This window comes from Sphingomonas sp. NCPPB 2930, from assembly GCF_042867205.1.
GTDB lineage: Bacteria > Pseudomonadota > Alphaproteobacteria > Sphingomonadales > Sphingomonadaceae > Sphingomonas.
Map to the genome: position 1 here is coordinate 56,005 of NZ_JBHZQU010000007.1, position 56,101 is coordinate 112,105.

Annotated in this window: 50 protein-coding genes and 1 pseudogene (2 of these 51 running past the window's edge); 17 read left to right on the top strand and 34 right to left on the bottom strand. The window is 67.9% G+C overall.

Annotation, left to right across the window (positions count from 1 at the left end; genetic code table 11):
• The 8 genes from glgX to ubiA all read right to left on the bottom strand — a co-directional run.
• A protein-coding gene (gene glgX / locus ACFX59_RS10055) for a glycogen debranching protein GlgX (RefSeq protein ID WP_387432076.1) crosses the window boundary here: on the bottom strand, positions 1–1,692 show its 5' portion. It extends 108 nt beyond the left edge of the window; the window shows 1,692 of its 1,800 coding nt (coding positions 1–1,692); its start codon is at positions 1,690–1,692; the stop codon falls past the left edge of the window.
• A gap of 144 nt (positions 1,693–1,836) precedes the next feature.
• Positions 1,837–3,462 carry an alpha-D-glucose phosphate-specific phosphoglucomutase gene (locus tag ACFX59_RS10060; protein WP_387432078.1) on the bottom strand — a complete coding sequence of 542 codons (1,626 nt, stop codon included), beginning with the start codon at positions 3,460–3,462 and terminating at the stop codon, positions 1,837–1,839.
• Positions 3,459–4,910, bottom strand: coding sequence for a glycogen synthase GlgA (gene glgA / locus ACFX59_RS10065; RefSeq protein WP_307102803.1), 1,452 nt, complete (start codon positions 4,908–4,910; stop codon positions 3,459–3,461). Before glgA ends, ACFX59_RS10060 begins: the two co-directional genes overlap by 4 nt.
• An 8-nt stretch (positions 4,911–4,918) precedes the next feature.
• Positions 4,919–6,181 carry a glucose-1-phosphate adenylyltransferase gene (glgC, locus tag ACFX59_RS10070; RefSeq protein ID WP_387432081.1) on the bottom strand — a complete coding sequence of 421 codons (1,263 nt, stop codon included), beginning with the start codon at positions 6,179–6,181 and terminating at the stop codon, positions 4,919–4,921.
• 78 nt (positions 6,182–6,259) lie between these two features.
• Entirely contained in the window at positions 6,260–8,413 is a 2,154-nt protein-coding gene (gene glgB / locus ACFX59_RS10075; protein WP_387432084.1) for a 1,4-alpha-glucan branching protein GlgB, read from the bottom strand.
• Positions 8,410–10,842: a glycogen/starch/alpha-glucan phosphorylase gene (locus ACFX59_RS10080; RefSeq protein ID WP_387432086.1), complete on the bottom strand. Its 2,433-nt coding sequence runs from the start codon at positions 10,840–10,842 to the stop codon at positions 8,410–8,412. The genes glgB and ACFX59_RS10080 overlap by 4 nt, the downstream gene beginning before the upstream one ends.
• Before the next feature lie 90 nt (positions 10,843–10,932).
• The gene (locus tag ACFX59_RS10085) at positions 10,933–12,243 is read right to left on the bottom strand and encodes an Nramp family divalent metal transporter (protein WP_309692582.1); all 1,311 of its coding nucleotides are present in this window, start codon (positions 12,241–12,243) and stop codon (positions 10,933–10,935) included.
• A 200-nt stretch (positions 12,244–12,443) separates the two neighbouring features.
• A complete protein-coding gene (gene ubiA, locus ACFX59_RS10090; RefSeq protein ID WP_387432088.1) occupies positions 12,444–13,352 on the bottom strand; it encodes a 4-hydroxybenzoate octaprenyltransferase in 909 nt (302 codons plus the stop codon).
• Between the two features lie 29 nt (positions 13,353–13,381).
• Between ubiA and ACFX59_RS10095 the strand changes: the two genes are divergently transcribed.
• Complete coding sequence (locus ACFX59_RS10095) at positions 13,382–13,585, top strand: hypothetical protein (protein ID WP_387432091.1); 204 nt, start codon at positions 13,382–13,384, stop codon at positions 13,583–13,585.
• A 73-nt stretch (positions 13,586–13,658) separates the two neighbouring features.
• Here the strand turns inward: ACFX59_RS10095 and ACFX59_RS10100 are convergent, their stop codons facing one another.
• The gene (locus tag ACFX59_RS10100; RefSeq protein ID WP_387432093.1) at positions 13,659–14,666 is read right to left on the bottom strand and encodes a glycosyltransferase; all 1,008 of its coding nucleotides are present in this window, start codon (positions 14,664–14,666) and stop codon (positions 13,659–13,661) included.
• 125 nt (positions 14,667–14,791) lie between these two features.
• A complete protein-coding gene (ppk2, locus tag ACFX59_RS10105; RefSeq protein WP_387432095.1) occupies positions 14,792–15,559 on the bottom strand; it encodes a polyphosphate kinase 2 in 768 nt (255 codons plus the stop codon).
• Positions 15,560–15,636: 77 nt separating this feature from the next.
• On the opposite strand from ppk2, the gene ACFX59_RS10110 reads away from it, so the two are divergent.
• Positions 15,637–16,380 carry a 16S rRNA (uracil(1498)-N(3))-methyltransferase gene (locus tag ACFX59_RS10110; protein WP_387432098.1) on the top strand — a complete coding sequence of 248 codons (744 nt, stop codon included), beginning with the start codon at positions 15,637–15,639 and terminating at the stop codon, positions 16,378–16,380.
• Positions 16,381–16,425: 45 nt separating this feature from the next.
• Positions 16,426–17,799: a glutamate--cysteine ligase gene (locus tag ACFX59_RS10115; RefSeq protein WP_387432100.1), complete on the top strand. Its 1,374-nt coding sequence runs from the start codon at positions 16,426–16,428 to the stop codon at positions 17,797–17,799.
• A gap of 90 nt (positions 17,800–17,889) precedes the next feature.
• Here ACFX59_RS10115 and ACFX59_RS10120 read toward each other — a convergent pair whose 3' ends face one another.
• Together ACFX59_RS10120 and ACFX59_RS10125 are read right to left on the bottom strand one after the other, a co-directional pair.
• On the bottom strand, positions 17,890–19,158 hold the full coding sequence (locus tag ACFX59_RS10120) for a methyltransferase family protein (protein ID WP_387432103.1): 1,269 nt from the start codon (positions 19,156–19,158) through the stop codon (positions 17,890–17,892).
• A gap of 38 nt (positions 19,159–19,196) precedes the next feature.
• Complete coding sequence (locus tag ACFX59_RS10125; RefSeq protein ID WP_387432105.1) at positions 19,197–19,613, bottom strand: hypothetical protein; 417 nt, start codon at positions 19,611–19,613, stop codon at positions 19,197–19,199.
• A gap of 208 nt (positions 19,614–19,821) precedes the next feature.
• Between ACFX59_RS10125 and ACFX59_RS10130 the strand changes: the two genes are divergently transcribed.
• Positions 19,822–20,025: a hypothetical protein gene (locus ACFX59_RS10130; RefSeq protein WP_387432108.1), complete on the top strand. Its 204-nt coding sequence runs from the start codon at positions 19,822–19,824 to the stop codon at positions 20,023–20,025.
• A 30-nt stretch (positions 20,026–20,055) separates the two neighbouring features.
• Here the strand turns inward: ACFX59_RS10130 and trmB are convergent, their stop codons facing one another.
• Complete coding sequence (gene trmB, locus ACFX59_RS10135) at positions 20,056–20,736, bottom strand: tRNA (guanosine(46)-N7)-methyltransferase TrmB (RefSeq protein ID WP_354294860.1); 681 nt, start codon at positions 20,734–20,736, stop codon at positions 20,056–20,058.
• A 64-nt stretch (positions 20,737–20,800) separates the two neighbouring features.
• Between trmB and ACFX59_RS10140 the strand changes: the two genes are divergently transcribed.
• The gene (locus ACFX59_RS10140) at positions 20,801–21,610 is read left to right on the top strand and encodes a formate/nitrite transporter family protein (RefSeq protein WP_387432110.1); all 810 of its coding nucleotides are present in this window, start codon (positions 20,801–20,803) and stop codon (positions 21,608–21,610) included.
• Between the two features lie 49 nt (positions 21,611–21,659).
• Here ACFX59_RS10140 and metK read toward each other — a convergent pair whose 3' ends face one another.
• Together metK and lnt are read right to left on the bottom strand one after the other, a co-directional pair.
• On the bottom strand, positions 21,660–22,859 hold the full coding sequence (metK, locus tag ACFX59_RS10145) for a methionine adenosyltransferase (RefSeq protein ID WP_387432112.1): 1,200 nt from the start codon (positions 22,857–22,859) through the stop codon (positions 21,660–21,662).
• A gap of 41 nt (positions 22,860–22,900) precedes the next feature.
• Entirely contained in the window at positions 22,901–24,439 is a 1,539-nt protein-coding gene (gene lnt, locus ACFX59_RS10150; RefSeq protein ID WP_387432114.1) for an apolipoprotein N-acyltransferase, read from the bottom strand.
• 433 nt (positions 24,440–24,872) lie between these two features.
• Between lnt and ACFX59_RS10155 the strand changes: the two genes are divergently transcribed.
• Genes ACFX59_RS10155 through ACFX59_RS10165 form a run of 3 tightly spaced genes read left to right on the top strand, consistent with a single transcriptional unit; the run spans position 24,873 to position 26,274 of the window.
• The gene (locus ACFX59_RS10155) at positions 24,873–25,304 is read left to right on the top strand and encodes a VOC family protein (protein ID WP_387432116.1); all 432 of its coding nucleotides are present in this window, start codon (positions 24,873–24,875) and stop codon (positions 25,302–25,304) included.
• The gene (locus tag ACFX59_RS10160; protein WP_354294184.1) at positions 25,301–25,603 is read left to right on the top strand and encodes a polyhydroxyalkanoic acid system family protein; all 303 of its coding nucleotides are present in this window, start codon (positions 25,301–25,303) and stop codon (positions 25,601–25,603) included. Before ACFX59_RS10155 ends, ACFX59_RS10160 begins: the two co-directional genes overlap by 4 nt.
• A 41-nt stretch (positions 25,604–25,644) precedes the next feature.
• A complete protein-coding gene (locus ACFX59_RS10165) occupies positions 25,645–26,274 on the top strand; it encodes a LysE family translocator (RefSeq protein ID WP_387432215.1) in 630 nt (209 codons plus the stop codon).
• Between the two features lie 52 nt (positions 26,275–26,326).
• Here the strand turns inward: ACFX59_RS10165 and ACFX59_RS10170 are convergent, their stop codons facing one another.
• A complete protein-coding gene (locus ACFX59_RS10170) occupies positions 26,327–27,658 on the bottom strand; it encodes a PQQ-dependent sugar dehydrogenase (RefSeq protein ID WP_387432118.1) in 1,332 nt (443 codons plus the stop codon).
• Between the two features lie 238 nt (positions 27,659–27,896).
• Here ACFX59_RS10170 and ACFX59_RS10175 point away from each other — a divergent pair, with 238 nt between their 5' ends.
• Positions 27,897–28,730, top strand: coding sequence for a hypothetical protein (locus ACFX59_RS10175; protein WP_387432121.1), 834 nt, complete (start codon positions 27,897–27,899; stop codon positions 28,728–28,730).
• Between the two features lie 324 nt (positions 28,731–29,054).
• Complete coding sequence (locus tag ACFX59_RS10180) at positions 29,055–29,333, top strand: hypothetical protein (RefSeq protein WP_387432123.1); 279 nt, start codon at positions 29,055–29,057, stop codon at positions 29,331–29,333.
• A 111-nt stretch (positions 29,334–29,444) separates the two neighbouring features.
• Here the strand turns inward: ACFX59_RS10180 and ACFX59_RS10185 are convergent, their stop codons facing one another.
• The 12 genes from ACFX59_RS10185 to ACFX59_RS10240 form a co-directional block, all read right to left on the bottom strand.
• Positions 29,445–30,350: a hemolysin family protein gene (locus ACFX59_RS10185; protein WP_387432125.1), complete on the bottom strand. Its 906-nt coding sequence runs from the start codon at positions 30,348–30,350 to the stop codon at positions 29,445–29,447.
• Positions 30,351–30,359: 9 nt separating this feature from the next.
• Entirely contained in the window at positions 30,360–30,875 is a 516-nt protein-coding gene (gene ybeY, locus ACFX59_RS10190; protein ID WP_387432127.1) for an rRNA maturation RNase YbeY, read from the bottom strand.
• A gap of 93 nt (positions 30,876–30,968) precedes the next feature.
• Positions 30,969–31,967 (bottom strand): PhoH family protein, encoded by a 999-nt coding sequence (locus ACFX59_RS10195; RefSeq protein ID WP_307102852.1) that lies wholly within the window; start codon positions 31,965–31,967, stop codon positions 30,969–30,971.
• Positions 31,968–32,368: 401 nt separating this feature from the next.
• On the bottom strand, positions 32,369–33,691 hold the full coding sequence (miaB, locus tag ACFX59_RS10200; protein ID WP_387432129.1) for a tRNA (N6-isopentenyl adenosine(37)-C2)-methylthiotransferase MiaB: 1,323 nt from the start codon (positions 33,689–33,691) through the stop codon (positions 32,369–32,371).
• A 98-nt stretch (positions 33,692–33,789) separates the two neighbouring features.
• Positions 33,790–34,539 carry a lysophospholipid acyltransferase family protein gene (locus ACFX59_RS10205; protein ID WP_387432131.1) on the bottom strand — a complete coding sequence of 250 codons (750 nt, stop codon included), beginning with the start codon at positions 34,537–34,539 and terminating at the stop codon, positions 33,790–33,792.
• On the bottom strand, positions 34,536–34,958 hold the full coding sequence (locus ACFX59_RS10210; RefSeq protein ID WP_007406973.1) for a Fur family transcriptional regulator: 423 nt from the start codon (positions 34,956–34,958) through the stop codon (positions 34,536–34,538). Before ACFX59_RS10210 ends, ACFX59_RS10205 begins: the two co-directional genes overlap by 4 nt.
• Before the next feature lie 99 nt (positions 34,959–35,057).
• Complete coding sequence (locus ACFX59_RS10215; RefSeq protein ID WP_387432133.1) at positions 35,058–35,528, bottom strand: GNAT family N-acetyltransferase; 471 nt, start codon at positions 35,526–35,528, stop codon at positions 35,058–35,060.
• A complete protein-coding gene (gene tsaB, locus ACFX59_RS10220) occupies positions 35,528–36,166 on the bottom strand; it encodes a tRNA (adenosine(37)-N6)-threonylcarbamoyltransferase complex dimerization subunit type 1 TsaB (protein WP_387432136.1) in 639 nt (212 codons plus the stop codon). Before tsaB ends, ACFX59_RS10215 begins: the two co-directional genes overlap by 1 nt.
• A gap of 8 nt (positions 36,167–36,174) precedes the next feature.
• Positions 36,175–36,765 (bottom strand): malonic semialdehyde reductase, encoded by a 591-nt coding sequence (locus ACFX59_RS10225; protein WP_307102863.1) that lies wholly within the window; start codon positions 36,763–36,765, stop codon positions 36,175–36,177.
• Positions 36,765–37,337, bottom strand: a complete 573-nt coding sequence (locus ACFX59_RS10230) for a NifU family protein (protein WP_387432139.1) — start codon at positions 37,335–37,337, stop codon at positions 36,765–36,767. Before ACFX59_RS10230 ends, ACFX59_RS10225 begins: the two co-directional genes overlap by 1 nt.
• A gap of 192 nt (positions 37,338–37,529) precedes the next feature.
• Positions 37,530–39,272, bottom strand: coding sequence for a methyl-accepting chemotaxis protein (locus ACFX59_RS10235; RefSeq protein ID WP_387432141.1), 1,743 nt, complete (start codon positions 39,270–39,272; stop codon positions 37,530–37,532).
• Between the two features lie 103 nt (positions 39,273–39,375).
• The gene (locus tag ACFX59_RS10240; RefSeq protein ID WP_387432144.1) at positions 39,376–40,092 is read right to left on the bottom strand and encodes an aspartyl/asparaginyl beta-hydroxylase domain-containing protein; all 717 of its coding nucleotides are present in this window, start codon (positions 40,090–40,092) and stop codon (positions 39,376–39,378) included.
• A gap of 200 nt (positions 40,093–40,292) precedes the next feature.
• Here ACFX59_RS10240 and ACFX59_RS10245 point away from each other — a divergent pair, with 200 nt between their 5' ends.
• Together ACFX59_RS10245 and typA are read left to right on the top strand one after the other, a co-directional pair.
• Positions 40,293–43,253 carry a M16 family metallopeptidase gene (locus ACFX59_RS10245; protein ID WP_387432147.1) on the top strand — a complete coding sequence of 987 codons (2,961 nt, stop codon included), beginning with the start codon at positions 40,293–40,295 and terminating at the stop codon, positions 43,251–43,253.
• A 153-nt stretch (positions 43,254–43,406) separates the two neighbouring features.
• Entirely contained in the window at positions 43,407–45,248 is a 1,842-nt protein-coding gene (typA, locus tag ACFX59_RS10250) for a translational GTPase TypA (RefSeq protein WP_387432149.1), read from the top strand.
• 363 nt (positions 45,249–45,611) lie between these two features.
• Here the strand turns inward: typA and ACFX59_RS10255 are convergent, their stop codons facing one another.
• The 3 genes from ACFX59_RS10255 to ACFX59_RS10265 form a co-directional block, all read right to left on the bottom strand.
• The gene (locus tag ACFX59_RS10255; protein WP_387432152.1) at positions 45,612–46,100 is read right to left on the bottom strand and encodes a hypothetical protein; all 489 of its coding nucleotides are present in this window, start codon (positions 46,098–46,100) and stop codon (positions 45,612–45,614) included.
• A gap of 135 nt (positions 46,101–46,235) precedes the next feature.
• Positions 46,236–47,123, bottom strand: coding sequence for a TIGR00730 family Rossman fold protein (locus tag ACFX59_RS10260; RefSeq protein ID WP_307102875.1), 888 nt, complete (start codon positions 47,121–47,123; stop codon positions 46,236–46,238).
• Positions 47,124–47,156: 33 nt separating this feature from the next.
• Positions 47,157–47,819, bottom strand: coding sequence for an extensin family protein (locus ACFX59_RS10265; protein ID WP_387432155.1), 663 nt, complete (start codon positions 47,817–47,819; stop codon positions 47,157–47,159).
• A gap of 295 nt (positions 47,820–48,114) precedes the next feature.
• Between ACFX59_RS10265 and ACFX59_RS10270 the strand changes: the two genes are divergently transcribed.
• From ACFX59_RS10270 to ACFX59_RS10290, 5 genes and pseudogenes are all read left to right on the top strand, one after another.
• Positions 48,115–49,269 (top strand): phosphoserine transaminase, encoded by a 1,155-nt coding sequence (locus ACFX59_RS10270; RefSeq protein WP_387432157.1) that lies wholly within the window; start codon positions 48,115–48,117, stop codon positions 49,267–49,269.
• 151 nt (positions 49,270–49,420) lie between these two features.
• Complete coding sequence (serA, locus tag ACFX59_RS10275) at positions 49,421–50,998, top strand: phosphoglycerate dehydrogenase (protein WP_387432160.1); 1,578 nt, start codon at positions 49,421–49,423, stop codon at positions 50,996–50,998.
• A gap of 185 nt (positions 50,999–51,183) precedes the next feature.
• Positions 51,184–51,492 (top strand): annotated as a pseudogene (locus tag ACFX59_RS10280) (endonuclease domain-containing protein); the annotation flags it as partial.
• The gene (locus ACFX59_RS10285) at positions 51,489–52,595 is read left to right on the top strand and encodes an ATP phosphoribosyltransferase regulatory subunit (protein ID WP_387432163.1); all 1,107 of its coding nucleotides are present in this window, start codon (positions 51,489–51,491) and stop codon (positions 52,593–52,595) included. The pseudogene ACFX59_RS10280 and the gene ACFX59_RS10285, both read left to right, overlap by 4 nt.
• Before the next feature lie 113 nt (positions 52,596–52,708).
• A complete protein-coding gene (locus ACFX59_RS10290) occupies positions 52,709–53,998 on the top strand; it encodes an adenylosuccinate synthase (RefSeq protein WP_307102887.1) in 1,290 nt (429 codons plus the stop codon).
• 207 nt (positions 53,999–54,205) lie between these two features.
• Here the strand turns inward: ACFX59_RS10290 and ACFX59_RS10295 are convergent, their stop codons facing one another.
• From ACFX59_RS10295 to ACFX59_RS10305, 3 genes are all read right to left on the bottom strand, one after another.
• Positions 54,206–54,592, bottom strand: coding sequence for a hypothetical protein (locus ACFX59_RS10295; RefSeq protein ID WP_307102889.1), 387 nt, complete (start codon positions 54,590–54,592; stop codon positions 54,206–54,208).
• Between the two features lie 62 nt (positions 54,593–54,654).
• A complete protein-coding gene (gene aroC, locus ACFX59_RS10300) occupies positions 54,655–55,722 on the bottom strand; it encodes a chorismate synthase (protein WP_387432167.1) in 1,068 nt (355 codons plus the stop codon).
• Positions 55,719–56,101: the 3' portion of a GNAT family N-acetyltransferase gene (locus ACFX59_RS10305; RefSeq protein WP_307102894.1), read on the bottom strand. Its footprint extends 163 nt past the window's final position; 383 of the gene's 546 nt are visible here — the last part of the coding sequence; its start codon lies off the right edge, out of view — the gene reads right to left on this strand; its stop codon occupies positions 55,719–55,721. Before ACFX59_RS10305 ends, aroC begins: the two co-directional genes overlap by 4 nt.

Here is a 56,101-nt window from a genome sequence, read left to right on the forward strand (position 1 = left end):
CCGGTCCCAATCCTCGGGCGTCATCGGGGCACCGGCCAGATGGCGCCACTCGGCCCCCGCCAGCCAGCCGGTCGCATCGAGCGGCAGCGCGCGGCGAAAGGCGCTCAGCCGTGCGACGAAATCCTCCAGCGCCTCGTCCCGGTTCGCCCAGTCGAGCCAGGTCGTGTCATTGTCCTGCGCATAGCCATTGTTGTTGCCGCCCTGGCTGCGCCCGAACTCGTCCCCGGCGGTCAGCATCGGGGTGCCGCGCGACAGGAACAGCGTGGCGAGCAGCGCACGGACCGAGCGGATGCGGGCGGTGCGGATGGCGGGATCGTCGCTCGGCCCCTCGACGCCATGGTTCCACGACACCTCGTCGCCATGCCCGTCGCGATTGTCCTCGCCATTGGCCTGATTGTGCCGCCCGGCATAGGCGACCATGTCGGCCAGGGTGAAGCCGTCATGCGCCGCGACGAAATTGACCGAGCGGCTGGCCGTGCCGGTGAATATGTCGGCCGATCCCGCCACCCGCGTCGCCAGGTCGCCGCTGCGCCCGTCGCCGCGCCAGAAGCGGCGCACCTGGTCGCGGTAGCGGTCGTTCCACTCCAGCCAATGCTCGGGGAAAGCGCCCAGCTGGTATCCGCCGGGGCCGATGTCCCACGGTTCGGCGATCATCACGCGGGTCGACAATAGGGGGTCGGCGGCGATCTCGGCGAAGATGGGGGCGTTCGGATCGAATCCCGGCCCGCGCGCCAGCACGGGGGCGAGGTCGAAGCGGAAGCCGTCGACCCCGGCCCGCGCGAAATGGCGTAGGCTGTCGAGGATCGCCGCGCGGACGCTGGGGCGGCTGGCGTCGAGCGTGTTGCCGGTCCCCGCATCGTTGATGAGCGTGCCGTCCGCCGTCCGGGCATAAACGTCCGGATCGAGGCCCCGGAAGGACAGGGTGCCGCCCTGTACGTCGCTCTCGCCCATATGGTTGAAGACGAGGTCGAGGATGACGCCGATCCCCGCCTGTCGCAGCGCGGCGATGGTGGCGACCAGCTCGTCGACGCCACCCGGCACCCGCTCCGGACAAAGCGCCATCGGCACGACCGGATTATAGCCCCAGCCATTGCGCAGGCCGAGTGGCGGCAGATGGCGCTCGTCGATCGCGGCGGTGATCGGCATCAGCTCGACCGCCGCCACGCCCAGCTTGCGGAGGTGATCGAGCACCGCCGGATGCGCGAGCGCCGCCAGCGTGCCGCGCTGTTCCGGCGGAATGGCGGGATGGCGTATCGAGAAGCCGCGAACGTTCAGCTCATAGATCAGCCCGCCCGGCCGAAAGAGCGGCGGGGCGGGGGGCTCGGTCAGCGGGGCGACGACGCGGGCGCGGGGGACGATGTCGGCGGTGTCCTCGCCATATCGGCCAAGGCGCGGGGACTGGACGAAGGGGCGGTCGAGTTCGAGCGCGTAAGGATCGACCAATAGCTTGGCGGGATCGAACCACAGGTTGCGTGCCGGGTCGTACGCGCCGTGTGCGCGATAGCCGTAGAGATGGTCGCGGCCGGGAACGGTGGCGCTCCAGACATCGCCCTCGCGGGTCATGGCGACACAGCGTTCCTGCGCACCGTCGAACAGGCATAGTTCCACACGATCGGCGGTCGAGCGGACGGCGAAGCGGGTGCCGCCGGGGACCGGCGTTGCGCCGAGGGGGAGGGCGGGCTGATTCGTCATGGCGGCAGCATGGCAATTCCTCTCCTGTAAGGGGAGGGGGACCGCCGCGAAGCGGTGGTGGAGGGGTGTCCCCGCTGATGGTGGCACCCCTCCGTCAGTCCTGCGGACTGCCACCTCCCCTTGCAGGGGAGGAAGAAGGTGGGATCACGTCACCACATCGGGTTCGGTGCGGCCGGTATGCTGGGTGATGCCGGCGATCTCGTCCGCCGCCGCGATGATGTCGGCGAGCATCTCGGGCGTCTCGCGGTCGAGTTCGTCGGCCGAGTAACGCTCCAGATAGACGCGCAAGGTCGCACCGCTGGTGCCGGTGCCCGACAGGCGGAACACCACGCGGCTGCCGCCTTCGAACAGCACGCGAATGCCCTGGTTGCGGCTGACCGACTGGTCGGTCGGGTCGGTATAGGCAAAGTCGTCCGCCGTCTCGACCGTCAGCCCGGCGAAACTCTCGCCCGGCAGAGTCGCCAGCTTGGCGCGCAGATCGGCCATCAGCGCATCGGCGCGCTCGCTCTCGACACCCTCATAGTCGTGGCGCGCATAGTAATTGCGGCCATAGGTCGCCCAGTGATCGCGAGCGATCTGGTCAACCGACTTGCCCGAAGCGGCAAGGATGTTGAGCCAGAGCAGCACCGCCCACAGCCCGTCCTTCTCGCGCACATGGTCCGAGCCGGTCCCTGCGCTCTCCTCGCCGCAGATCGTCGCCATCCCCGCATCGAGCAGGTTGCCGAAGAATTTCCACCCCGTGGGCGTCTCATAGGCCGGGATGCCCAGCTTCTCGGCCACCCGGTCGGCGGCGGCGCTGGTCGGCATCGAACGGGCGATACCCTTCAGCCCACCGGCATAGGCAGGCGCCAGATGCGCGTTCGCCGCCAGCATCGCCAGGCTGTCCGAGGGCGTGATGAAGCGCCCGCGCCCGATGATGAGATTGCGGTCGCCGTCCCCATCCGAGGCCGCGCCGAAATCGGGCGCGTCGGCCGCCATCATCCGGTCGTAGAGTTCCTTGGCATGGACCAGATTGGGGTCGGGATGATGCCCGCCGAAATCGGGGAGCGGCGTGCCGTTGCGCACGGTGCCGGGCGCGAAGCCCAGCCGCTTTTCCAGGATCTCGGTCGCATAGGGGCCGGTCACCGCGCTCATCGCGTCGAACGACATGGTGAAGCCGCCCTCGACCGCCTTTTGGATCGCGGCGAAGTCGAACAGGCTCTCCATCAGCGCGGCATAATCGGCGACCGAGTCGATCACCTCGACCGTCATGTCGCCGACCGTCACCTCGCCCAGCGTGTCGAGGTCGATGTCCGCCGCCTCGACGGTCAGCCAGCGGCTGATCGCCTTGGTGTTGGCGTGGATCGCGTCGGTCACCTTCTCCGGGGCGGGGCCGCCATTGGAGATATTGTACTTGATGCCGAAATCCTCGTCCGGCCCGCCCGGATTGTGGCTGGCCGACAGCACCAGGCCGCCCAGCGCCTTGCGCTGGCGGATCACGTTGCTGGCCGCCGGGGTCGACAGGATGCCGCCCTGGCCGACCACGACGCGGGCAAAGCCGTTCGCCGCGGCCATGCGGATCGCCACCTGGATCACCTCGCGGTTCAGGAAGCGGCCGTCACCGCCGATGACCAGCGTCTGGCCGGTCTTCTCATCGCCCAGCGCGTCGAAGACCGACTGGACGAAATTCTCGGCGTAATGGGGTTGCTGGAACACCCGCACCTTCTTGCGCAGGCCCGAGGTGCCCGGCTTCTGGTCGAGATAGGGCTGAGTCGCGACGGTCTTGATCATTGGTCCCCCAAGACGGATCGGTAGAGTTCGGCATAGTGGCGGCCGCTATGGTGCCAGCTATAATCGGCATTCATGCCATTCACCTGAATGGTACGCCATTGGTCTTGATCGGCATAGAGTCTCATTGTGCGACGCAGCGCCGCGACGATATTGTCGGGGGTCATGTCGTCGAACTGAAGGCCGGTCGCCACGCCCGCGGCCAAGGCGGCCTCGTTGGCGTCGATGATCGTGTCGGCCAGCCCGCCGGTCCGCGCGACCACGGGCACGCAGCCATAGGCCAGGCCGTAAAGCTGGGTCAGCCCGCACGGCTCGAAGCGAGAGGGGATGATGATCGCGTCGCAGCCCCCTTGCAGCAGGTGCGAGACCGGCTCGTCATAACCGATGCGCACCGAGACGCGGCCGGAATGGCGCAGCGCGGCGGTGGCGAAGGCGATCTCCAGCGCCGGGTCGCCGGTGCCCAGCACGACCAGCCGTCCGCCCATCGCGACCAGATCGTCGATGACCTCGACCAGCAGGTCCATGCCCTTTTGCCAGGTCAGGCGGCTGATGACGGTGAAGATCGGGCCGTCATCCCGCTCCAGCCCGAACTGCTCCTCGACCGCGCGCTTGTTGGCGACGCGATCGTCCAGCGTGTCGACGGTGAAGGGGGCGGGCAGCGCGGCGTCGGCCCTGGGGCTCCAGATGGCGGGGTCGATGCCGTTGACGATCCCGCTGACGCATTCGGCGCGGGCGGCGATCAGCCCTTCCAGCCCCATGCCATATTGCGGCCGGTGGATTTCCTCGGCGTAGGTCGGGCTGACCGTGGTGATCGCATCGGCGGTGCGCAGTCCCGCCTTCAGATAGCCGATCTGGCCGTAATATTCGACGCCGTCGACGCTCCACGCATAAGGCGGCAGCCCCAGATCGGGGAAGTGGTGCGCCGCGAACGAGCCCTGAAAGGCGATATTGTGGATGGTGACGATGCTCTTGGCGACCTTGCCGGGGCCGGGGGCATAATGGAGAAAGGCCGGGGCCAGCGCCGCCTGCCAGTCATGCGCGTGGAGCAGGTCGAAGTCATAGCCCGGCACCGCGCCCGAGGCGAGGTCGGCGCCCGCGCGCGCCAGCACCGCGAAACGCCGCCAATTGTCGTGCCAGTCATGGCCGTCGGTATCGACATAGGGAAGCCCCTCGCGCTCATAGAGATGGGGGGCGTCGATGACGAGCAGCCGGTGCTCGCCGATCCTGGCCTCGCGCAGCCAGGCCTCGGTGCCGATGATGTGCGGGAAGTGATGCACGCGCGGTGCGTCGCCGATCGCGCGCATGACCTTGGGAAAGCCGGGGATCAGCGTGGTGACGGCGATGTCGTGGGGGCTGAGCGCCTCGGGCAGCGCCCCCACGACATCGGCGAGGCCGCCGGTCTTGATGAGCGGGAACGCTTCCGAGGCGACCGACAGGACAGAGAGGGTCATGGGGACTTTCAGTTGGCCAGACGGTCGATCATCGGCTGGGTGATGAGGCAGATGCCCTTGTCGGTGCGCCGGAAACGCTGTCCGTCGAGTACCGGATCGTCGCCGACCACCAGCCCGTCGGGTATCCTGACGCCGCGATCCAGGATCACCCGCCGCAGCCGCGCGCCGCGCCCGATATGGCAGAAGGGCAGGACCACCGCCTCGTCCAGCATCGCGAAGCTGTGGGTGCGCACGCCCGTCGACAGCAGCGAGCGGTGGATGGACGATCCCGAGACGATGCAGTCGCCCGCGACCAGGCTGGCCACCGCCGATCCGCGCCGTCCGTCGATATCATGGACGAACTTGGCGGGGGGCGTGATCTCGGCATAGGTCCAGAGCGGCCAGCTGCGGTCGTACAGGTCGAGCTGCGGCACCACGTCGGTCAGGTCGAGGCTCGCTTCCCAATAGGCGTCGACCGTGCCGACATCGCGCCAATAGGCGCCGGGCTCGTCGCTGGAGCGGACGCAGGAGGCGGAGAAGCGGTGCGCCTGGGCTTTGCCGTGCGCGACCAGATAGGGGATGATGTCCTTGCCGAAGTCGCGGCTCGACCCCGGCGTCTCGGCATCGCGGCGCAGCTGTTCGAACAGGAAGGCGGTGCGGAAGACATAGATGCCCAGCGACGCCAACGACACGTCCGGATTGCCGGGGATGGAGGGCGGATCGGCGGGTTTTTCGACGAAATCGACGATGCGGTCGCTCTCATCCACATGCATCACGCCGAACGCGCTCGCCTCGGTCCGCGTCACCTCCAGACAGGCGACGGTGACGTCGGCGCCACTGTCGCAATGCTGCTGGAGCATCAGCTCATAGTCCATCTTGTAGACATGGTCGCCCGCCAGGATGACCATGAATTCGGGCGCATAGCTCTCGATGATGTCGATATTCTGGAACACCGCGTCGGCGGTGCCCTCATACCATTGAAATTCGCTGATCCGCTGGCTGGCGGGCAGGATGTCGAAGCTCTCGTTGCGTTCGTCGCGCAGGAAGTTCCAGCCGCGCTGAAGGTGGCGGATCAGCGAATGCGCCTTGTACTGGGTCGCAACGCCGATGCGGCGAATGCCCGAGTTGATCGCGTTGGACAAGGCGAAGTCGATGATCCGCGCCTTGCCGCCGAAATAGACGGCGGGCTTGGCGCGGGTATCGGTCATCTCCATCAGGCGACTGCCGCGGCCGCCCGCCAGCACATAGGCCATGGCATCGCGCGCCAGCGGTTGTCCGCGCCTCAGGTCCATCGTCCGTCTCCCATTCTTCTGTCCGTATCGCAACGCGCCGGCCACGCGTTGATATTCGTGAAAAGGTCTAAATCTGGATCATCCGTCGAACCGCAGGATGACGGTGGCGAGCGGCGGCAGGGTGATCCAGGCCGCGCCGTCGCTGGCATCCACGCCCCCCATATTGCCCAGCCCCGATCCCCAATATTGCGCCGCGTCGGAGTTCAGCACCTCGGTCCAGCGGCCGTCATGCGGCAGCGGCAGGCGATAGGGCGCGCGGGCGACCGGGGTCATGTTGGCGACGACCGCGACCGGCTTCTCGCCCGGCGCCTTGCGCAGCCAGGCGAAGACCGAATGCGCGCTGTCGTCGGCGACCAGCCATTCGAACCCCTCGGGCTCGCAATCGCGGGCGTGGAGCGCGGGCGTCTCGCGGTAGAGATGGTTGAGGTCGCGGACCAGCGAGCGGACGCCCTCATGCGCATGGCTGGTGCGCAGATGCCAGTCGAGCGCGCGCGCCTCCGACCATTCCTCGCGCTGGGCGAATTCCTGGCCCATGAACAGCAGCTTCTTGCCGGGATAGCCCCACATGAAGGCGTAATAGGCGCGCAGATTGGCGAATTTCTGCCAATCGTCGCCCGCCATCTTGGTCAACAGGCTGCCCTTGCCGTGCACCACCTCGTCATGGCTGAGCGGCAGGACGAAATTCTCGTCGAATGCGTAATGCAGCCCGAACAGGATCTCGCCATGATGGTGCCGCCGATGCACCGGCTCGCGCGCCATATATTGGAGCGTGTCGTGCATGAAGCCCATGTTCCACTTGAACCCGAAGCCCAGCCCACCGTCATGCGCGGGGGCGGAGACGCCGGGCCAGGCGGTCGATTCCTCGGCCACGGTGAAGACGCCGGGATGCTGGCCGTACACCTGTCGGTTGACCTGGCGGAGAAACTCGACCGCTTCCCAATTCTCGCGGCCGCCCTGTTCGTTGGGCACCCATTCGCCGTCCTTGCGGCTGTAATCGCGGTACAGCATCGAGGCGACGGCATCCACGCGCAGGCCGTCGATATGGTAACGCTCGGGCCAGAAGAGCGCGTTGTTGACCAGGAAGCTCGAAACCTCGCGCCGCCCGAAATTATAGATGGCGGTGTTCCAGTCGGGGTGGAAACCCTGGCGCGGGTCCTCATGCTCGTAGAGTGCGGTGCCGTCGAAATGCGACAGGCCGTGCGCGTCGGTGGGGAAGTGCGCGGGCACCCAGTCGAGGATCACGCCGATCCCGGCCCGGTGCGCGCCGTCGACGAAGCGCGAAAACCCCTCCACATCGCCGAACCGCGCCGAGGGGGCGTAGAGGCCGGTCGTCTGATAGCCCCAGCTGGGGTCGTAAGGATGCTCGGAAATGGGCAGGAATTCGATATGGGTGAACCCCATCTCGACCACATAGGGGATCAGCCGGTCGGCCAGCGCGTCCCAGCCGAGATACCAGCCATTCTCGTCGCGGTCCCAGGATCCGGCATGGACCTCATAGATGCTGATCGGCACGCGGCGCGGATCGACGCCCGCCCAATGCTCGCGATGCTCCTTGTCCTGCCAGCGATGCTCGGGCGGGGCGGTGGTGATCGAGGCGGTCTTGGGGCGGAGTTCGGCGGCGAAGGCGAAGGGGTCGGCCTTCATCGGCTGTTCGGCGCCGTGGGGCCCGTGGATCGCGAACTTGTAGGCGCGCCCCTCGCCGATATCGGGGATGAAGATTTCCCAGACGCCGACATCCAGGCGGCGGCGCATGACATGGCGGCCGGGGTTCCAGTCGTTGAAGTCGCCGACCACCGCCACCCGCTCGGCATTGGGGGCCCAGACCGCGAAGTGGACGCCCGCCACGCCCTGATGCTCGATCAGGTGCGCGCCCATCTTGTCATAGAGGCGGAAGTGATTGCCTTCGCCCATCAGGAAATCGTCGAGCGGCCCCAGCACCGGGCCGAAGCTGTAGGGATCGGTGATCCACCATTCCGCGCCGTGTCCGCTGGCGCAATATTTGACCGGCTGCGGCTCGCCCGTCACCGCGCCCTCGAACAGCCCGCGCGCATCGACCTGCTTCAGTTCGCCCAGCCGGTTGCCCGCCAGGTCGAAGGCGGTCACCCGTTCCGCCCCCGGCACCACGGCGCGAAGGAACGTGCCGCCCGGTCCCTGATGAGGTCCCAGCAACGCGAAGGGATCGGCGTTGCGGCCCTCGATCAGGGCTTCCAGAGCGGCACGGGGTGGCTTCACATCACGTTCCAGATTTCCTCGGCATATTGCCGGATGGTGCGATCGGAGGAGAACCATCCGACTTTCGCGACATTGTGGATGGCCGAGGTCGCCCAGCCCGCCTGGTCCTGCCAGCGGGCATCGACCTGGCGCTGCGCGGCGGCATAGGCATCGAAATCGGCGGCGACCATGAACCAGTCGCCGTCATACAGCCCGCCCATCAGCCCGGCATAACGGCCGGGATCGTCGGGCGAGAACACGCCCGAGGCGATGGCGGAGACGGCCTGGCGCAGTTCCGGGCTGTTCTCGATCACCTCGCGCGGATTGTAACCGTCGCGGCGCTTGGCGGCGACCTCGTCGGCGGTCAGGCCGAAGATGACGATATGATCGTCGCCGACATGCTCCTTGATCTCGACATTGGCGCCGTCGAGCGTACCGATGGTCAGCGCGCCATTGAGCGCGAACTTCATGTTGCCGGTGCCGGACGCCTCCATCCCCGCGGTCGAGATCTGCTCGGACAGGTCGGCGGCCGGGATGATCTTCTCGGCCAGGCTGACATTGTAGTTGGGCACGAAGCCGACCTTCAGCAGATGTCCGACGCTGGGGTCCGAATTTACGCGGCGGGCGACGTCGTTGGCCAGTTTGATGACCAGCTTGGCATTGTGATAGCTCGACGCCGCCTTGCCCGCGAACAGCTTGACGCGCGGCGTCCAGTCGCGCTCCGGATGGCTGCGAATCTGGTCGTAGAGCGCTACCGTCTCGATGATGTTCAGCAACTGGCGCTTATATTCGTGGATGCGTTTGATCTGGACGTCGAACAGCGCATCGGGGTCCACACGCAACCCGGTCGACTCTTTGAGATAATTTGCCAGCCCCACCTTGTTGGAACGTTTGATGGCAAGAAACCGTTCCCTGAAATTCGCGTCGTCCGCAAATTCCGTGAGCGCTATCAGTTTTTCCGCGTCATCCTCGAAGCCTGGCCCGATCGCCTCGCGGATCAGTGCGGTCAGCTGCGGGTTGCATTGCTGCAACCAGCGGCGCGGGGTGATGCCGTTGGTCTTGTTGTTGATCCGCGTCGGATAGAGGTGGTGCAGGTCGGCGAAGACCGTCTTCTTCATCAATTCGGTATGCAGCGCGGCGACGCCGTTGACGCTGTGGCTGCCCGCAAAGGCCAGGTTCGCCATGCGCACCCGGCGCTCGCCGCTCTCGTCGATCAGGCTGATCGCGGCGATGGCGCGGTCGTCCACGCCTTCCATCGCCCGCGCCTCGCGCAGCAGCTTGGCGTTGATCGCATAGATCAGCTGCATGTGGCGCGGCAGCAGCCGCTCGAACAGGTGCAGCGGCCAGCTTTCCAGCGCCTCGGGCAGCAGCGTGTGGTTGGTATAGCCGAAGGTGCGGCGGGTGATGTCCCACGCCTGTTCGAACCCCAGGTCGTGATGATCGATCAGCAGCCGCATCAGCTCGGCGACCGACACTGCCGGATGGGTGTCGTTCAGCTGGATCGCCGCCTTGTCGGGCAGGGTGCGGATGTCGTGGAAATACTGGATATGCCGCCGGACGATGTCCTGGATCGAGGCGGAGGAGAAGAAATATTCCTGCCGCAGCCGCAGTTCCTGGCCGGCGGGCGAGCTGTCCGAGGGGTAGAGGATGCGGACCAGCGTCTCCGCCGCCAACTGCCCCGCCAGCGCGCCGGTATAATCGCCCGCGTTGAACCGATCGAGCCGGATGGGGTCGATCGCCTGCGCGGTCCATAGCCGCAGCGTGTTGACCCGCTTGCCGCGCCAGCCGACGACGGGGGTGTCGACCGCGATCGCCTCGATCGCCTCGCCCGGCTTCCAGTGGACCGCGCCCGTCTCGGTGCCCACCACCTCGCCGCCGAAGCCGACGAAATAGGCGCTCTCGCGACGTTCGAACTCCCAGGGGTTGCCGTGGCTCAGCCAGGTCTCGGGCAGCTCGACCTGCCAGCCATCGTCGATCCGCTGGCGGAACATGCCGTTCACATAGCGGATGCCATAGCCGTAAGCGGGCAGGTCGAGGCTGGCGAGGCTTTCCATGAAGCACGCCGCCAGCCGTCCCAGGCCGCCATTGCCCAGCGCGGCGTCGGGTTCCATCTCCTCCAGATCGGCCAGGTCGACGCCCAGCGACTGGAGCGCGCCCGCGACCTGCGCCATCACCCCCAGATTGGACAAAGCGTCGCGCAGGAGCCGCCCGATCAGGAATTCCAAGCTGAGATAATAGACTCGCTTGGCGCCCGCCGCATGCGCTTCGCGGGTGGACGCCATCCAGCGTTCGATGATGTCGTTGCGCACGGTCAGGATGGTCGCGGCCAGCCAGTCGTGGCGGCGGGCATTGGCGGCATCCTTGCCGATCCGGTGGACCAGCGTGTCGACGATCGCATCGGCCAGCGGCCCGGTATCGTCGACGTGCAGGGTGGTGATGGTGGTCGTCATTGATTCGGCGATCCCTGTGTCCCAGTTCTCGCCAGATTAACGGGGCCCGATCCGAAGTCACGCGCCAACCTCTCGCCACCGCGAAACCATTCAGCCGGTGGCGATTCCCCATAGCAGGGTGAGGTTGAGGACGATGATCGTCGCCGCGATGATCCAGGCCAGGATGCGCAGCCAGACCGGGCTGGCGAACGGCCCCATCATGGCCTTGTTCGCGGTGAAGCGGACCAGCGGCACCACGGCGAAGGGCAGTTGCAGGCTGAGGATCACCTGGCTGAGCACGAGGAGCCTGGTCGCCCCCGCCTGGCCGCTGGCGCCGACGACCAGCACGGCGGGAATGATCGCGAGACCGCGGGTGATCAGCCGCCGCAGCCAGGGCGCGAGCCGGAGGTCGAGGAAACCCTCCATCACGATCTGCCCCGCCAGCGTCCCCGTCACGGTCGAATTCTGGCCCGAGGCGAGCAGCGCCACGCCGAACACCACGCTCGCCGCGCCCGCACCCAGCATGGGGGCGAGCAGGCGATAGGCCTGGTCGATCTCGGCGACGTCGGTGCGGCCCGCGACATGGAAGGTCGCCGCCGCCACGATCAGGATCGCGGCATTGATGAAGAAGGCGAAGAACAGCGCCACCGTGCTGTCGATCGTCGCCATCTTTATGGCGTCGCGCTTGCCCTCGGTCGTCAGGCCGAAGGCGCGGGTCTGCACCACCGAGGAGTGGAGGTAGAGATTGTGCGGCATCACCGTCGCGCCGAGGATGCCGATGGCGATGTACAGCATCGCCGGATCGGTCACGATCCGCGTCGTGGGCACGAACCCCGCCAGCACCGCGCCGGGATCGGGGCGCGAGGCGATCAGCTCATAGAGGAAGCAGCCGCCGATGATGAGGAGGAGCGCGATGATGAACGCCTCGACCTTGCGGAAGCCGTAACGCTGGAGCGCGAGGATCAGGAAGACGTCGAATCCGGTAATCAGCACGCCCCAGACCAGCGGCAGGTCGAACAGCAGTTGCAACGCGATGGCGGTGCCCAGCACCTCGGCCAGGTCGCAGGCGATGATCGCGATCTCGCACAGCAGCCACAGGATGCGAGAGACCGGCTTGGAATAGGCCGCCCGGCACGCCTGCGCCAGGTCCAGCCCGGCGGCGATGCCCAGCCGCGCCGACAGCGCCTGGAGGATCATCGCCATGATGTTGGACAGCAGGATGACCGACAGCAGCGCATAGCCATAGGCCGATCCGCCCGCGATGTCGGTCGCCCAGTTGCCGGGGTCCATATAGCCGACCGCGACCAGATAGCCCGGCCCCGCAAAGGCGAACAACCGCCGCAGGAAGGACGCGCCTTCCGGAATGGCGATCGAACGATGGCTTTCGGCAAGCGAGCGGGTGGCGGGCGTGGCTACGGTCATCGACCTTCAGATGTGACGGAGTTTCCGCAACGCGACAACCCGCCAAAGCGTTGCGCTGGGTAAGTTTGGCGAGGGTTTTCAATTCCTCCCCTGCAAGGGGAGGTGGCAGGGCGAAGCCCTGACGGAGGGGTGTCGCGCTACCGAGAGGGGGACACCCCTCCGACGCGCTGCGCGCGCCACCTCCCCTTGCAGGGGAGGAATCAGAGGGACGACCCCACCACCGCACAGGCCAGCGCCATCAGCAGCCCGGCGAAGCGGTTCGACCGGAACCGGTACAGCGCCCCGGCGCCGTCATCGGGCGTCAGCGTCGCGACCTGCCACCCCAGATGCAGCGCCACCGGCACCAGCGCGGCGACCGCCAGCACGTCCGGCCGCACCAGCCAGATCGCCCCCGCCCAGCACAGCAGCGCCACCGCATAGAAGGCGCCCACGCCCGGCTTCACATAGGCCCCCATGCGCAGTGCCGAGGAACGCACGCCGATCAGCGCATCGTCCTCGCGGTCCTGCAGCGCATAGATGGTGTCATAGCCGATCACCCAGGCGATCGACCCGGCATAGAGCAGCCAGAGCGGCGCGGAGAGCGCGCCCGCCACCTCGGCCCAGCCGACCAGCGCGGCCCAGCTGAACACCATGCCCAGCCAGGCCTGCGGCCACCAGGTGATCCGCTTCATGAAGGGATAGGCAGCGACGGGCGCCAGGCTGGCGAGCGCGACGATGGCGGCCAGCGGGCGCAGCTGCACCAGCACGACCAGCCCGATCAGGCAGAGCGCGACCAGCCAGATCGCGGCCAGCTTCACCGATACCAGGCCGGAGGGGATGGGCCGCGCACGGGTTCGGGCGACCTGCGCGTCGAGGTCGCGGTCGACAATGTCGTTAAAGACGCAGCCCGCGCCGCGCATCGCGATCGAGCCGAGCAGGAACCACAGGATCAGCGGCCAGCGATCCGGCAGGCCGCCCGCCAGCGCGATCGCCCAGACGCCGGGCCAGAACAACAGCCACCAGCCGATCGGCCGGTCGAACCGGGCCAGCAGCGCCAGCCCGCGCAGGCGGGGCGGCAACCGCCCGACCAGTCCCTTATGCTCGCTATCGGGTACGATCTCGATGGTCATTCGCATCGCCTATGGGGGCGACCCGTGGCGTGCAAGCCCGTTCGCGGCTATCCTGCGTCGGTGATCCTCCCGTCATCTTCCGTTTCATGATCGGCCTGTCGGTCGCGGTCGGCCGCTTCGTCGAGGCCCTGTTCTGGGCGATCCTGCGCGTGGCGGGGATGGTGGGCGGCGTCGTACTGGCCGTGGCGCTCGCCCTCGCGCTGGCCTGGTGGCTGATCCGGCGGCGGCGCTAGGGCCGATCCCTTCCTTCCCTCGCCCCTGGACAGGGGAGAGGGAAGAAGGGGCAATACTGAATGTCGATCCGCCTTAGGCCGCCAGCGTCGCCAGTTGCGAGCGGACGATGTCGAGGCTCTGCTGCGCCAGATGGCTGCCGCGCCCGGCGACGCTGCCGTCCAGATCGGGACGCTCGCCGATGGCGAGACAGCGTTCCCATGCGCTTTGCGCGAGGGGCAGCCAATGGCCGATCGCCTGTGCCGGATCGGCCATCGCCTGGTCGAACAGCACATCCCCCAGCACATAGAAATAATCGGGCGACTCGGGCCATTGTCCGAATTCGGCATCGGCCAGCGCCACCGCATCGGGCAGCCGCCCCGCGCAGGAGAGGAGCGGGATGGCGGCGGTGACCAGGGCATGGCGCCATCCCGCCTCGCGCGGGGCCGTCGCCAGCGCGCGCATCACATAATCGCATGCCATCGGCAGGTCGCGGCGCGCCTGGGCCTCCATGCCGAACTGGAACATCAGATAGGGATTGTTCGGCTGCTCGGCGAGTTCGCGCAGCAGCAGCGCATAGTTGCGGTCGCGCTTCCTGGCCTTCTGGGCGGCAAGATAGCCGTCATGGCCGATGTGCAGCGGGATGCGCGCCTGGGGAGCGAGGGAGACGACCTGTTCGTGGACCCGCCCTTCGTAACGGGCGCCGCGCGGCAGCAATCGCGGAATCCAGCAGCGCGTCGGGTCGGCGCTGCCCTCCACGGCATTCTCGATACAGGCAAAGCCCAGCCTCGGCGGCCCGGCGCACCAGCGGCGCAGTCGCTTGCCGCCGTCGCGAATCCACTCGTCGGCGTCGAGCACCAAGTTCCAGTCGGCGTCGGCCAGGTCCAGCACATGGTTGCGCGCGGCGGCGAAGTCGTCGGGCCAGGGCAGGTGATACACCTCCGCCCCCGCCGCCTGGGCGATGGCGACGGTGTCGTCGGTCGACCCGGTGTCGAGCACCACCATGCGGTCGACCCAGGGGGCGATGCTCGACAGGCAGCGGGCGATGCAGCGCGCTTCGTTCCGAGCGATCAGCGTCGCGGCGATCCGCGGGGAGGAAGGCATTGGGGTCGATCCTCGATGAGGGCGTTTGCCGGGATAAAGCCATGTCTTGGTAAAGATCGGCCTAAGAGGCTGTCCGAAAACGTCCCGCGGTCACGCGTCCGGGGCACCGGCTCGCGCCCCGCCGCCTATCGCGCCAGCCGATCATCCTCCAGCGCGGCCATGTCGAACGCGAACAGCAGTTCGGGGTCGGGCGCGTCGACCGTGTCGGCGATTTTGGCGGGCGCGATGCGGTGGAGGATATGGCGGATGATCGCGATCCGCGCGTCCTTCTTGTCGTCGGCGCGCACCACATGCCACGGCGCGAAGGGGGTGTGGGTGCGAGTCAGCATCGTGTCGCGCGCCGCCGAATATTCGGCCCATTTGGCCTGTGCGACCTTGTCCATGTCGGACACCTTCAGCGCCTTGAGCGGATCGGTGCGCCTGGCCTCCAGCCGTTCGGCCTGCTCCTTCTTCGAGATGTCGAGCCAGATCTTGACCAGCCGGATGCCGCTTTCGACCAGCATCCGTTCGAAATCGGGCGCGTCGCGCAGGAACGCCTCCTGCTCGGTGGCGGTGGAAAAGCCCATCACGACCTCGACGCCGGCGCGGTTGTACCAACTGCGGTTGAAGATCACGATCTCGCCCGCCGCGGGCAGATGCGCGACATAGCGCTGGAAATACCATTGGGTGCGTTCGCGGTCGGACGGCTTGGGCAGCGCGACGACGCGGGTCGCGCGGACCGAGAGATGTTCGGTGATCCGCTTGATCGTCCCGTCCTTGCCCGCGCCGTCGCGGCCCTCCAGCACGATGACGACACGCTCGTCCGATTGGGCGTCCGAGGCCATCATCGCCATCTGGGTGCGGACCAGTGCCAGTTGCAGCGACTCGAGTTCTTCCTGGTAATGCTTGCCCATTCGTGCCTCCTTGGCATGAAGAAACACCCGAAACCGCAAAAGTGGCAAGCCGCGCGCGAGCCGTGTAAGCGGACCCCATGCCCGCTACTCCCGCCTGGCCGCCGCAATCCACGCCCCGCCTGTTCGTCGACCAGATGCTGGGCGAGGGGCCGATCCGCATCGACGGACCCGCCGCGCATTATCTGGTCTCGGTGATGCGCACCAAGGTCGGCGATCCGGTCAAGCTGTTCGACGACCGGACCGGCGAATGGCTGGGCGTCGCGGCCTCGGTCGGCAAGCGCGACCTGACGCTGGACGTGACCGAATTGCTGCGTGTGCGCGAGGCGGTGCCCGATCTGTGGCTGTGCGCCGCGCCGCTGAAGAAGGGGCGGGTCGACTGGCTGGCCGAAAAGGCGTGCGAGCTGGGCGTGGCGCGGCTGGTCCCCGTCGTCACCCGCCGCACCGTGGTCGACAAGCCCAATACCGAGCGGCTGCGCGCGCACATGATCGAGGCGGCCGAGCAATGCGGCCGCACCGCGCTTCCCCAAGTGGCCGAGCCGGTGAAGCTGCCCGCGCTGCTGCGCGACTGGCCCGAAGGCCGCGCGCTGTTCTTCGCCGACGAGACGGGCGGCGTGCCCGCGCTGGAGGCGATGCGCGCGCATGACGGCCCGGCGGCGATCCTGATCGGGCCGGAGGGCGGCTTCGACGCCGAGGAGCGTGCGGCGATCCGCGCGCATCCGGGCGCGATCGGCATCGGCCTGGGGCCGCGTATCCTGCGCGCCGACACGGCGGCGGCGGCGGCGGTGTCCCTCTGGATGGCGGCGGCGGGCGACTGGCGTTGATTCAGCCTATGGCGTCTCCGCGCGCGCCCGCGTAAGGCGCGGTTCATGAGCACCAAGACCGCGAGCACCGCCAAGGGCGCCATCATCGAGTCGCGCGATCAGCTGATCGCAAGCTTTGCCCGCGGCGAGAAGCCGAGCGACCGCTGGCGGATCGGCACCGAGCACGAGAAGTTCGTCTATGCGCTGGGCGATCATCATGCCCCCTCCTATGACGAGGCGTCGGGCATCCGTGCGCTGCTGGGGCAGCTCGAACAATATGGCTGGGCCCCGGTCCTGGAGGGCGGCAACGTCATCGCGCTGACCGGCGCGGACGGTTCGATCAGCCTGGAGCCCGCCGGACAGTTCGAGCTGTCGGGCGCGCCGCTCGACAATCTGCACCAGACCTGTGCCGAGACGGGCCGCCATTTGCAACAGGTGAAGGCGGCGGGCGACACGCTGGGCTTGGGCTTTCTGGGCCTGGGCATGTGGCCCGACAAGACCCGCGCCGAGCTGCCGATCATGCCCAAGGGGCGCTATGCGATCATGCTGCGCCACATGCCGCGTGTCGGCTCGCTCGGGCTCGACATGATGCTGCGGACCTCGACCATCCAGGTGAACCTGGATTACGCGTCCGAGGCCGACATGGTGAAGAAGTTCCGCGTCGGGCTGGCGTTGCAGCCGCTGGCGACCGCGCTGTTCGCCAATTCGCCCTTCACGGAAGGCAAGCCCAACGGCAAGCTGTCCTTCCGCAGCCATATCTGGTCGGACACCGACCCCGCGCGCACCGGCATGCTGCCCTTCGTGTTCGAGAACGGGTTCGGCTATGAGCGTTATGCCGACTATGCGCTCGATGTGCCGATGTACTTCGTCTACCGCGACGGCAAATATATCGACGCGGCCGGGCTGTCCTTCCGCGATTTCCTGAAGGGCGAGCTGTCGGTCCTGCCGGGCGAGCGGCCGACGATCGACGACTGGAACGACCATCTGTCGACCGCCTTCCCCGAGGTGCGGTTGAAGACCTTCCTCGAGATGCGCGGGGCCGATGGCGGTCCCTGGAACCGCATCTGCGCGCTGCCCGCGCTGTGGGTCGGATTGCTGTACGACGATGCGGCGCTCGATGCGGCCTGGGATCTGGTCAAGGGCTGGTCGCTGGACGAGCGGCAGGCGCTGCGCGACGCGGTGCCCGAGCTGGCGCTGGATGCCCCGCTGCCGGGCGGCGGGCGGCTGCGCGACATTGCGGGCGAGGTGCTCGACATCGCCCATGCCGGGTTGGCGGCGCGCGGGCGGCTGAACGGGGCGGGAGATAACGAGACCGGCTTCCTCGACCCGCTGCGCGAGATCGTCCGCTCGGGCAAGGTGCCCGCGCAGGTGCTGCTCGATCGCTATCACGGCGAATGGGGCGGGGACATCTCGCGGGTCTATGGCGAGGCGAGCTTCTGAGGGAGTCGCCTGGGCTTCGACTTCGCTCAGCCTGAACGGATCACAGGGAAAAACCTCCGTTCAGCCTGAGCGAAGTCGAAGGCCAAGGGCTCAACCCCGCCCCGAAACCCACCGAAAGAAACGCGGCACCAGCCCGTACCGCGCCATCCAGTCATCATAATCCCGATACGCCGGATCGGCCGACAGATGCCGCTCCTCGGTTTTCGCGCGCCAATAATAGATCCCGCTGACCACGCCGAGCAGCAGCGTGCTGCGCATCGCATCCCCCCAGCTTCCGGTCGACAGGACGGGCACGGTCGCGATCCACCAGAAGATGTTCTTCGACAGATAGGCCGGATGCCGCGACACCGCATAGGGGCCATGGGTCAGGATGCCCCGGTGCGTCAGGTTGGAGAAGCGAAGCCCGAACGCCACCGTCGCCCAGGCATAGATGGCGGTCAGCGCCACCAGCACTGCACCGATCGCGGCCAGCACCACCGGATGCCCGGCGAACCAATGGCTCCACGGCGCGGTGCCGGGTCGATAGTCGAGCGGTCCGCCATCGGTCATCAGGATCGTCGGCGGGTAGCAGATCAGCGCCGCCATCCACGCCGCCGCATAGGGATTGGCCGAGCGGATATGCGCATCGAGCGGTCGCATGGTCAGCATATAACCGACCGTCGCAAAGGCCACGTCGATCAGGAACATCAGCGTGATCAGCCAGTTGGCCAGCGCCACCGGATCGCGCATCAGGGTCGGCAGGTCGCCGTCGACAAAGGCGGCAAATCCCCCCGGAACCACCCCCAGCATGAAGGCTAGGAAAAAGGTCTTCACCCCCCAGGCGCGCAGATGCGCATGGATGGCGGGCCACGCAAAGCCCTTCTGCCCGGTCAGCCAGGCCCCCAGCATCCACGCACCGTCCCTGGGCTCGACCAGCCGCCGGTCGAGCCACAGGACATAGGGGATCGACCCCAGGAACAGCACGGGCGCCAGCCATCCCAGGCACCACATGGCAAAGGCGAAGCTGCCCTGCCAATAGAAGCGGAACGTCATGTAGACCAGCGCGATACCCGCAAAGGTCGCCCAGAAACCGGCCAGCTTGGTCAGGCTGATGTCCAGCGTCTCGCGGGGCTTGCGCACATTGGCCCAGTCGATCCCGGTCGAGGGGTTGCGATGCACCCGATCGACCAGCAGCGACCACAGGATCATCGGCACCGCCACGGCGACCAGATGGGTCAGCGCGGCATAGGGCCCGTCAAGATGGCGGTGCCAGGCAAAGCCGAGCCAGGCCAGCGATCCCGCCAGTCCCGCCAGCCCCACGCCGTGCCCGACCGCCGAGGCGGGGCGGGCGGGGCGGGGCGGGGCGGCGGCTTCGGACATCAGGCGGGCACCCCTAGCGCAATTTGGTAAGCGAGGCGTTAGGCCGGATCGACCTCGGGCTCCGTTTCCAGGATTCGCCGGATCTCATCCTGTTCGATCCCGAACGCCGCAGCCAGTCCGCCCAGCGACGCGCCCCGCTTGGCCAGTTCGCGAATCCGCCCCTCATCGACCAGCGTGGCATAGCCGCGCGTGTCGCGTTGCTCGCGCACCACGTCCTTGCGACCCGAGGTGCGGTGGCGCTTGGCGGCGGCGGCGTGCGGATCGCGCGCGGCGGCGGCCATTTCCTGCTCGCGCCGGGCGGTCCGCTCGGCCTCGCGCGCGGCCGTGTCGCGCACGCGATTGGCCATGCGGGCCTCCATCCGGTCGGCCATGATCGCGGCCCGCTCGCCCGCCCGGGCTTCGCGCGCCTTCGCACGGGCGGCCGCCCGTTCCTCCAGACTGTCGTTCGTACGCACGCGCAATCCACCGCGCGGTGGGGACACGCCCCAGCTGTCATCGACCAAGATTCAGGCTTTCCACCATCATATCCGCGCCCGGCTCTATAGCGCCACGCCCCCGTCGTGCCAGTCCCGATCGGCGAACCCGTAACGGCGGCATGCGACGAGGCAACCGCAACGCGATCCGCTTGTTATCTCCGATAATAATCCAGGATGGGAGGATGCGATGGACCCGATGTTCGACCCGGATCTGATCGAATATATGGACGATGCGACCCTGCTGACCGCGCTGGCCACCATCGCGGTCGCGCCGGAGCGCGGCGACCGCACCGTCATCCTCGCCGAGATTGCCCGGCGCGACCTTGGGCCGCTGACGGTCTCGCGCGACGTGGCGCCGACCACGCCGATGATCGCCGAACTGCGCGCCTGACCGCCCAAGGCCATCAGGCGCGCGCCGCCGTCACTGGCGGATATACCGGAAATACCACACCTCATGCCCCTGCCGCCGGGCCTTGCGCTCGTAACGGGTTTCGGGCCAGTCGGCGGGGCGGGTGAGGAAGTCGGCGGGGGTCTGCGCCTGCCAGGTGAAGTCGGCCCGCGCGTTCATGATCATCATCGACCAGTGGCAATAGGTCGGATCGTCGGTGCCCAGCCGGAATTCGCCGCCCGATTTCAGCTTGCGGGCGATGGTGTCGAGCGGACCGTGGTTCATCATCCGGCGCTTGGCGTGGCGGGCCTTGGGCCAGGGATCGGGATGGAGCAGGTACACGCGGTCGAGGCTGGCATCGGGCAGCCGCTCGATCACCTCCAGCGCGTCGCCCATGTGCAGGCGGACATTGGTCAGGTCGCGGTCGCGGATATGACCCAGCGCGCCGACCACCCCGTTCAGGAACGGCTCGCAGCCGATAAAGCCGGTGCCCGGCGTCGCCTCGGCCTGGCCCGCCAGATGCTCGCCCGCGCCGAAGCCGATCTCGACCTGGAGCGGGCGCGCGTCGCCGAACAGCCGCACGGCGTCGAGCGGGCCGTCCTCGGGCACGCTGAGGGTGGGCAGCATGTCCTCGACCAGCGCGGCCTGACCTTGGCGTAGCTTATGGCCCTGTCGCCGGCCATAGAGGCGGCGGATCGTCGTCGGATCGTTCATCGCGCGCCCTTAGCGCGGGGAGGGGGCGGGAGCCAAGACCGTGCGCGCGCGTTGCTGGCGGGGAATGGATCAGGATGACAGCAAAGCCGAGGGCAAGGCGCAGAAAGCCGCCGATGCCAAGGATCTCCACCGTGCGGTGCGCGAGGCGGGGGAGAGCGAACTCGACCGCCCCGCGGGCGCGCTGTTCTGGTCGGGGCTGGCGGCGGGAATCGCGATCCACAGCTCGCTGATCGCCGAGGGCGCGCTGCATGCGGGTTTGCCCGAGGCACCGTGGCGCGAGCTGGTTACGGCGCTCGGCTATCCGGTCGGGTTCCTCGTCGTGATCCTGGGGCGGATGCAGCTGTTCACCGAGAGCACGATCACCGCGATGCTGCCGCTGGTGACCAGGCCATCGGGCTGGGCGTTGCAGCGGACGCTGCGATTGTGGGGGATCGTGCTGTTCGCCAATCTGATCGGCACCGCGCTCGCCGCCGGGATGGTCGCGGGCGGGGCGCTGGGCAATCCCGAGATTCGCGCGGCGATGATCGCGGTGTCGGCGGGCATTCTGGACCTGAACGGGTGGCAGACGTTCATCAACGCCATCCCCGCCGGTTTCCTGATCGCGGTGGTCGCCTGGATCCTGCCCAATGGCCGGAACCAGGCCTTCTGGATCATCCTGGCGATCACCTATGTCATCGCCATCGCCGGATTCAGCCATTCGATCGTCGGCGCGGACGAGACGTTCCTGCTGGTCTTCACCGGGAAGGTCACGATCGAACAGGCCGTGTTCGGGCTGATGCTTCCGGCGATCCTCGGCAATCTGGTCGGCGGGGCGGGCCTGTTCACGCTGCTGGCGCATGGCCAGGTGCAGGGCGAGACGCCGGACCAGCCATAAAAAAAGGGGAGCCTAAGCTCCCCTTTTCCGTCATCGGTCGGTGATCGGATCAGGCGACGGCGCCCTTGATCCGGTCGACCAGATCGGTCTTTTCCCAGGTGAATAGCGCGCCTTCGGCTTCGCGGCCGAAATGCCCGTAAGCGGCGGTCTTGGAATAGATCGGCGCGTTGAGCTTCAGGTGCTCGCGAATGCCCTTGGGCGTCAGGCGAACCAGCTTGGGAAGGGCGGCCTCCAGCTTGGCCTCCTCGACGGTGCCGGTGCCGTGCAGGTCGACATAGACCGACAGCGGCTCGGCGACGCCGATCGCATAGGACAGCTGGATGGTGCAGCGCTTGGCCAGGCCCGCCGCGACGACGTTCTTGGCGAGGTAGCGCGCGACGTAAGCCGCCGAGCGGTCGACCTTGGTCGGGTCCTTGCCGCTGAACGCGCCGCCGCCATGGGGCGCCGCGCCGCCGTACGTATCGACGATGATCTTGCGGCCGGTCAGGCCGGCGTCACCGTCCGGGCCGCCGATTTCGAACAGGCCGGTCGGGTTGACGTAGATCTGCTTGTCGTCGGGCAGCCAGCCTTCGGGCAGGATTTCGGTCAGCACCGACTTCACATAGTCGCGAAGCTTGGCCTGGCCCGCCTCGTTCGACAGCTCGGCCGAATGCTGGGTCGACACGACGATCGCGGTCGCGCGGACCGGCACGCCGTTTTCGTACTGGAGCGTCACCTGGCTCTTGGCGTCGGGCTCCAGGAAGGGGGCCGCGCCGGAGTGGCGGTCGGCCGCCATCTTTTCCAGGATCTTGTGGCTGTAATAGAGGGTGGCGGGCATCAGGCCGGGGGTCTCGTCGGTCGCGTAACCGAACATGATGCCCTGGTCGCCGGCGCCTTCGTCCTTGTTGCCGCTCTCGTCCACGCCCATCGCGATATGCGCCGACTGGCCGTGCAGGTTGTTCGAGAAGTCGAAATTCGCCCAGTGGAAGCCCGATTGTTCATAGCCGATCCGCTTGACGGTATCGCGCACGGTCTGCTCGATCTCTTCCAGCGCGCCTTCGGCCCACTGATCGTTCTCGAACACGCCCTTGCAGCGGATCTCGCCCGCCAGTACGACCTTGTTGGTGGTGGTCAGCGTCTCGCACGCGATGCGCGCTTCGGCATCCTTGGACAGGAACAGGTCGACGATCGCGTCGCTGATCTGGTCGGCGACCTTGTCGGGGTGACCTTCGGAAACCGATTCCGAGGTGAAGATGTACGAGTTCCGCATTCTCGTCCTCATAAGGATATAAAGATAGCTTTATATCGGTCCTAGCGGGCGCGGCGGCGGATGGCAACGCCGATCGCGGCCAGCGCCGCCGCGATGGCCAGCGCCAGCATGTTGCCGATCCGCGAAAAGGGCGTCGGCGGCAGGGCAGCGGGCAGCGGGGCCTGCGCCGCGCCGGTCACCAGATGCGGGACGGTCGCGACCAACCGGCCGTCGGCGGCGATGATCGCGGAGATGCCGTTGGGCGTGGCGCGCAGGATGGGCAGCCCTTCCTCGATCGCGCGCATCCGCGCCTGCGCCAGATGCTGCGGCGGGCCCCAGCGGCCGAACCAGGCGTCGTTGGACGGGTTGAAGAGCAGGCGCGGACGATGCGCCTCGTCCACCACCTGGCCCGAGAAGATGATCTCGTAGCAGAGCTGCACCCCGACCGGCCCGAAATTCGGGACGCGCAGGTTACGGGGGCCGGGGCCCGCGCTGAAATCCATGTCGCCGGGGACGAGCCGCGCCAGGCCCAGCGGCTTGAGCAGCCAGGGCATGGGCAGATATTCGCCATAGGGCACCAGATGCGCCTTGTCATAGCGGCCGGTGATCCGCGCCGCCGGGCTGATCGCGAAGACGCTGTTGGTCGCGCTGACCACCCGCCGACGATCGGACGAGAAGTTCAGCGCGGTGCCACCGACCAGCGCCGTATCGCGCGGGCCCAGCACGCTGGCGATCCGGCGCCGATCCCAGAAGGGCGGGGCATAGTTGAACCCGAAATAGGCCCATTCGGGATAGCCGTCCTCGATCATGTCGCGCACCACGCCCTCGGGCCAGACGACCAGGCGCGGGCGGGGACCGGGGCGGCCCGACAGCGCGATCAGCCGTTCGAGCATCTCCGGCCCGTCGCTCTCGCCGCGCTGGTCCTGGCTGACATTGGGCTGGACGACGCGGACCAGCGGCGCATCGGCACCGGGCTCGGGCGCGCGGGTAAGCGGGGCGGACAGGGCGGCGAGCGCGGTCGCGGGCACCATCGCCGCGGCCGGACGCCAGTCCCTGCGCAGCGCCAGCCAGATCGCCCCCGCCAGCAGCACGGTCAGCCCCGACAGCGCAAAGGTGCCGACATAGGCGCTCATCCGCGCCACGCCGATCACCGGCAGCCAGACGACCGACACCGGGTCCCAGGCATAGCCGGTGAACAGCCGCGCGCGCAGATATTCGGTCGCGATCCAGGCCGCGGCGAAGATCAGGACGTAGGCCGTGTCGGCCCGTCGCTCGCGAAACCGCCACGCCACGCCCGCCGCCGCCATCGGAAACACCGCGAGATACAGCGCGAGGCCGACCGCCGCGAAATAACCCAGCACCGGCGGCATCTTGTCCTGAAAGTCGAAGGCGTGCTGGAACCAGTTGTTGTTGACGGTGAAATGCCCGACCCCGAACGCCCAGCCGCGCCACAGCGCCGCCCGCATGGTCGGCGCGTCCTGCACCAGCGCGAGCAGGACGATCAGCCCGGCCAGCATCAGCGGCCAGAGGTCGAGCGGGGCAAAGCCGCAGGCGGCGACGGCCCCGGCGATCAGGGCGAGGAGGGCGGGATAGCGGGTCACGGCGGCAGGATATGGCGCGTGGCCATGACAGGAGCAATGCGGGAGTTCGCAATCCTCGCGGCTCACGGGGAGGGGACAGCGCGATGCGCTGACGGAGGGGGGCAAGGACGTCCTAAGGGCTGATCGACATGCAACGATGCCTTATCCTTCCCTCGCCCCTCGCAGAGGGGAGAGGGTTGCGCAGACTTGGTCTTTGCGAAAGCAAAGGCTTAGTCGGAGCTGGGTGAGGGGTGCATGCGCGCAGCGCGCGAGCCTTTGGGCTCGTTCAACCCTTCACCCACGCCGCTAACCCTCTGCCCTGTCCAGGGGAGAGGAGAAGAAGGCTCAATCGTGAATGTCGATCCGACTCCTCCACCCCGCTGCGTATGTGCAAGCGAGCCGTGCCGGGGAGGAAAGGGTGGCAAAACGGACCCTGCCTCCCTAGCTTCCCTCCATGACCCTGCGCCCCTTCCACCTCGCCTTTCCGGTCCACGACCTGGCCGCCGCCCGCCATTTCTATGGCGAGATTCTCGGCTGTGCCGAGGGGCGTTCGAGCGATCACTGGATCGACTTCGACCTGTTCGGGCATCAGATCGTCGCGCATCTCGACCCCGCCGCACAGCCGGTCGCGGTGGAGAATGCGGTCGACGGCCATCAGGTGCCGGTGCCGCATTTCGGCGTCGTGCTGACCATGGCCGACTGGCAGGCGCTGGCCGCACGGGTCGAGGCAGCGGGCGTGACGTTCGGCATCGCGCCCTATGTCCGCTTCCGGGGCCAGCCCGGCGAGCAGGCGACGATGTTCTTCCGCGACCCCAGCGGCAATGCGCTGGAGTTCAAGGCCTTTGCCGATGATAAGATGCTGTTCGCCACGGAGATGCCCGCATGACCGCGCCCATTTCGCTCGATATCCCGCACAAGCTCGGCAAGGAGGGCGTCCGTCAGCGGCTGGACGGCGGCATCGGCAAGATCGGCCGGATGATCCCCGGCGGCGCCACGGTCGAGCATCGCTGGGACGGCGACACGATGCACTTCACCGTCGGCGCGATGGGCCAGACCATCGGCGCGGAGGCGACCGTCTATGACGACAAGGTCCATGCGGTGGTGAACCTGCCCGCCTTCCTGTCGCTGTTTTCCAGCCAGCTGGAGGCGGTCATCCGGTCGGAGGCGCCCAAGCTGCTGAAGTAAGGGGGCCCGCACGGGTCCATCGGGGGAAAGAGGGGGGAATGATGGCACTGCATACATGGTGGCTCTTCGTCGGGGCCGTGTTCCTCCTGTCGGGCACGCCCGGTCCCAACATGCTGCACATCATGACCCGGTCGGTCGATATGGGGCTGAGGCGCAGCACGGCCGCCATGGCGGGATGCCTGAGCGCGGTGGTGATCGTGTTGGCCGCGTCCGCCGCGGGGCTGACGACCCTGCTGCTGGCGCTGCCCGGCGCGTTCGAGGTGATCCGCTATGCGGGCGTCGCCTATCTGCTGTTCCTGGGGATCAAGACGTGGCGCGCGGACGTCGCGCCGGTCGATGTCGGTGACGGCGCGATCCTGCCCAGCCTGTCGCACCGCGCGGTCTTTCGCGGCGGCTTCCTGATCGGGATCAGCAACCCCAAGCTGATCTTGTTCGCCGTCGCCTTCCTGCCCCAGTTCATCAATCCCGCCAGAGCCCAGATGCCGCAATTCGCGATCCTGGTCGCCACCTTCGCGGTGATCGAGGGGCTGTGGTATGCGGTCTATGCCCTCGGCGGGCGTTCGCTGTCGCGCTATCTGGGCAGGCCGTCGGTGAAGCGCGCCTTCAACCGCCTGACGGGTGCGATCTTCATGGGCTTCGGCCTGGCGCTCCTGAAGGTGAAACCCGCCTGAGCAGGCCCTGAGCGGGAGGGCGGGGCCCGGACTGACCGGCCCCCTCCGGACCTTATTGGGCGGCGTGGACCTTCCATACGACATTGCCGACATCGTCCGCCACCAACAGTCCGCCCGTCGCCTTGTCGACGATCACGCCGACGGGGCGTCCCTGCGCCTCGCCCTTGGCGTTGAGGAAGCCGGTGACGACATCGACCGGCTTCACCCCCGGCACCGGAAAGCCGTTCGCGGCGAACGGCACGAACACGACCTTGTAGCCCGAGGGCGGCTTGCGGTTCCACGAACCATGCTCGCCGACGAACACGCCCTGTGCGAAGCGGTCGCCCAGCTTGGCCCCCTGTGCGAAGGTCAGGCCCAGCGCCGCGACGTGCGGCCCCAGCGCATAGTCGGGGCGCTTCACATATTGCTGGAGCGCGGGGTTGGCGGGCTGGACCCGGTCGTCGGGATAGCCGCCCCAATAATACCAGGGCCAGCCGAACTGGTCGCCGAACTCGACCTGCGTCAGATAGTCGGGCGCCAGGTCCGAGCCGAGCATGTCGCGCTCGTTGACCACGGTCCACAGCCGTCCGTTCTGCGGGTTCAGCGCCATGCCGTTCGGGTTGCGCAGGCCCGAGGCATAGATCCGCCAATTCTTGTCCTTGGGCCAGACCTGCAGGATGGCGGCGCGGTATTTCTCGGCCTCCATGCCGTTCTCGGCGACGTTGCTGGCCGATCCGACCGAGACGAACAGCGTCTGGCCGTCGCCCGAGGCGATGACGTTGCGCGCCCAGTGGTTGCCCGCCGGGTTCAGTGGGACGACCTTTTCGGGGCGCGCGGTGATCCTGGTCTCGCCGTCGCGATACGGCACGCGCACCAGAGCATCGGTGTTGCCGATGTACAGATAGCCGTCGAACAGCACCATGCCGAAGGGCGAGTTCAGCCCGGTCAGGAACGGCGTCTTCAGATCGGCCACGCCGTCGCCATTGGTATCGCGCAGCAGGGTGATCCGGTTGGCCGACGGCACCGCCGCGCCCGCCCGGCCGAGGAAGAAGTTCATGACCCGCTGCACGATCCCGCCATTGGGCCGGGGCGGCGAGTTGGTTTCGGCCACCAGCACGTCGCCATTGGGCAGTTCGTACAGCCAGCGCGGATGGTCGAGCCCGCTCGCAAAGGCCTGGATCGCCAGCCCCGGCGCCACGCTCGGCTTGGCCCCGTTCGCCCAGCCCACCGGCTTGGCGATGTCGACGGTCGGGATCACCTGTTCACGCGGTGCCCCGATGGTCGGCTGCTTGCCCGCCACCTGCTCGACGCTCAGCCGGGCCGTGTCGGGCCAGGCCAGCCAGACGACGATGGCGATGCCGATCAGGACGATGATGCCGGATACGATCAGGACGTGTTTGCGCATCCATCGAGGATAAGCGGGGCCGCGTGCGGGGGGAAGGCACTAAGGCGACGCGTGCCCAATTTTTCGCGGGCGGAGGGAAGGCGTGTCAGGGTTGCTGACAGATTCGGGAACAGCCTGTTGATAGGATGTTACGAGACGAACCAATATCCAAGCAATTCCAGTACTTCTGGAAAGTATTCGCAAAATGTAAAATTTCCTATCATAACAGGATCGGCTCAAACCTATCGGGGGTAATCGAGTGTTCAAGATATTCATGCTGGCCGTCGCGGCGTTTGCGCTGCCGACCGTGCAAGCATCCGCTTCCACTCAGGATAAATCCAATGCCCAGGCGACCGAAAAGACCGGTCAATCGGGTGAAGTCGTCGTCCAGGGCAGCAACGATCGCAACGCGCCGCCGCCGCCGGGGATCAACAAGGTGATTACCGGGCAAAGCTTTGCGATCGTGGCCGACCGTTCCGCCCGATTCGCCAAATGCGCGAAAAATCTCGATGCCAAGATGCTTGGTCCCCTGATCGATGGCGACATGAACAGCGCGCCGCAGACCTATGCGCTTGACCGGATCATCCGGGCGAACAGCGGATGCTATTCGGACCTGCCCTTTGCCAGCGCGCCGCCACAGTTGGGGGAGTGCAATCCCGTCGCGCAGCAGGACATCGTGACCTGCCGCAACCTGTACGATCGTGGTGCGCTGCTCGAAGAGGCGATGGCACGCTATGCCCCCGATGCCACGCTGAGCGAAGCGGACGTGAACAATCCGGCGATCCAGCAGCGGCTGAACATGCGTGAGGCGGGGCGCAACGCCCGGCGCATTCCGAGCGATCGGCTGTTGTTCCAGATCGGCATCTGCATGACCCGGCTGCGCCCCGATCTGGTGACCCGCATGGTCCAGGCGCATGGCAATCCCGCCTTGCAGGAGCGTCTGACCCTGATGGTGCTCGATCAGGCCCGCCCGTGCGTCGGCAATGCCAAGAAGGTGACCATGGAGCCGATCCAGCTGCGCTATTATCTGGACGACGCCTTTTACCGCTGGGTCGTGGCGGCACGCGACGTGGGTACGCTGCTCGAATCGTGATTTGGCCGCCGACGCCTTGGGGAGCACGTCGACGGCCGTCGAAGGCGCGAAATGTCAGGGAGTTTATTTCGCGCCTTCGAATCTAGAAGCTTGGGCTTCGATCATCCTGAACGATGTAGGGGTTTCCCGCGCGCCGTTCTGATCGTGTTGGCATTCATAAGCGAGCTGGCTTGACCGGCATAACGCATTAAAACGACTTCAGTGATCGAGTGGCTGATTTTTCTTCGGCGGCCTAGGTAGATCCGAAACGAATGCGAGAGTCATTGCGTACGACCTGACCAAGCCTAGCATCCCCATGCCACAGGCATGTTCAGGGAGGCCAAGATGACGAAGATTGTGCTGTCCATTCCAGGGTTCGCCGCACTGGCGACGGTTGCCATCGCGGGGGCGGCCACGCCGGCGCTGGCACGGCCGACCTGTCAGCAGGAGGTGGAGATCCGGTGTTCAGGCTATGACTTTGCCGGTCAGCCGCGCCTGGACATCCATTACTCCAGCTATGAGCAATGCGTCGAAAGCGAAACGGCGGCACGATGCACCACACCGCGCGATGGTTCGGAGACTGCCAACCTGATGCGTTTCCGATCCCCGCAGGCGCGGGGATGAACAGGAGCGGTTTGCCGGGGCGTCCGGCAAACCGCCCACCGTATCGCCGTGGTGAAGGGGGACTGACCAGGTCCTCGCAGCGCAGACCCGCCGATCCCCGTCAGGCGCGGATCACTCCTCCGCCGCCGCCACCGCGGGATGCAGGCGCAGGCGGTGGATGCGGCGTTCGTCGGCCTCCGTCACCTCGATCCGCCAGCCGCTGGGATGGTCGAGGCACGTGCCGACCGGCGGCACCTGTCCCGCCATCACCGCGGTCAGGCCGCCCAGCGTGTCGACATCGTCCTCCGCCTCTTCGAGCGCGGGGTCGACGGTGCGCGCGACCTCCTCCAGCCCGACCCGCGCATCGGCGTCCCAGGCCCCGCCGTCGAGCGGCACCAGCAGCGCCTGCGGCGCCTCGTCATGCTCGTCCTCGATCTCGCCGACGATCTCCTCGATCAGGTCCTCGATGGTGACGAGCCCCTCGGTGCCCGAATATTCGTCGAGCACCACCGCCAGATGCACCCGCTTCTGGCGCATGTCGGCGAGCAGATCGAGCGCGCCGCGCGACATCGGCACATAGAGCGGATCGCGGATCAGCCCGGCCAGGGTGGCGGGATGCTCCGCACCGGTCGCCAGGATGTTGAACACGTCCTTGATGTGGACCATGCCGATGATCTGGTCGAGCGTCTCGCGATAGACGGGCAGGCGGCTATGCCCGGCCTCGGCAAAGATCTGGACGAGATGGTCGAAGGTCGTCCGCTCTTCGATGGCGATGATGTCGGCACGGGGGACGCCCACATCGCCCGCGTCGCGCTCGCCGAAATGCAGGAGGTTGCGCACCATCTGCCGCTCCAGCGGGGTCAGGTCGCCCTTGGCGTCGGGGCCGGGATCGTCCTCGTGCCGGTCGATCGCCTCTTCCAGCTGGTCGCGCAGCGATTCTTCCTGATCGCCGCCGAAGATCAGGGATTTCAGCCCCTGCCAGATACCGGATTCGTGGGAGTCACCGTTGCCGGTGCTGCTACTGGGGCCGTCGGCCATCGGGGGGTGTCAGTCCTCGCGTATCAGATAGGGGTCGGCGATGCCGAGGCTGGCCAGCGCGTCGCGCTCGATCGCTTCCATCGCTTCGGCCTCGTCATCCTGCATATGGTCATAGCCTAGCAGATGAAGCACGCCGTGCACCAGCAGATGAGTCGCATGGGTTTCGGTCGCGATCCCGCGTTCGACCGCCTCGGCGACGCACACGCCATGCGCCAGCACGATGTCGCCCAGCAGCACCTCGCCATCGTCCGAATTCTGCGTGACCGTCTCGATCAGGTCGGGCTGGACCATCGGGAAGGACAGGACGTTGGTCGACTTGTCTTTCTGTCGGTACTGGCGGTTGAGCGCATGCACCTCGTCATCGCTGGTCAGCCGGACCGAGATCTCGATGATCGCGGGCGTGGTCAGCAGGGGGCCATGCGGCGTCCGCTCGATCGCGGCACGGGCGGCGCGGGTGGCGAGCGCGGTCCACTGGTCCTCGTCGCCGGACCAGGGCTCTTCATGGATCAGCGCAATTTCGATCATCGGGGCCTTTCAGGGGCGGCGGGGGCGGTCGGACGGTAAATCGCCGCCCCCTATCAACAGTTCCGGCGTTACGCCAACGAAAGGACGAGGCCGTCAGGCATTCGGCCCCTCATAGGCATCGACGATCCGCCCGACGATGGGATGGCGCACCACGTCGGCGGCGGTGAAGCGGCTCATCGCGATTCCCTCCACGCCCTCCAGGCGCCGCACCGCATCCGCCAGGCCCGAGGCCGCGACGCCGCCGGGCAAATCGACCTGGTTGGGATCGCCGCAGATCACCATCCGGCTGTTCTGGCCGAAGCGGGTCAGGAACATCTTCATCTGCGCAGGGGTGGTGTTCTGCGCCTCATCGAGGATGACGAAGGCATCGGCCAGCGTCCGGCCGCGCATGAAGGCGATCGGCGCGATCTCGATCTCGCCGCTGGCGATCCGCCGCTCCACCTGCTCGGCGGGCAGGCAGTCGTAGAGCGCGTCGTAGAGCGGACGGAGATAGGGATCGACCTTCTCCTTCATGTCGCCGGGCAGGAAGCCCAGCCGTTCGCCCGCCTCGACCGCCGGGCGCGACAGGATCAGCCGCTGGACCGATCCGGTGATGAGCTGCGCGACCGCCTGCGCCACCGCGACATAGGTCTTGCCGGTGCCCGCCGGCCCGAGCGCGAAGATCATGTCGTTGGACACGAGCTGCTTCATGTAATGCGCCTGGGCGGGCGTGCGCGGGACGATCGTCTTCTTGCGCGTGCGGATCATGATCGGCGGGGCGGACGTCCGCTCGGCGCTGAGAATGCCGTCGAGCGTCGGCTCGGAGGCCATCGCGATCGCGGCGTCGACCAGGCCGGTGTCGACCTCCTCGCCGCGCTGGATACGGGCATAGAGGTCGTTCAGCACGTCGCGGGCCAGCGCCACCTGCTCCGAGGTCCCCTCCAGCCCGACGCGGTTGCCGCGCGCGGTGATGTAGACGCCCAATCGATTTTCCAACGCGACCAGATTGCGGTCATATTGGCCGAACAGCTGCGCCAGCACTTGCGGCTTGTCGAAGCTGAGTTCCGCCCGGCTGCGTTCACCGGCCTGGGCGGGGAGGGGCTTGCGGCTCATGCGGTCCTTTCACCGTCTGTTGTCCCGCCAAGATGGGATGGCGGGGCACGGAACGCCAGCGAAATTGCATGACATAGGTGTGTCGGCGGGACGGTTTTTCGCGCGCAGAGGCGCGGAGGACGCAGAGAAGAAGAGCATTCCCTCGCGATCGGGAGACCCTCTTCTTCCTCTGCGCTCTCTGCGCCTCTGCGCGATCAGGAAGATTTGGTTCGCGCGGAGACGCGGAGGCGCGGAGAGTGCGCATCCAGCCGCGATCTCGGCCTGTTAGCCATTCGCCATGGAAAAGGTCTTCCGGTCGCGAGGGCTGAGTGAAGCATCAGCGGGCGAGACATCTCCGCGCCTCCGCGTCTCCGCGCGAACAATCATCTTGGGCTTCGACTTCGGGAGGTAGGGGGGGCGGCTTACGCCGCCGCCTTGACCTTGGCCTGTCCGGTCAGCGAGTTCGGGCCCGCCGCGACCAGTTCCACCTCGACCAGATCGCCGATCTGGTGGTCGCCGATCAGGTGGACCGACTGGAGCCAGGGCGACTTGCCGAGCATCTGGCCGGGCAGCTTGCCGCGCCGCTCGATCAGGACGGTGCAGGTCCGCCCGACGCTCGCCATGTTGAAGGCGTGCTGGTCGCGGTTGAGCGCGGCCTGGAGACGCTGGAGCCGGTCGTCCATCACCTCGGCGGGAACCTGATCGGCCATGGTCGCGGCGGGGGTGCCGGGGCGGGGGGAGTATTTGAAGCTGAATGCCTGCGCATGGCCCATCGCATCGACCAGGCTCAGCGTGTCGGCGAACTCCGCCTCGGTCTCTCCCGGAAAGCCGACGATGAAATCGCCCGACAGCGCGATGTCGGGGCGCGCTTCGCGGACCCGGTCGATCACGCGCATATAGCTGTCACGGCTATGCTGGCGGTTCATCGCCTTCAGGATGCGGTCGCTGCCCGACTGGACCGGCAGGTGGAGGAAGGGCATCAGGCTCTCGACGTCGCGGTGCGCGTCGATCAGCCCCTGGGTCATGTCATTGGGATGGCTGGTCGTGTAGCGGATGCGGTGCAGCCCCGGAATCCGGTCCATCTCGCGGATCAGCCCGTGCAGCCCCCGGTCGTCGGCGTCGTTCCAGGCGTTGACGTTCTGGCCCAGCAGCGTGATCTCGCGCGCGCCCGCATCGACCAGCGCGCGCGCCTCGTCCATGATCGCCGAATAGGAGCGGCTGACCTCCGCCCCGCGCGTATAGGGCACCACGCAATAGGTGCAGAATTTGTCGCAACCCTCCTGCACCGTCAGAAAGGCCGAGGGGCCGACCTTGCGGCGGCCGGGCAGGTGGACGAATTTCGATTCGACCGGCATGTCGGTGTCGAGCGCGGCCTCGCCCGCCGCCGCCTTTGCGACGAGGTCGGGCAGGTTGTGATAGGCCTGCGGGCCGACCACCACATCGACCTTGGCGCGGCGGACGATCTCGGGCCCTTCGGCCTGCGCGACGCAGCCGGCGACCGCGATCATCGGCTTGCGGCCCTCGTCGGCGGCGTCCTTGCGGATACGGCCGATCTCCGAATAGACGCGCTCGGTCGCGCGTTCGCGGATGTGGCAGGTGTTGAGCACCACCAGATCGGCGGCACCGGCATCGTCGGTCGCCGACAGGCCTTGCGCGGCCATCAGCTCGGCCATGCGCTCGCCGTCATAGACGTTCATCTGACAGCCGAAGGACTTGACGTGGAAGGTCTTGGGAGATGCGGGCATGACGCGCCCCTTATCGCAAATCGCGGGGCCTCGCCAGCGTCGGCGATGGGGGCGTCGCACCGGGCAGGACAGGGCCCCCGCGCGGTGCGACAAACGGGTCAGGATGCGGCGATGCGCGCCCGTGCCTCGGCGGCGATCGCCTTGCGGTAGGGGAAGTCGGCGGGATCGAACGGCTCCAGATAATGAAGCGTCACCACGAAGCGCCCCGGTCGCCGCAGCACCCGCCTGGCATGCGCGTCGCCCGCATCGTCGCCCAGCCACGTCAGATCGGCCGCCGCCGCGCCATAGTCGATCCGCACCGGCTGGACGCGGATGCCGGGGATGGGCGGGACCAAGGCGGCGAACAGCGCGGGCTTGAAGGGCAGGAGGTGCAGATCATCGCCCGTCGTCCCCTCCGGAAAGATCGCCAGCGGCTGCCCCTCGGTCAGCGCGGCGCGGATGGTCGCCACCTGATCGCCGACACCCAGGCGGTCGCCGCGCGCGACGAACAAGGTGCGGTTGAGCCCCGCCAGCCAGCCGATCAGCGGCAGCGCCGCCACCTCCGCCTTGGCGACGAAGCGGGTGCCCGATGTGCCCGCCAGCAGCAGTATGTCCATCCAGCTCAGGTGATTGGCCGCGATCATCGCATCTTGCCGGAGCGGGGTGCCGGTGACCCGAATGTCCGCGCCCAGGATGATGGCGACCCAGCGCAGGAACCGGCGCGGCCAGGGCGAGCGGCGTCCGAGCGCCCGCCAGGCGCCATGCAGCATCAGCGCGACCAGCAGCGTGCCGATAATGCACGAAAGGCGACCCGCTGCACGCAGGCCGCCCTTGTGGTCGGCATCGGACAAGGCGATGCTCGCCGTCATCCCTTGCGGTCGAGGCTGACGCCGTAAAGCTCCATCCGGTGGTCGACCAGGCGGAAGCCCAGCTTCTCGGCGATCGCCTTTTGCAGCTGTTCCAGCTCGGGGTCGACGAACTCGATCACGCGGCCGGTCTCGACATCGATCAGGTGATCGTGATGCGCCTCGGGCGAGGGTTCGTAGCGGGCGCGGCCGTCGCCGAAATCGTGGCGGTCCAGGATGCCGGCTTCCTCGAACAGGCGGACGGTGCGGTACACGGTCGCGATCGAGATGCCCGGATCGATCTTGGCGGCGCGCTCATAGACCTTTTCCACATCGGGATGGTCCTCCGCTTCCGACAGGACGCGGGCGATCACGCGGCGCTGTTCGGTGATGCGCAGTCCCTTTTGCGCGCACAGCGCTTCAAGATCGATTTTGCGGGCCATGGTAACGTTCAACTCCTCGGGCTGACCCCCTCTCTACGCGCAAAGCCTAATTGCGAAAAGGGGATAGCGACTCGCAATAACCCGGAAACTGTGATCGGGTCAGCCAATGGCGCGGGCATAGGTGTGGGCATCATAATGCCGCCCGTCCGCGCCCCTGTAATAATTGCGCCGTTCGCCGCATTTGGCAAAGCCGTGCGCGGTGTAGAACAGCACCGCCGGATTGTTCGAGCGGACCTCCAGGTGCAGCGTCACCACCCCCGACGCGGCGCAGTCGGCGATCACCGAGCGGATCAGCGCGCTGGCGATCCCATGGCGGCGATGATCGGGGACGACGCCCAGCAGCAGCAGCTCGGCCTCGTCCATCACGGCGCGGGTCAGCGCGAAGCCCGCCGGTTCGCCGCCCGCCTCGGCGATCAGCAGATGGACGCCGGGCATCGCCATCACGCCCAGCAGCTGGGCCCGCGTCCAGGCCTCGCCCCATTGCGGATCGAAGGCGGCGGCCATGACCTGCTCGGCCGCGCCCGCATCGCGGGCATCCCCGGCGCGCAGCTGCACGCTGAGGCTGGCCATCAGGCGGCGAGCTCTGGTGGGGTGATGCCGCCGGGCAGCTTGGCATCGGGCGCGCGGCCATAGACGGGGCGCGGCGCCAGCCCGACCAGCCCCGGCGGCAGCCGCCAGGCCTCGGACGCATCGGGCAGCGCCTCGACCACCGGCAGGTCGGGGGCGAGCGCGGTCAGCCAGCGCACGCCGTTGCCGACCGCCACCCGTCCCTCCAGCGCGGCGAGCGCGGCATCGGGCTTCATCGAAGCGAAGGGGGAGAGCGGGGTCAGGTCGCGGGCAAAGGCCTGGACGAACACCTCGCCATGCCCGCCTTCCAGCACGACGGTCAGCGCCTCGTCCGTCCGTGTCGCAAAGGCGGCGGCGGCGACCAGCGCCAGCGAGTGATACCCGGTGGCGCTGACGCCCCAGCCCAGCGCCAGCCCGCGCGCGGCGGCGATGCCGACCCGGATGCCGGTGAAGCTGCCGGGGCCGCAATCGACCAGGATGCGCGCCGCCCGGCCGCCATCGGGCAGCGCGGCGATCATCGGCACCAGCTTTTCGGCATGGCCGCGCCCGACGACGTCATGGGCATGGCCGATCACCCGCTCGCCCTCCAGAAGGGCGACCGAGCAGGCGGCGGTGGCGGTATCGATGACCAGCGTGCGCAAGATGGGGCTCAGACGATCCGGTTGGCCTGTTCGAACGACAGACGGGGATTGCGCGGGTGCAGCGTGCTGCGGTCGCCATAGCCGATCGTGGCGATGAAGTTGGACCGCACGCCCGGTTGGTCGGCGAAGAACGCCTTGTCCACCGCGCCCTGGTCGAAGCCCGACATCGCGCCGGTATCCAGCCCCAGCGCACGCGCGGCCAGGATCAGATAGGCGCCCTGAAGCGAGCTGTTGCGGAAGGCGGAGGCTTCGCGCAGCTCGGTATTGCCGTCGAACCAGCTCTTGGCATCGACATGCGGGAACAGCTGCGGCAGGTTTTCGTGGAAATTCACGTCCATGCCGATCACCACGGCGGCGGGGGCGGCGCGGATCTTGTCCGCATTGCTGCCCGTCGCGCAGTCGGCCAGCCTGTCCTTCGCCTCCTGGCTCAGGCACCAGACCATGCGCGCCGGGCTCTGGTTGGTCGAGGTCGGGGCCATCTTCATCAGATCCCAGACCGCGCGGATCTCGTCCTCGCCGACGGGCGTGTCGAGATAATGGTTGAAGGTCCGTCCTTCGCGGAACAGCCGGTCGAGGCTGGCGTCGTCGATCGGGTTCATCAGACGGCCCTCACTTCGGTGACTTCGGGGACATAATGGCGCAGCAGCTGCTCGATGCCGTTCTTGAGCGTCGCGGTGGAGGAGGGGCAACCCGCGCAGGCGCCCTGCATCTTGAGATAGACCTTGCCCTTGTCGAAGCCGCGATAGACGATGTCGCCGCCGTCATTGGCGACCGCGGGCCGGACGCGCGTGTCGATCAGTTCGCGGATCTGCGCGACGATGTCGGCATCCTCGGGATCGTCGGCGAACGCCTCTTCCTCGCCCGGAACCGCGAAATCGGCCGCGCCCTGCCTGAACAGCGGCATCTGCGCCGAGAAATGGTCCAGCAGGATGCCGAGCACGTCGGGCTTCACATCCGACCACTCGGTGCCGGGCGCGACCGTGACCGAGACGAAGTCGCGACCGAAGAACACGCCGGTCACGTCGCCCAGGTTGAAGATCGCCTCGGCCAGCGGGCTGGCGGCGGCTTCCTCGGGCGAGGCGAAGTCGCGGGTGCCGCTGTCCATGACCTTGCGGCCGGGCAGGAATTTCAGCGTCGCCGGATTGGGCGTCGGTTCGGTCTCGATCAGCATGTCCCCCATGTGGCGCGGGTCGCGACGGGGATCAAGCACGGGCGGGGAAAGGATGCGTTTCGAATCCCCAAGCCATGATGGTCCCCATCCGATCCCAACGGGCCTCTCGCAGAGTATCCTTGATGGGAGACCGGGTGGGGGAGCGGGCCGGTACCGCCCGAACGCGCTGCCAGCGCGTTTCCAAACGGCCCCTCAGGCGACGAGGTGCAGCGGCGCCGATGGCCGGGCGCTGCGCGGCTCGGCCAGGCGGAAGCGGGCGATCGCCGCGTTCAGCTCCTCCGCCTCCTGCGCCAGGGTGCGCGCGGCGGCGGTCGCCTGTTCGACCATCGCGGCATTTTGCTGGGTGACGCCGTCCATCTCGGTCAGCGCGAGGTTGATCTGGCCCATGCTGCCCGCCTGATGCGCGGTATCCTTGGCGATGCCGGTCATCAGCGCGCCGATCTCGCTTATGCCCTGGTTGATCCGGGTCAGCGCGTCGCCGGTCTGGCCGACCAGGTCGACGCCGACGCGCACCTGATCCGCGCTGGCCAGGATCCGCGCCTTCACGTCGCGCGCGGCATCCGCCGAACGCTGCGCCAGCGCGCGGACCTCCGACGCGACGACGGCGAATCCCTTGCCCGCATCGCCCGCCCGCGCGGCTTCGACCCCGGCATTGAGCGCGAGCAGATTGGTCTGGAAGGCAATGCCGTCGATCACCCCGATGATCGTGGCGATCTCGGTCGAGGCATGTTCGATGTCGCCCATCGCGGCACGCGCCCGATCGACCACCGCGCCGCCCTCGCGCGCCTCGCTGCGGGTCCGCTCGACCACCTGCGCGGCCTGGGCCGCGCCGTCGGCGGCGTGGCGGACAGTGGCGGTGACCTCGTCCATCCCGGCGGCGGTCTCCTCCAGGCTGGCGGCCTGTTGCTCGGTCCGGCGGGACAGGTCGTCGGAGGCCTGGCGAATGTCGATCGCGCCCGCCCGGATGCCGTCCGCCGTGCCCGCCACCGCCGCCATGGCGGCCTGCAAGGCCAGCATCGCGCCGTTGAAATCGGCCTTCAGCCGCGCGAAGGGCGCCTCCAGCGGCGCGTCGATCCGGGCGGTCAAATCCCCCTTCGCCAGCGCGGACAGGCCCTGGCCGATGCTCGACACGATCAGGTCGGTCTGGCGCGCCTTGGCCGCCTCGGCCTCGGCCAGATGGTCGCGAAACGCCGCCATCGAGCGGGCCATCTCGCCCACCTCGTCCGCGCGCGATCCGTGCGGGATGGCGATGTCGGTCCGCCCGGCGGCCAGCGCCCCCATCGCGGCGCGCAGGTCGTGCAGCGGGCGCACCACCGTCCGCAGCGCGATGGTCAGCCCCATGGCCAGCCCGACCACCGCCAGCATCACAGTCGCGCCGATCAGGATCCAGCGACCCTGTTCGGCGGTCTCGGCGGCCCGGTCGTGAAGCGCGGCGACGTCCTCCTTCAGCGCGTCGATCCGGCTGTCGGCGATCGTGGAGGCGCGCCGCTCGGCGGGGCGGACGCGCTGGCGGAAATGGGCCAGGCCGCCCGCCCGGTCGCCGCCATTGGCCAGCCGCCCGGTGATCGCCAGTTCGGCGCGCACCTGGTCCTGCGACGCCAGATACTCGGCCGACACCGATCCCGGCGGCACGCGGCGCAGCGACGCCAGCTCGTCGCTGAAGCTCGCCAGTCGCTTGGTGAATTTGGTCAGGATCACCTGCCGCTCCGCCGGGTCCTCCTCCAGCGCCAGGTTGAGCGCATCGCGCTGCAACGACCGGCTGAGCGAGCGCAGTTCCGCCAGCCGGAACATCAGCGCGCCCGCATCGGTGGCGGCCTCATTGGCGGCGGCCACCCTTTGCGAGAGGTGAAGCGTCACCCCCGACAGGCTGGCGAGCAATATCACGGACACCAGGACCGGGGCGATCAGGCGGGCGGCGACACTTTTGATTTTCATGACAATTTTGTGACAAAAGCCAATGGAAAGAATGACTTGCCATTGGTGTCGGCGGGTTGCCAAAATATTAACGTCGCCGCGTCACAGGCCCCGGACGGGATTTTCAGGCGGGGCGGTCGTGCTGCCCCAGTCCCAACAGCGACTCCGCGATCCAGCGTCCCGGCTGGCGCAGCGGGCGGACGACCTGGACGACCAGGACGGTGCGCGTCCCGCCCGTCTCGTTCCACATTTCATGGACATAGGTGTCGTCGAACACCAGGGTTTCGCCCTCGGCCCAACGGACGATGCGATCCTTCACCCGCATCCGCGCATCGCCATCGCGCGGGACGGCGAGCCCCAGGTGGCAGGTGATCAGCCCCTTGGTCGCGCCGCGCCGGGGCGGGACATGCGCACCGGGCGCGAGTCGGGCGATATGGGCATCATGGAGCCCCGGAATTGCCGCGACGGTCGCCGCCAAGCGCGGGCAGGCGCGCCAGTCCGCCCCGGCCGCCGGATCGGCGCGCACCTCGTCGCGGATCGCGGCCCAGTGGCAACGGAGCCCCGCCGTCCAGCCGAAGTCGCGCACGTCGAGCACCGGATCATTGGCGACCAGCGAGGAGGCCGCGATCACCCGATCGGGCAGGTGCCGCAACCGCGCGCCGATCGCCCGGCCGAGCGACGGCCGCGCCGCCGCGTCGGTCGGCGGGAACGGGGCGGGCTGGGGCGGGACCAGCGACAGGTCGGCCCTGGGGGCGGGGGCATCCGCGTCGCATGCGCCCGATTTATGCCATATTGCGCCCTGCGAAGGACGCTGGACTCCGGCATTCATCGACTTGGTCATCACGCGCTTCATATCCCCGGCCTCGACGCCTGCACCGGGGACGTTGGCCGTCCTCCTGCCGCAAGGTCAGTGTCGCCGGACTAGCCCGCCTATGGGTCGAAATGATGGCGACGACCCGGCGGGGGAGCGCCGCGGGGCGGGGGATTGGGGCGATTTGGGGGCGACTGGCGGTGGCGCGTTCGCCGCGATAAGAGGGGGGTATGGCGTTCACGATCCGCGCGTTGCGCAGTCTTGCCCTGCCGGTCCTGATCGGGCTGGCCCTTCCCGTCATCGCCCAGGCCCCCCGGCCGGGCCCGACGGACCAGCGCTCGGTGCCGCAGGGGATGCCCGTTCCCGTCACGGTGGCGACCGCACCCGCCGCGCCCGCCGAGCGCGATCCGCTCGCGCCGCTGCCGCCCATCCCCGGCGTCGACCAGAGCGCCTGGCTCTACAAGGGCTCCGACCTGCCGCAGGACAAGGCGTGGAAGTTCGGGCGGCTGGCCAATGGCCTGCGCTTCGCGGTCCGGCGCAACGGGGTGCCGCCGGGGCAGGTGGCGGTACGGGTGCGGATCGATGCGGGGTCGCTCAACGAACGCGACTCGGAACGCGGCTTCGCCCATCTGATCGAGCATCTGTCGTTCCGCGGCTCGCAATATGTCCCCGACGGTGAGGCCAAGCGAATCTGGCAGCGGCTGGGCGCGACCTTCGGCTCTGACTCCAACGCCTCGACCACGCCGACCCAGACCGTCTATCAGCTCGACCTGCCCGGCGCGACCGAGGCGGGGCTGGACGAGAGCCTGAAGATCCTGGCGGGCATGATGGCGGCCCCCTCGATCACCGCCCAATCGCTGAATGCCGAGCGGCCGGTGGTGCTGGCCGAGCGGCGCGAGCAGCCGGGGCCGCAGGTCCGCTATTCGGACAAGCTGCGCGAGACCTTCTTCGCTGGCCAGCCGCTCGCCGAGCGGTCGCCGATCGGCCAGCTCGCCACGCTGGAGGCGGCGACGCCGGAGAGCGTGCGGGCGTTCCACGACCGCTGGTATCGGCCCGAGCGCGCGGTGGTCGTCATCTCGGGCGACATGGACCCGCTCGTCCTGGCCCAGCTGGTCACCAGGAATTTCGGCGGCTGGCAGGGCGTCGGCGCCAATCCGCCCGATCCCGATTTCGGCAGCCCCCGGGCCGATGCGCCGATGGCGGGCGCGCTGGTCGAACCCGCCCTGCCGCCGACCGTGGCGATGGGCGTGCTGCGCCCCTGGCAGTATCGGGACGACACCGCGATCTTCAACCAGAAGCGGATGGTCGACATGGTCGCCGCCCGCCTGATCAGCCGCCGGCTGGAAAACCGGGCGCGGGCGGGGGGCAGCTTCCTGCAGGCCAGCGTCGCGCTCGACGACGTGTCCCGCTCGGCCAATATGACGACGGTGAACGTCGTGCCGCTCGGCGAGGATTGGGAGGCCGCGCTCAAGGACGTGCGCGCGGTCATCGCCGATGCGATGGCGACCGCGCCCACCCAGGCCGAGATCGACCGCGAGCTTGCCGATTACGACGCCATCCTGCGCACCGAGGTGGAGACCGCGCGGGTCGAGGCGGGGGCCAAGCAGGCCGACGACATGGTCGGCGCGCTCGACATTCGCGAGACCGTGACCGCGCCGGAGAGCAGCTATCAGATCTTGAAGCAGGCGGTGGCGGCGCGGATGTTCACGCCCGAGACGGTGCTGGCGTCGACCCGCCGGATCTTCCAGGGGACCGCCACACGCGCGCTGGTCAACACCCGCACCGCGCAAGCCGATGCGGTCGCCCGGCTGACCGCCGCGCTGAAGGCCGATGTCCGCCCGCTGGCCGAACAGCGCCGCCGACAGGGCGCGATCAGCTTCGCCCAGCTGCCCAGGCTGGGCGCGCCGGGCAAGGTCGTGGCGCGCGAGAAGATCGATGCGCTGGGGCTGGAGAAGATCACCTTCGCCAATGGCGTGCGGCTGTTGCTGTTCGCGAATGACGGCGAGACGGCGCGCATCTATCTGCGCGTCCGGTTCGGGCGTGGCTATGACGCGCTGCCCGCCAACCGCGAGAGCCCGGCCTGGGCGGCCGATCTGGCGCTGGTGGCGGGCGGGATCGGCAAGTTCGACCAGGGCGATCTCGACCGGCTGACCGCCGGGCGGCGCATGGGGATGGACTTCGGGATCGAGGACGATGCCTTTGCCTTCAACGCGCTGAGTTCGCCCGACGACTATGCCGACAATCTGAAGCTGATGGCGGCCAAGCTGATCGCGCCGCGCTGGGACGCCGCGCCGGTCAACCGGGCCAAGGCGGCGATGCTGGCGGGGTATGACGGGCTCGACGCCTCGCCCGACAGCGTGCTGGGCCGTGATCTGGAGCGGTTGCTGCGCGACGGCGATCCGCGCTGGGGCACCCCGCCGCGCGAGGCGGTGGCGGCGGTCACCCCCGCGTCGTTCAAGGCGCTATGGGCGCCCTTGCTCGCCTCGGGCCCGATCGAGGTGTCGGTGTTCGGCGACGTGAAGGCGGACGAGGCGATCAAGGCGGTGGCCGAGAGCCTGGGCGCGATCCCCGCGCGCAAGGTCGACGCGTCGCCCGCTCCTCCGGTCCGCTTCCCCGCGCATGTCGCCACGCCGGTCGTGCGCACCCATGGCGGCCCCGCCGACCAGGCGGCGGCGGTGATCGCCTGGCCGACCGGCGGCGGGGCGGGGGACGACCGAATCCGCAACCGGCTGGACGTGCTGGCGCAGGTCTTTTCGGACCGGCTGTTCGACCGGCTCCGTTCGCAGGCCGGGGCCAGCTACAGCCCGCAGGTCGGCAGCCAGTGGCCGCTCGGCCTGCCCGGCGGCGGGCGGATGATCGCGATCGGCATGGTCGCCCCCGACAAGGTCGACTTCTTCCTGTCGACCGCACGCGCCATCGCCGCCGACCTCGCCGCGCATCCGATCGATGCCGACGAGTTGCAGCGGATCAAGCGCCCCATGGCGCAGCGGCTGATGCGGATGTCGTCGGGCAACCAGTTCTGGATGCAGCGCCTGGCGGGGGCCTCCTACGACCCCCGCCGGATCGAGGCGACCCAGCGGCTGGCACAGGATTTCGTCTCGATCGGCCCCGCCGACATCCAGGCGGTGGCGGCGAAATATCTGCGGCCCGACACCGACTGGACGCTGAAGGTGGTGCCGCGCGCCAAGTAATCCTCCCCACGAGCGGGGAGGAACCTGTCGCTTTCCCGCTCGTTTCAGCCATTCACCGCCTTTGTGCGCCGCAAAATCCGCGCTGCCCTTTCGCTTTGCGCAGCTTTCGGCTATGGCGCGCGGCGACATACCCTCCGAACAAGAGAAACCTGCATGAGCCTCCGCAACGTGGCGATCATCGCGCACGTCGACCATGGCAAGACGACCCTGGTCGATCAGCTGTTCCGCCAGTCGGGCACCTTCCGTGACAACCAGCGCGTGGAAGAGCGCGCGATGGACTCCAACGACCTGGAAAAGGAGCGCGGGATCACCATTCTCGCCAAGCCGACCTCGGTCGACTGGACTCCGCCGGGCAGCGACGAGTCGATCCGCATCAACATCGTCGACACCCCCGGCCACGCCGACTTCGGCGGCGAGGTGGAGCGCATCCTGTCGATGGTCGACGGCGTCGTCCTCTTGGTCGACTCGTCGGAAGGCGCGATGCCGCAGACGAAGTTCGTGACCGGCAAGGCGCTGGCGCTCGGCCTGAAGCCGATCGTCGTCGTCAACAAGGTCGACCGCGCCGACGCGCGTATCCAGGAAGTGCTGGACGAAGTGTTCGACCTGTTCGTCTCGCTCGACGCGAATGACGAACAGCTGGACTTCCCGGTCCTCTACGCCTCGGGCCGCAACGGCTATGCCTCGACCGACATGGACGCGCGCGAAGGCACGCTGATCCCGATGTTCGAGACGATCGTGAACCACGTCCCGGCCCCGAAGGTCGAGGTCGAGGACGTGCCCTTCACCTTCCTGGTGACGCTGCTCGACCGCGACAACTTCCTGGGTCGCATCCTGACCGGCCGCGTCAACTCGGGCACGGTCAAGCTGAACCAGGCGATCCACGCGCTCGACGCCGAGGGCAATGTGATCGAAACGGGCCGCGCGTCGAAGATCCTGTCGTTCCGCGGCCTGGACCGCGTGCCGGTCGAGGAAGCCAAGGCGGGCGACATCATCTCGCTGGCCGGTCTGGCGGTCGCGACCGTTGCGAACACCATTGCCGACACCAGCGTGTCCGAGCCGCTTCAGGCGCAGCCGATCGATCCGCCGACGCTGTCGATGCGCTTCGCGGTGAACGACTCGCCGATGGCGGGCCGTGAGGGCACCAAGGTCACCAGCCGCATGATCCGCGACCGCCTGATGCGCGAAGCGGAATCGAACGTCGCGGTGAAGGTCACCGAGAGCGACGACCGCGACAGCTTCGAGGTCGCCGGTCGCGGCGAACTCCAGCTGGGCGTTCTGATCGAGACGATGCGCCGCGAAGGCTTCGAGCTGGGCATCAGCCGCCCGCGCGTGCTGTTCGGCGAGGACGAGGACGGCAAGAAGACCGAGCCGTACGAAACCGTCATCATCGACGTGGACGAGGAATATTCGGGCACGGTCGTCGAGAAGATGAACCTGCGCAAGGCCGAGATGACCGACATGCGTCCCTCGGGCGGCGGCAAGACCCGCATCACCTTCTCCGCGCCGTCGCGTGGCATGATCGGCTATCATGGCGAGTTCCTGTCGGACACGCGCGGCACCGGCATCATGAACCGCCTGTTCGAGAGGTACGGCCCCCACAAGGGCAAGATCGAGGGTCGCAAGAACGGCGTCCTGATCTCGAACGGCGCGGGCGAAGCGCAGGGCTATGCCCTGGGTCCGCTCGAAGAGCGCGGCATCCTGTTCGTCGGGCACGGCGAAGCGCTGTACGAAGGCATGATCATCGGCGAGAACGCCAAGACGGATGACCTTGAGGTCAACCCGATGAAGGCGAAGCAGCTGACCAACTTCCGCGCTTCGGGCGGCAAGGATGACGCCATCCGCCTGACCCCGCCGAAGAAGATGACGCTGGAGCAGGCCATTGCGTATATCGACGACGACGAAATGGTCGAAGTGACCCCGAAGTCGATCCGTCTGCGCAAGCGCTTCCTGGACCCCAACGAGCGCAAGCGCGCCGCGCGCTCGAAGGCGGCATAACAGCCAGCCTGTCGGAAAGGGGGTCGGACGGAAACGTCCGGCCCTTTTTCTTTGGGGGCGGCGGCCTGTCCGAAGGAAGGACGCGGCTGCCTTCAATCACGCCTCCGTTCACCGACTGCGAACAAGTTTGTTGGCGCGATAGTGTTTATCCCGATATAGGGATCGTCATAGAGAGACGGGGAGGGGTGTCATGGCACTGGCCATTGAAATCGGTGTGAGCTGGATAGTGGGTTCGGTCGTGTTTGGCTGCGCGATCGCCCGGATGATTCCGACGACCCGCTGACGCGCGGGCGGCGTTTTCCGCCGCCTGGCTTGGTCATGAGCGGGGGCTGATGATCGCGAGTGAGAACGGCCCCAATGGGCTCAGCGGCTGCCCGACTCACACCCGACCAGATCGAAGAATTGCGTGGCGGCCCGATCGCGCTGGCCCGTGTCGCCATGCCACGCCGCGTCGCGCAGTTCGGGAAGCAGGATGTGCGCAGGGGCCGGTCCGCCGCGCCGTGGCACCGATCCGATGACATCATAGGCGGCGGTCGTTCCGACATAGGCCATGTCGCCCATCGGCCGGGGCCCGCCATCGGGGGAGGGCGGGTGCCAGCCGGGCCGGGTCACGTCGGTGGTGGAGGCCAGATGCTGGCGGTCGTCGGTGCCGCCGTTCCAGGGCAGCCACCAGAGGCGCCGCCCGCTATCGCCGAAGCGAATGGCCATCGCCACCCCGGCGGGCCATTGCGGGCCGCTGTCGACCGGGCGGAACGTGGCGGTCACGCTCGGCTGATGGCGCAGCGCATAGCGGGCATTCTCGACCCGGCAATGATCCGCAGCGACGAAAGCGAAAAAGGCCAGCGCAAGCATCGGCGATCATCCCAAGAGGTGCCGCGATCATGCGCGACGCCGTGGGCGAAGACAATCGATTTTCGCCGCCAACGACAAAGCCCGCCTTCTTGCGAAGACGGGCTTTGGAAACCGCTTTTGTCGGGTTGCCGGGGTTCAGCCCCGCTCGGCTTCCTTGCGGGCGCGCTCCTCATAGAAGTTGCGCACCACGTCCCACGCTTCCTCGGCGGTCTCGACATAGGTGAAGATGCCCAGGTCGCGCTCGGATACCACGCCCTCCTCGACCAGCGCCTCGAAATTGACGACGCGCTCCCAGAAGGCCCGGCCGAACAGCAGCACGGGAATGGGCTGGATCTTGCCGGTCTGGATCAGCGTCAGCAGCTCGAACAGCTCGTCGAACGTGCCAAATCCGCCGGGGAAGGCCGCCAGCGCGCGCGCATGGAGCAGGAAGTGCATCTTGCGCAGCGCGAAATAGTGGAACTGCAGGCTCAGCGACGGCGTGACGTAAGGGTTGGGCGCCTGCTCGTGCGGCAGGACGATGTTCAGGCCCACCGACTCGGCGCCGACGTCATGCGCACCGCGATTGGCAGCCTCCATGATCGACGGGCCGCCGCCCGAGCAGACGACGAACTGCCGCATGCCCCGGTCGTCGCGCGGCAGGCGGCTGGTGATCTGCGCCAGTTCGCGCGCGATGTCGTAATATTTGCTCTTGGCGACGAGATTCTCGGCGATCTTGCGCGACTTGTCGTCATGCGCCAGCTCCAGCATCGCCTGCGCCTTGGCGGGCTCGGGGATGCGCGCCGAGCCGTAGAAGACGAAGGTCGAGGCGATCTTGGCCTCTTCGAGCAGCAGCTGCGCCTTCAGCAATTCCAGCTGGAAACGGACGGGGCGAAGGTCTTCGCGCAGCAGGAAGTCCATGTCCTGAAAGGCCAGCGTATAGGCCGGGCTTTCGGTCTGTGGCGTCGAGACGATCGTCTTGGCGCTTTCGGCGTCCTGGCTGGCATTGGGGAAGACGCGGTTCGGTACTTGGGTCTTATCGGTCATTTCGGATGATGTAGGGGATCGCCGGGGCCGATGCTACCGGCAAAAACGGGCGTTATCGTCTTCCAGATGCAGGTGATTGCGGTGCGCGGCGTTATAGTCGGGGCTGAGAACCGTGCCGAAGCGTCGACAGGCGGACGCGCGAATCGTCGTCCAGAACTGGCGGATTCGCGGATCGGTGGAGTACCAGTCGTTCAACAGGGTGATCCGCCGCCCGTCCTTCAGCACGAAGCCGCCGACATCCACCGCATTGGCCAGCGCATGGCCCGATCGCCGATCCCCCATCCGCGTGGTGCCGACGATGTTGCGACAGGCATAGCTGCCCATCCCCTCGACCTTGACCAGCTGCGATCCCAATATCTGCCAGGCGGCGGGAGCCACGGCATTGCGCACCCATCCGGCAAAGGCGCGGGCATTGCCGCACCGCATCGCGGTGACGCCGGTCACGGGCACGCCGATATCGGTCAGCTGCACCGCGCCGTACAGGCCGCAGCCCGGCCCCAATTCCTTGTCGGGCAGGCGGCGATAGGCCACGCCCTCACGCCGCAGATCGGCCTCGCACTGCGCGGTTTCACGGGCTGGCGGGCGATAGGGCTCGGGACGCGAGGCCGGTTGCGAGGGCCGGTCGGGACGGCCGCATCCCGAAAGCAGAACGGCCCCGAGAATCGGGAGGGCGAGGGAAAGGGGAACGCGAACCATGTATCCCCTTGTCCGCTGCCGCTGCGCTTTTGTCAGCCCCGATCCGGCGTGCGGAGGCGGGGTTGCGACATGCTTCGGCCCATCGCCGGGCTGGCCGTCCAGCGCGGTCGCGGCGGCGTCGGGCGCCTGACGACCTCTGTCGCTGCAACCGTTTCGACATTCCTGGCGAGGGCCCCGATCGACGCAAAATTGCGCCGTTGCGATTGTGGTTGTCATCTTCGATCGACATCGCTAGGGCCGTCGACGGGCCACGCGGTCCCAACGCCGCGCGTGCTCTCTGTGAGGAGAGTCTTAAATGACTGATACGATTGCCGCCGACGCCACTCTTGCGCCCGCGAAGCCCGCCACCAAACCGGCGCGGCCCTATTTTTCCAGCGGTCCCTGCGCCAAGCCTCCCGGTTGGGAAGCCGCCAAGCTCGCGACGGACAGCCTCGGCCGTTCGCATCGCTCGAAGATCGGCAAGCAGCGGCTGCAATATTGCATCGACCTGATGCGCGAGCTGCTCAAGCTCCCCGATACCCACCGCATCGGCATCGTCCCCGGCTCCGACACCGGCGCGTTCGAGATGGCGATGTGGACCATGCTGGGCGCGCGCCCCGTCACCACCCTGGCCTGGGAAAGCTTCGGCGAGGGCTGGGTAACGGATGCGGTCAAGCAGCTGAAGCTCGACCCCACCGTCCTGCGTGCCGATTACGGCCAGATCGCTGATCTGAACGCGGTCGACTGGTCGAATGACGTGCTCTTCACCTGGAACGGCACCACCTCGGGCGTGCGCGTGCCCAACGGCGACTGGATCGCCGACGACCGCGAGGGCCTGTCCTTCGCCGACGCGACCAGCGCGGTGTTCGCCTATGACCTGCCGTGGGACAAGATCGATGTCGCGACCTTCTCGTGGCAGAAGGTGCTGGGCGGCGAGGGCGCGCACGGCGTCCTGATCCTGGGCCCCCGCGCGGTCGAGCGCCTCGAAACCTACACCCCCGCCTGGCCGCTGCCCAAGGTGTTCCGCCTGGTGTCGAAGGGCAAGCTGGCCGAGGGCGTGTTCAAGGGCGAGACGATCAACACGCCGTCGATGCTGGCCGTCGAGGACGCGATCTTCGCGCTCGAATGGGGCAAGGGCCTGGGTGGCGCGGAGGCGCTGGTCAAGCGGTCAGACGCCAATGCGGCGGCGCTGAACAAGATCGTCGAGGAGCGCGACTGGCTCGGCCATCTCGCCGCCGATCCGGCGATCCGCTCGACCACCAGCGTCTGCCTGACGGTCGAGGGCGCGGACGAGGCGGTCATCAAGAAGATGGCCGCGCTGCTCGAGGCCGAAGGCGCGGCCTATGACGTGGCGGGCTACCGCGACGCGCCCGCAGGCCTGCGCATCTGGTGCGGCGCCACGGTCGAGACCGCCGATATCGAGGCGCTCGGCCCCTGGCTCGACTGGGCCTACGCGACCGCCAAGGCCTGACCCTTCTTAGCCCTCTCCCCGCCGGGGAGAGGGTTGGGTGAGGGGCGGCACTAGGCTGATCCGCAAATGGATCGCCAGGCCCCAACCCCTCACCCCGACACTCTCCCCAGTGGGGAGAGGGAGCTATTCCCCTATTCCCGGAGCAATCCCCATGCCCAAAGTTCTCATCAGCGACAAAATGGACCCCAAGGCCGCCCAGATCTTCCGCGAGCGCGGGGTCGAGGTGGACGAGATCACCGGCAAGACGCCCGAAGAGCTGAAGGCGATCATCGGCCAGTATGACGGCCTGGCGATCCGCAGCTCGACCAAGGTCACCAAGGAGATCTTGGAGCACGCGACGAATTTGAAGGTCGTCGGCCGCGCCGGGATCGGTGTCGACAATGTCGATATCCCTGCCGCCAGCGCCAAGGGCGTGGTGGTGATGAACACCCCGTTCGGCAACTCGATCACCACCGCCGAACATGCCATCGCGCTGATGTTCGCGCTCGCCCGCCAGCTGCCCGAGGCCGACGCCTCGACCCAAGCGGGCAAGTGGGAGAAGAACCGCTTCATGGGCGTCGAACTCACGTCCAAGACGCTGGGCCTGATCGGCGCGGGCAATATCGGCTCGGTCGTCGCCGACCGCGCGCTGGGCCTGCGGATGAAGGTCGTCGCCTTCGACCCGTTCCTGACGCCCGAGCGCGCGCTGGAAATGGGCGTCGAGAAGGTCACGCTGGACGAACTGCTCGCACGCGCCGACTTCATCACGCTGCACACCCCGCTGACCGATCAGACCCGCAACATCCTGTCGGCGGAAAACCTCGCCAAGACCAAGAAGGGCGTCCGCATCATCAACTGCGCGCGTGGCGGCCTGGTCGATGAAGAGGCGCTGAAGGCGGGGCTCGATTCGGGTCATATCGCAGGCGCGGCGCTCGACGTGTTCAAGGTGGAGCCCGCCAAGGAGAGCCCGCTCTTCGGCACGCCGAACTTCATCTCGACGCCGCATCTGGGCGCGTCGACCACCGAGGCGCAGGTCAATGTCGCGATCCAGGTCGCCGAGCAGATGGCCGATTTCCTGGTGTCGGGCGGCGTCACCAACGCGCTCAACATGCCCAGCCTGTCGGCCGAGGAAGCCCCCAAGCTGAAGCCGTATATGGCGCTGGCCGAAAAGCTCGGCGCGCTGGTTGGCCAGCTGACGACGGGCGCGATCGCGCGCATCTCGGTCCATACCGAGGGTGCGGCGGCAGACCTCAACGCCAAGCCGATGGTCAGCGCGGTGCTGGCCGGGTTCCTGCGCAACCAGACCGACACGGTCAACATGGTCAACGCGCCGCTGCTCGCCCGCGACCGCGGTGTCGAGGTGCGCGAGGTTCGGACCGAGCGCGAGGGCGATTACCACACGCTGCTGCGTGTGTCGGTCAAGACGGCGGACGGTGAGCGCTCGGTCGCGGGCACGCTGTTCGGCGATCAGGCCCCGCGCCTGGTCGAGCTGTTCGGCATCAAGGTCGAGGCCGATCTGGCCGGCCCGATGCTGTACGTCGTCAACGAGGACGCGCCGGGCTTTATCGGACGTCTCGGCACCACGTTGGGCGAGGCGGGCGTCAATATCGGCACCTTCCACCTCGGCCGCCGCTCGGCGGGTGGCGAGGCGGTGCTGCTGCTCTCGGTCGACGAGGCGGTGGACACGGACCTGCTCGCCAAGGTCAAGGCGCTGCCGGGCGTGAAGACCGCGATGGGCCTGGTGTTCTGATCCCATAAAGCCCTCTCCCCTCCGGGGAGAGGGTTGGGTGAGGGGCGGGGGCTGGGCGTTGGCGTCTCGCCTGGCCCCAGCCCCTCACCCCGGCCCTCTCCCCAGTGGGGAGAGGGAGTGGTACGTTCCCCCCAAAACGGGGAGCTATCATAATGTAGACCGATCCGGTTCTCCGCGACCATGCCCGCGCTATGCGTCGCGAGATGACGGAACCCGAAAAGCGCCTCTGGCTCATCCTGCGCGACCGCCGCTTCCATGGCATCAAATTCTCGCGCCAAGTCCCGGTCGGCCCTTATATCGCCGACTTCGCCGCGCGGTCCCACAAGCTGGTCATCGAGGTTGACGGCGATACGCATAGCGACCAATCACGCGATGCCCGTCGTACGGCATGGCTGGCGCAAGCGGGATACCAGGTGATCCGGTTCCCCAATGCGGATGTCATGACCAACCCCGACGGCGTGGCGCACACGCTGATGAACAGGCTTATTCGATGACCGCGCTCCTTCCCGAAGGCTATCACGACCGTCTTCCCCCCTATGCCGATGCCGCCGCCTCGGTCGAGGCGCGGGTGCTGGAGGCGGCGCGGCTGCATGGCTATGAGCGCGCCGATCCACCATCGATCGAGTTCGCCGAGGCGCTGGGCTCGCGGCTGAAGGCGGGGGGGCTGCATGATGCGGTGCGTTTCGTCGATCCAGTGTCGCAGCGCACGCTCGCCATCCGGCCCGACCTGACCGCGCAGGTGGCGCGGATCGCCGCCACGCGCATGGGGCATCACCCGCGCCCGGTGCGTCTGTCCTATGCGGGCACGGTCGTGCGCCTGCGCGGTTCCGAACTCGCGCCTGCGCGCGAGTGGCGGCAGATCGGGGCGGAGCTGATCGGGCTCGACTCGACGGCGGCGGCGACCGAGGTGGTGCGCGTCGCGGTCGAGGCGCTGGTCGCCGCTGGCACGACCGGCATTTCGATCGACTTCACGCTGCCCGATCTGGTCGACCTGCTCGCCGCAGGGCCTATGCCGGTGGCGGCCGATCAGGTGGCGGGCTTGCGCGATCGGCTGGATGCCAAGGATGCGGGCGGCGTCGCGGCGATCGCACCCGCCTATCTGCCGCTGGTCGAGGCCGCCGGGCCGTTCGCGACCGCCATCGCGCGTCTCCGCGCCTTCGACACCCAAGGCGTGCTCGCCAGCCGTCTCGACGCGCTGGAGGCCATCGCGGCCGCGCTGGGCGAGGGGGTGTCGATGACGCTCGATCCGACCGAGCGGCACGGCTTTGAATTCCAGAGCTGGCTGGGCTTCTCGCTGTTCGTTGCAGGCCCCCCGCGCGAGGTGGGACGCGGCGGCACCTACACCATCTTCCACGAGGACGGTACCGAGGAGAAGGCGACCGGCTTCTCGCTTTATGCCGACGCCATCGTCGCCACCGCCCCGCCGACCGAGCGGCGGCGGCTGTTCCTTCCCTTCGGCACCGAGCCTGCGACGGGGGCCTCGCTGCGCGCGCAGGGCTGGGTGACGGTGCAGGCGCTGGAGGAGGGGGACACCCCGCAGGCGCAGCTTTGCACCCATATTCTCGAAGGCGGCGCGCCCCGCGCCATCGCCGGTTGACATCGGGGGCCGCGTCCCGCTAGGCGCGCCCCGCACATCATTGGAAACCCCCCTCGCGCCGAGTCCTGTCGAAGGGCGCATGGGGTCCGTCCGGCAGGCGGAGCATAGCATCCATGGCAAATGTAGCAGTCATCGGCGCGCAATGGGGCGACGAAGGCAAGGGCAAGATCGTCGACTGGCTGGCCGAGCGCGCCGACATGGTCGTCCGCTTCCAGGGCGGGCATAATGCCGGTCACACGCTGGTCGTCGGCGAGAATGTCTACAAGCTGTCGCTGCTTCCCTCGGGCATCGTGCGCGGCACCCCCAGCGTCATCGGCAACGGCGTCGTCCTCGACCCCTGGGCGCTGAAGGCGGAGATCGAGCGGCTGGGCGAGCAGGGCGTGAAGGCCACGCCGGAGACGCTGCGCATCGCCGACAACTGCCCGCTGATCCTCCCCATCCACCGCGACCTCGACGGTCTGCGCGAGGATGCGAGCGGCGCGGGCAAGATCGGCACCACGCGGCGCGGCATCGGACCGGCGTACGAAGACAAGGTCGGCCGCCGCGCGATCCGCGTCTGCGATCTGGCGCATCTGGATGACCTGGGGCCGCAGCTCGACCGTCTCTGCGCGCATCACGACGCGCTGCGCGCCGGGTTCGGCGAGCCGCCGATCGATCGCGAGCGGCTGCTGGCCGATCTGCGCGAGATTGCGGACTTCGTCCTGCCCTTCGCCAAGCCGGTGTGGCGCGACCTCAACGAGGCGCGAGCGGGCGGCAAGCGTATCCTGTTCGAGGGCGCGCAGGGCGTGCTGCTCGACATCGATCACGGCACCTATCCCTTCGTCACCTCGTCCAACACTATTGCGGGTGCGGCGGCGGGCGGCTCGGGCCTGGGGCCGTCGGGCGTCGGCTTCGTGCTGGGCATCGCCAAGGCGTACACCACCCGCGTCGGATCGGGTCCGTTCCCGACCGAGCTGGAGGACGAGACCGGCCAGCGCCTGGGCGAGCGTGGGCATGAGTTCGGCACCGTTACGGGCCGCAAGCGGCGTTGCGGCTGGTTCGACTCGGTGCTGGTGCGCCAGTCGGCGGCGGTCGGCGGCATCACCGGCATCGCGCTGACCAAGATCGACGTGCTCGACGGGTTCGACGAGGTGAAGATCTGCGTCGGCTACAAGCTGGGCGACCAGACGCTCGATTACTACCCGACCCATGCGGCGGACCAGGCCAAGGTCGTTCCCGTCTATGAGACGATGGAAGGCTGGCAGGAATCGACCGCGGGCGCGCGCAGCTGGGCCGATCTGCCTGCCCAGGCGATCAAGTATATCCGGCGGATCGAGGAACTGATCCGCTGCCCGGTGGCGCTGGTTTCGACCAGCCCCGAGCGGGAGGACACGATCCTGGTGCGCGATCCGTTTGCGGATTGATCTGGAAGGCCCCGGCGAGAGTCGGGGCCTTTTTTGGGGCGGAGTCCCTTGGCCTTCGACTTCGCTCAGGCTGAACGGATGTTGTGGAAGGTCTTGTCCTCCGCTCCGTTCCGCCTGAGCGAAGTCGAAGGCCACGCCCCGAACCCAAACAAAAGACCCGGCCGCTCGCGCGACCGGGTCTTTTCCGTAGTGACGAACCCGAAGGGGTTACATGCCGCCGCTGCTGCCCGGCGGGGTGGTGGTGCCGCCCGTCGTGCCGCTGCCTGCCGAACCGCTGGTGGTCGGGTCGCTGCCCAGCGTGCCGCTGCCCGTGGTCGTCGACGAGCCCGTTGTGTCGGGCATGGTCGAGGGGGTGTTGACCGTGCTGTCGGGCGTGGTCGTGCGGCTGCGGCTCTTGCTGCGCGTGGTCGAGCGGGTGGTGGTGCTCGGCGTCGTGCTCATCGTGTCGCCGGGCTGACCCATGGTCTGTCCGGGCGCCTGGCCCGGCATGGTCGTCTGGCCCGACATCGTGCCCGTCGTGCCGCCCGTGACCTGCGCCATGCCGGCGGCGGGGATCAAAAGGGCACCGGCTGCGATCATATGCATGTAACGCATTGATTCTCTCCTGCTTTATTCTCGTAATAGTTAACGAGGCAGGAGAACGTCCGTTCCTTTAGTTAACCACACTGACCGCGATGAAGCAACGCCTGATCGGCTAAAACTAGCGCGACCATCGACTCCACAACCGGAACGCCGCGAATGCCCACACAGGGATCATGACGGCCCTTGGTCGCGATCTGCGTTTCCTCGCCGGTGCGGGTGATGGTGTCGACGGGGGTCAGGATCGAGCTGGTCGGCTTGAACGCGACGCGCATCGTCACCGGCTGGCCGGTGGCGATCCCGCCCGCGATCCCGCCCGCATGATTGGCCAGGAAGCGCGGGCCGCCATTGCCGCTGCGCATCGGATCGGCATTCTGTTCGCCGGTCAGCGCGGCGGCGGCGAACCCGTCGCCAATCTCGAAGCCCTTGACCGCATTGATGCTCATGCAGGCCGAGGCGAGTTCGCTGTCCAGCTTGGCATAGAGCGGCGCGCCCCAGCCTGCGGGAACCTCGGTCGCCTCGCACGCGACGACCGCACCGACCGAGGAACCTGATTTCCGCGCGCCGTCGACGATCGCTTCCCAGCGTTCCGCCGCCGCCGCATCGGGGCAGAAGAACGGGTTCGCGTCGATCTGCGCATCGTCAAAGGCATCATAGTCGATCCGGTCGCCGCCGATCGATTCGACCCAGGCGCGGATACGGACCTGTGGGATCACCGCCCGCGCGACCGCGCCTGCCGCAACCCGCGCCGCCGTCTCGCGCGCCGAGGAGCGCCCGCCGCCGCGATAGTCGCGAAAGCCGTATTTCGCGTCATAGGCATAATCGGCATGGCCGGGACGATAGGCGAGCGCGACGTTGGAATAATCCTTCGACCGCTGGTCGACATTTTCGATCATCAGGCTGATCGGGGTGCCGGTGGTCTTGCCCTCGAACACGCCCGACAGGATGCGGACCTGATCGGGCTCGCGCCGCTGGGTGGTGAAGCGGCTGGTGCCCGGACGGCGCTTGTCGAGCCAGGGCTGGATGTCCTCCTCGGACAGCGCGATCCCCGGAGGACAGCCATCGACCACCGCGCCCAGGGCAGGCCCATGGCTCTCGCCCCAGGTGGTGAAGCGGAACAGGCGGCCGAAACTGTTGAAACTCACGCTGCGTCTCCAAGCCGGGCGAAGGCGGGGGCATGGGCGGCGGCGCCCCGCACGCCGCAGGGGATCAGTCCGCCTTGCAGCGGCACCGCCAGGAAATAATCGCCCGCATAGGGGCTGTCGAAACCGCGCGCCACGTCCGCCGCAAAGCCGAATCGTCCATAAAAGGCGGGATCGCCCAGCGCGAAGCACAGGACGACGCCCTCCTGCTCCAGTCGCTCGATCCCCGCGGCGACCAGCGCCTCGCCGACGCCCTGTTGCCGCCAGTCGCGCGCGACGGCGATCGGGGCGAGCGCGACCGCGTTGATCGGCTTGCCGCCGATCTCGACGCTCATGCGGCTGAAGGCGATCGCGCCGACCAGCGCGTCCGTCGCCTCGTCGA

What these genes read in the sequence shown, in the direction of transcription:
- ACFX59_RS10230 (WP_387432139.1), bottom strand. Translation starts at nt 37,337, where the DNA reads ATGCTGATCGAGACCGAACCGACGCCCAATCCGGCGACGCTGAAATTC.
- ACFX59_RS10215 (WP_387432133.1), bottom strand. Translation starts at nt 35,528, where the DNA reads ATGGCCAGCCTCAGCGTGCAGCTGCGCGCCGGGGATGCCCGCGATGCG.
- typA (WP_387432149.1), top strand. Translation starts at nt 43,407, where the DNA reads ATGAGCCTCCGCAACGTGGCGATCATCGCGCACGTCGACCATGGCAAG.
- ACFX59_RS10205 (WP_387432131.1), bottom strand. Translation starts at nt 34,539, where the DNA reads ATGACGGCGAGCATCGCCTTGTCCGATGCCGACCACAAGGGCGGCCTG.
- ACFX59_RS10120 (WP_387432103.1), bottom strand. Translation starts at nt 19,158, where the DNA reads ATGTCCGAAGCCGCCGCCCCGCCCCGCCCCGCCCGCCCCGCCTCGGCG.
- ACFX59_RS10240 (WP_387432144.1), bottom strand. Translation starts at nt 40,092, where the DNA reads ATGACCAAGTCGATGAATGCCGGAGTCCAGCGTCCTTCGCAGGGCGCA.
- ppk2 (WP_387432095.1), bottom strand. Translation starts at nt 15,559, where the DNA reads ATGGGCAAGCATTACCAGGAAGAACTCGAGTCGCTGCAACTGGCACTG.
- ACFX59_RS10210 (WP_007406973.1), bottom strand. Translation starts at nt 34,958, where the DNA reads ATGGCCCGCAAAATCGATCTTGAAGCGCTGTGCGCGCAAAAGGGACTG.
- ACFX59_RS10260 (WP_307102875.1), bottom strand. Translation starts at nt 47,123, where the DNA reads ATGACCGATAAGACCCAAGTACCGAACCGCGTCTTCCCCAATGCCAGC.
- serA (WP_387432160.1), top strand. Translation starts at nt 49,421, where the DNA reads ATGCCCAAAGTTCTCATCAGCGACAAAATGGACCCCAAGGCCGCCCAG.
- ybeY (WP_387432127.1), bottom strand. Translation starts at nt 30,875, where the DNA reads ATGATCGAAATTGCGCTGATCCATGAAGAGCCCTGGTCCGGCGACGAG.
- ACFX59_RS10185 (WP_387432125.1), bottom strand. Translation starts at nt 30,350, where the DNA reads ATGGCCGACGGCCCCAGTAGCAGCACCGGCAACGGTGACTCCCACGAA.
- ACFX59_RS10245 (WP_387432147.1), top strand. Translation starts at nt 40,293, where the DNA reads ATGGCGTTCACGATCCGCGCGTTGCGCAGTCTTGCCCTGCCGGTCCTG.
- ACFX59_RS10235 (WP_387432141.1), bottom strand. Translation starts at nt 39,272, where the DNA reads ATGAAAATCAAAAGTGTCGCCGCCCGCCTGATCGCCCCGGTCCTGGTG.
- ACFX59_RS10170 (WP_387432118.1), bottom strand. Translation starts at nt 27,658, where the DNA reads ATGCGCAAACACGTCCTGATCGTATCCGGCATCATCGTCCTGATCGGC.
- ACFX59_RS10295 (WP_307102889.1), bottom strand. Translation starts at nt 54,592, where the DNA reads ATGCGTTACATGCATATGATCGCAGCCGGTGCCCTTTTGATCCCCGCC.
- ACFX59_RS10080 (WP_387432086.1), bottom strand. Translation starts at nt 10,842, where the DNA reads ATGACGACCACCATCACCACCCTGCACGTCGACGATACCGGGCCGCTG.
- ACFX59_RS10140 (WP_387432110.1), top strand. Translation starts at nt 20,801, where the DNA reads ATGGATCAGGATGACAGCAAAGCCGAGGGCAAGGCGCAGAAAGCCGCC.
- ACFX59_RS10290 (WP_307102887.1), top strand. Translation starts at nt 52,709, where the DNA reads ATGGCAAATGTAGCAGTCATCGGCGCGCAATGGGGCGACGAAGGCAAG.
- ACFX59_RS10225 (WP_307102863.1), bottom strand. Translation starts at nt 36,765, where the DNA reads ATGAACCCGATCGACGACGCCAGCCTCGACCGGCTGTTCCGCGAAGGA.
- ACFX59_RS10195 (WP_307102852.1), bottom strand. Translation starts at nt 31,967, where the DNA reads ATGAGCCGCAAGCCCCTCCCCGCCCAGGCCGGTGAACGCAGCCGGGCG.
- metK (WP_387432112.1), bottom strand. Translation starts at nt 22,859, where the DNA reads ATGCGGAACTCGTACATCTTCACCTCGGAATCGGTTTCCGAAGGTCAC.
- glgA (WP_307102803.1), bottom strand. Translation starts at nt 4,910, where the DNA reads ATGACCCTCTCTGTCCTGTCGGTCGCCTCGGAAGCGTTCCCGCTCATC.
- ubiA (WP_387432088.1), bottom strand. Translation starts at nt 13,352, where the DNA reads ATGACCATCGAGATCGTACCCGATAGCGAGCATAAGGGACTGGTCGGG.
- ACFX59_RS10255 (WP_387432152.1), bottom strand. Translation starts at nt 46,100, where the DNA reads ATGCTTGCGCTGGCCTTTTTCGCTTTCGTCGCTGCGGATCATTGCCGG.
- ACFX59_RS10270 (WP_387432157.1), top strand. Translation starts at nt 48,115, where the DNA reads ATGACTGATACGATTGCCGCCGACGCCACTCTTGCGCCCGCGAAGCCC.
- ACFX59_RS10285 (WP_387432163.1), top strand. Translation starts at nt 51,489, where the DNA reads ATGACCGCGCTCCTTCCCGAAGGCTATCACGACCGTCTTCCCCCCTAT.
- ACFX59_RS10130 (WP_387432108.1), top strand. Translation starts at nt 19,822, where the DNA reads ATGGACCCGATGTTCGACCCGGATCTGATCGAATATATGGACGATGCG.
- miaB (WP_387432129.1), bottom strand. Translation starts at nt 33,691, where the DNA reads ATGCCCGCATCTCCCAAGACCTTCCACGTCAAGTCCTTCGGCTGTCAG.
- ACFX59_RS10265 (WP_387432155.1), bottom strand. Translation starts at nt 47,819, where the DNA reads ATGGTTCGCGTTCCCCTTTCCCTCGCCCTCCCGATTCTCGGGGCCGTT.
- trmB (WP_354294860.1), bottom strand. Translation starts at nt 20,736, where the DNA reads ATGAACGATCCGACGACGATCCGCCGCCTCTATGGCCGGCGACAGGGC.
- ACFX59_RS10115 (WP_387432100.1), top strand. Translation starts at nt 16,426, where the DNA reads ATGAGCACCAAGACCGCGAGCACCGCCAAGGGCGCCATCATCGAGTCG.
- ACFX59_RS10180 (WP_387432123.1), top strand. Translation starts at nt 29,055, where the DNA reads ATGACGAAGATTGTGCTGTCCATTCCAGGGTTCGCCGCACTGGCGACG.
- ACFX59_RS10155 (WP_387432116.1), top strand. Translation starts at nt 24,873, where the DNA reads ATGACCCTGCGCCCCTTCCACCTCGCCTTTCCGGTCCACGACCTGGCC.
- ACFX59_RS10100 (WP_387432093.1), bottom strand. Translation starts at nt 14,666, where the DNA reads ATGCCTTCCTCCCCGCGGATCGCCGCGACGCTGATCGCTCGGAACGAA.
- ACFX59_RS10110 (WP_387432098.1), top strand. Translation starts at nt 15,637, where the DNA reads ATGCCCGCTACTCCCGCCTGGCCGCCGCAATCCACGCCCCGCCTGTTC.
- ACFX59_RS10160 (WP_354294184.1), top strand. Translation starts at nt 25,301, where the DNA reads ATGACCGCGCCCATTTCGCTCGATATCCCGCACAAGCTCGGCAAGGAG.
- ACFX59_RS10060 (WP_387432078.1), bottom strand. Translation starts at nt 3,462, where the DNA reads ATGATCAAGACCGTCGCGACTCAGCCCTATCTCGACCAGAAGCCGGGC.
- ACFX59_RS10085 (WP_309692582.1), bottom strand. Translation starts at nt 12,243, where the DNA reads ATGACCGTAGCCACGCCCGCCACCCGCTCGCTTGCCGAAAGCCATCGT.
- ACFX59_RS10165 (WP_387432215.1), top strand. Translation starts at nt 25,645, where the DNA reads ATGGCACTGCATACATGGTGGCTCTTCGTCGGGGCCGTGTTCCTCCTG.
- glgC (WP_387432081.1), bottom strand. Translation starts at nt 6,181, where the DNA reads ATGGACCTGAGGCGCGGACAACCGCTGGCGCGCGATGCCATGGCCTAT.